The 57671-nt window shown below is 61.0% G+C and carries 50 protein-coding genes and 2 pseudogenes (2 of these 52 only partly in view); 34 read left to right on the top strand and 18 right to left on the bottom strand.

Annotated features, from left to right (window positions below; translation table 11 throughout):
- A protein-coding gene (locus QEO92_RS19570; protein ID WP_227704133.1) for an FAD:protein FMN transferase crosses the window boundary here: on the top strand, positions 1 to 593 show its 3' portion. 352 nt of this gene lie to the left of the window's left edge; 593 of the gene's 945 nt are visible here — the last part of the coding sequence; its start codon lies beyond the left edge, outside the window; its stop codon occupies positions 591 to 593.
- Between the two features lie 98 nt (positions 594 to 691).
- Here the strand turns inward: QEO92_RS19570 and QEO92_RS19565 are convergent, their stop codons facing one another.
- The 4 genes from QEO92_RS19565 to QEO92_RS19550 all read right to left on the bottom strand — a co-directional run bounded on the left by QEO92_RS19565 (position 692) and on the right by QEO92_RS19550 (position 4984).
- Positions 692 to 886 carry a DUF2933 domain-containing protein gene (locus tag QEO92_RS19565; RefSeq protein WP_081952881.1) on the bottom strand — a complete coding sequence of 65 codons (195 nt, stop codon included), beginning with the start codon at positions 884 to 886 and terminating at the stop codon, positions 692 to 694.
- Complete coding sequence (locus QEO92_RS19560; protein WP_227704132.1) at positions 883 to 3099, bottom strand: copper-transporting P-type ATPase; 2217 nt, start codon at positions 3097 to 3099, stop codon at positions 883 to 885. The genes QEO92_RS19565 and QEO92_RS19560 overlap by 4 nt, the downstream gene beginning before the upstream one ends.
- Before the next feature lie 13 nt (positions 3100 to 3112).
- Entirely contained in the window at positions 3113 to 4564 is a 1452-nt protein-coding gene (locus tag QEO92_RS19555; protein WP_227704131.1) for a multicopper oxidase family protein, read from the bottom strand.
- Between the two features lie 78 nt (positions 4565 to 4642).
- Entirely contained in the window at positions 4643 to 4984 is a 342-nt protein-coding gene (locus QEO92_RS19550; RefSeq protein ID WP_037153331.1) for a hypothetical protein, read from the bottom strand.
- A 199-nt stretch (positions 4985 to 5183) separates the two neighbouring features.
- On the opposite strand from QEO92_RS19550, the pseudogene QEO92_RS19545 reads away from it, so the two are divergent.
- Positions 5184 to 5273, top strand: a pseudogene (locus QEO92_RS19545) (toxin); the annotation flags it as partial.
- Here QEO92_RS19545 and QEO92_RS19540 read toward each other — a convergent pair.
- From QEO92_RS19540 to QEO92_RS19500, 9 genes are read right to left on the bottom strand one after another with little or no spacing between them, the layout of a single operon-like run.
- Positions 5263 to 6147 carry a Pnap_2097 family protein gene (locus QEO92_RS19540; RefSeq protein ID WP_320443033.1) on the bottom strand — a complete coding sequence of 295 codons (885 nt, stop codon included), beginning with the start codon at positions 6145 to 6147 and terminating at the stop codon, positions 5263 to 5265. The pseudogene QEO92_RS19545 and the gene QEO92_RS19540 sit on opposite strands and share 11 nt — an antisense overlap.
- Complete coding sequence (locus tag QEO92_RS19535) at positions 6144 to 7415, bottom strand: MSMEG_0569 family flavin-dependent oxidoreductase (RefSeq protein ID WP_037153329.1); 1272 nt, start codon at positions 7413 to 7415, stop codon at positions 6144 to 6146. The genes QEO92_RS19540 and QEO92_RS19535 overlap by 4 nt, the downstream gene beginning before the upstream one ends.
- 14 nt (positions 7416 to 7429) lie before the next feature.
- Positions 7430 to 7717, bottom strand: coding sequence for an MSMEG_0570 family nitrogen starvation response protein (locus QEO92_RS19530; protein WP_037153326.1), 288 nt, complete (start codon positions 7715 to 7717; stop codon positions 7430 to 7432).
- Positions 7710 to 8864, bottom strand: coding sequence for an MSMEG_0565 family glycosyltransferase (locus tag QEO92_RS19525; protein WP_227704130.1), 1155 nt, complete (start codon positions 8862 to 8864; stop codon positions 7710 to 7712). Before QEO92_RS19525 ends, QEO92_RS19530 begins: the two co-directional genes overlap by 8 nt.
- Positions 8861 to 9835: a sll0787 family AIR synthase-like protein gene (locus QEO92_RS19520; protein WP_227704129.1), complete on the bottom strand. Its 975-nt coding sequence runs from the start codon at positions 9833 to 9835 to the stop codon at positions 8861 to 8863. Before QEO92_RS19520 ends, QEO92_RS19525 begins: the two co-directional genes overlap by 4 nt.
- A 2-nt stretch (positions 9836 to 9837) precedes the next feature.
- Entirely contained in the window at positions 9838 to 10380 is a 543-nt protein-coding gene (locus QEO92_RS19515) for an MSMEG_0567/Sll0786 family nitrogen starvation N-acetyltransferase (RefSeq protein WP_227704128.1), read from the bottom strand.
- Positions 10377 to 11498: an MSMEG_0568 family radical SAM protein gene (locus QEO92_RS19510; RefSeq protein WP_227704127.1), complete on the bottom strand. Its 1122-nt coding sequence runs from the start codon at positions 11496 to 11498 to the stop codon at positions 10377 to 10379. The genes QEO92_RS19515 and QEO92_RS19510 overlap by 4 nt, the downstream gene beginning before the upstream one ends.
- Positions 11422 to 12483, bottom strand: a complete 1062-nt coding sequence (locus tag QEO92_RS19505; RefSeq protein ID WP_265105711.1) for a Nit6803 family nitrilase — start codon at positions 12481 to 12483, stop codon at positions 11422 to 11424. Before QEO92_RS19505 ends, QEO92_RS19510 begins: the two co-directional genes overlap by 77 nt.
- 56 nt (positions 12484 to 12539) lie before the next feature.
- A complete protein-coding gene (locus QEO92_RS19500) occupies positions 12540 to 13022 on the bottom strand; it encodes an MSMEG_0572/Sll0783 family nitrogen starvation response protein (protein WP_037153320.1) in 483 nt (160 codons plus the stop codon).
- 372 nt (positions 13023 to 13394) lie between these two features.
- On the opposite strand from QEO92_RS19500, the gene QEO92_RS19495 reads away from it, so the two are divergent.
- The 7 genes and pseudogenes from QEO92_RS19495 (at position 13395) to QEO92_RS19470 (ending at position 24253) form a co-directional block, all read left to right on the top strand.
- Positions 13395 to 14798: an aminotransferase-like domain-containing protein gene (locus QEO92_RS19495; RefSeq protein ID WP_227704126.1), complete on the top strand. Its 1404-nt coding sequence runs from the start codon at positions 13395 to 13397 to the stop codon at positions 14796 to 14798.
- A 138-nt stretch (positions 14799 to 14936) separates the two neighbouring features.
- A complete protein-coding gene (locus QEO92_RS19490; protein ID WP_037153318.1) occupies positions 14937 to 15317 on the top strand; it encodes a DUF983 domain-containing protein in 381 nt (126 codons plus the stop codon).
- Positions 15318 to 15509: 192 nt separating this feature from the next.
- Positions 15510 to 15632: pseudogene (locus QEO92_RS33265) on the top strand (AraC family transcriptional regulator); the annotation flags it as partial.
- Between the two features lie 258 nt (positions 15633 to 15890).
- Positions 15891 to 17300 (top strand): endo-1,3-1,4-beta-glycanase EglC, encoded by a 1410-nt coding sequence (gene eglC / locus QEO92_RS19485; RefSeq protein ID WP_037153316.1) that lies wholly within the window; start codon positions 15891 to 15893, stop codon positions 17298 to 17300.
- A 338-nt stretch (positions 17301 to 17638) separates the two neighbouring features.
- Positions 17639 to 19423 carry a type I secretion system permease/ATPase gene (locus QEO92_RS19480; RefSeq protein WP_227704125.1) on the top strand — a complete coding sequence of 595 codons (1785 nt, stop codon included), beginning with the start codon at positions 17639 to 17641 and terminating at the stop codon, positions 19421 to 19423.
- A gap of 24 nt (positions 19424 to 19447) precedes the next feature.
- A complete protein-coding gene (locus tag QEO92_RS19475) occupies positions 19448 to 20767 on the top strand; it encodes an HlyD family type I secretion periplasmic adaptor subunit (protein ID WP_037153315.1) in 1320 nt (439 codons plus the stop codon).
- Between the two features lie 135 nt (positions 20768 to 20902).
- Positions 20903 to 24253 carry an ExeM/NucH family extracellular endonuclease gene (locus QEO92_RS19470; RefSeq protein WP_227704124.1) on the top strand — a complete coding sequence of 1117 codons (3351 nt, stop codon included), beginning with the start codon at positions 20903 to 20905 and terminating at the stop codon, positions 24251 to 24253.
- Positions 24254 to 24470: 217 nt separating this feature from the next.
- On the opposite strand, the gene QEO92_RS19465 is transcribed toward QEO92_RS19470, so the two are convergent.
- The 4 genes from QEO92_RS19465 to QEO92_RS19450 form a co-directional block, all read right to left on the bottom strand.
- Positions 24471 to 25544: an alcohol dehydrogenase family protein gene (locus tag QEO92_RS19465; protein WP_037153311.1), complete on the bottom strand. Its 1074-nt coding sequence runs from the start codon at positions 25542 to 25544 to the stop codon at positions 24471 to 24473.
- A gap of 16 nt (positions 25545 to 25560) precedes the next feature.
- Positions 25561 to 26940: an aspartate aminotransferase family protein gene (locus QEO92_RS19460; protein ID WP_227704123.1), complete on the bottom strand. Its 1380-nt coding sequence runs from the start codon at positions 26938 to 26940 to the stop codon at positions 25561 to 25563.
- Between the two features lie 29 nt (positions 26941 to 26969).
- Positions 26970 to 28466 (bottom strand): NAD-dependent succinate-semialdehyde dehydrogenase, encoded by a 1497-nt coding sequence (locus tag QEO92_RS19455; protein WP_227704122.1) that lies wholly within the window; start codon positions 28464 to 28466, stop codon positions 26970 to 26972.
- Positions 28467 to 28587: 121 nt separating this feature from the next.
- The gene (locus tag QEO92_RS19450) at positions 28588 to 29082 is read right to left on the bottom strand and encodes an Lrp/AsnC family transcriptional regulator (RefSeq protein ID WP_037153800.1); all 495 of its coding nucleotides are present in this window, start codon (positions 29080 to 29082) and stop codon (positions 28588 to 28590) included.
- A gap of 90 nt (positions 29083 to 29172) precedes the next feature.
- Between QEO92_RS19450 and ehuR the strand changes: the two genes are divergently transcribed.
- The 20 genes from ehuR to QEO92_RS19350 all read left to right on the top strand — a co-directional run bounded on the left by ehuR (position 29173) and on the right by QEO92_RS19350 (position 51337).
- Positions 29173 to 30558 (top strand): MocR-like ectoine utilization transcription factor EhuR, encoded by a 1386-nt coding sequence (gene ehuR / locus QEO92_RS19445; RefSeq protein ID WP_227704121.1) that lies wholly within the window; start codon positions 29173 to 29175, stop codon positions 30556 to 30558.
- A 122-nt stretch (positions 30559 to 30680) separates the two neighbouring features.
- Complete coding sequence (ehuA, locus tag QEO92_RS19440) at positions 30681 to 31466, top strand: ectoine/hydroxyectoine ABC transporter ATP-binding protein EhuA (RefSeq protein WP_227704120.1); 786 nt, start codon at positions 30681 to 30683, stop codon at positions 31464 to 31466.
- A gap of 60 nt (positions 31467 to 31526) precedes the next feature.
- The gene (gene ehuB / locus QEO92_RS19435; RefSeq protein WP_037153300.1) at positions 31527 to 32372 is read left to right on the top strand and encodes an ectoine/hydroxyectoine ABC transporter substrate-binding protein EhuB; all 846 of its coding nucleotides are present in this window, start codon (positions 31527 to 31529) and stop codon (positions 32370 to 32372) included.
- Positions 32373 to 32499: 127 nt separating this feature from the next.
- Positions 32500 to 33159, top strand: coding sequence for an ectoine/hydroxyectoine ABC transporter permease subunit EhuC (gene ehuC, locus QEO92_RS19430; RefSeq protein WP_037153298.1), 660 nt, complete (start codon positions 32500 to 32502; stop codon positions 33157 to 33159).
- 2 nt (positions 33160 to 33161) lie between these two features.
- A complete protein-coding gene (gene ehuD / locus QEO92_RS19425) occupies positions 33162 to 33821 on the top strand; it encodes an ectoine/hydroxyectoine ABC transporter permease subunit EhuD (protein ID WP_227704119.1) in 660 nt (219 codons plus the stop codon).
- A 1-nt stretch (position 33822) separates the two neighbouring features.
- Positions 33823 to 34599, top strand: a complete 777-nt coding sequence (gene eutA / locus QEO92_RS19420; protein WP_227704118.1) for an ectoine utilization protein EutA — start codon at positions 33823 to 33825, stop codon at positions 34597 to 34599.
- A gap of 4 nt (positions 34600 to 34603) precedes the next feature.
- Entirely contained in the window at positions 34604 to 35605 is a 1002-nt protein-coding gene (eutB, locus tag QEO92_RS19415; protein WP_227704117.1) for a hydroxyectoine utilization dehydratase EutB, read from the top strand.
- Positions 35602 to 36594, top strand: a complete 993-nt coding sequence (gene eutC, locus QEO92_RS19410; RefSeq protein WP_227704116.1) for an ectoine utilization protein EutC — start codon at positions 35602 to 35604, stop codon at positions 36592 to 36594. Before eutB ends, eutC begins: the two co-directional genes overlap by 4 nt.
- A 34-nt stretch (positions 36595 to 36628) precedes the next feature.
- Positions 36629 to 37810 (top strand): ectoine hydrolase DoeA, encoded by a 1182-nt coding sequence (gene doeA, locus QEO92_RS19405; protein ID WP_227704115.1) that lies wholly within the window; start codon positions 36629 to 36631, stop codon positions 37808 to 37810.
- A gap of 7 nt (positions 37811 to 37817) precedes the next feature.
- Positions 37818 to 38825 (top strand): N(2)-acetyl-L-2,4-diaminobutanoate deacetylase DoeB, encoded by a 1008-nt coding sequence (gene doeB, locus QEO92_RS19400; protein WP_227704114.1) that lies wholly within the window; start codon positions 37818 to 37820, stop codon positions 38823 to 38825.
- A 444-nt stretch (positions 38826 to 39269) separates the two neighbouring features.
- Positions 39270 to 40235 carry a prolyl aminopeptidase gene (gene pip, locus QEO92_RS19395; RefSeq protein WP_227704113.1) on the top strand — a complete coding sequence of 322 codons (966 nt, stop codon included), beginning with the start codon at positions 39270 to 39272 and terminating at the stop codon, positions 40233 to 40235.
- Positions 40232 to 42049, top strand: coding sequence for a S9 family peptidase (locus QEO92_RS19390; RefSeq protein ID WP_227704112.1), 1818 nt, complete (start codon positions 40232 to 40234; stop codon positions 42047 to 42049). Before pip ends, QEO92_RS19390 begins: the two co-directional genes overlap by 4 nt.
- A 29-nt stretch (positions 42050 to 42078) precedes the next feature.
- Positions 42079 to 43509 carry a M20 family metallopeptidase gene (locus QEO92_RS19385; RefSeq protein ID WP_227704111.1) on the top strand — a complete coding sequence of 477 codons (1431 nt, stop codon included), beginning with the start codon at positions 42079 to 42081 and terminating at the stop codon, positions 43507 to 43509.
- Between the two features lie 67 nt (positions 43510 to 43576).
- On the top strand, positions 43577 to 45193 hold the full coding sequence (locus QEO92_RS19380) for an ABC transporter substrate-binding protein (RefSeq protein WP_227704110.1): 1617 nt from the start codon (positions 43577 to 43579) through the stop codon (positions 45191 to 45193).
- 22 nt (positions 45194 to 45215) lie between these two features.
- Complete coding sequence (locus QEO92_RS19375; RefSeq protein WP_407722134.1) at positions 45216 to 46283, top strand: ABC transporter permease; 1068 nt, start codon at positions 45216 to 45218, stop codon at positions 46281 to 46283.
- A gap of 7 nt (positions 46284 to 46290) precedes the next feature.
- Positions 46291 to 47223: a nickel transporter permease gene (gene nikC / locus QEO92_RS19370; protein WP_227704109.1), complete on the top strand. Its 933-nt coding sequence runs from the start codon at positions 46291 to 46293 to the stop codon at positions 47221 to 47223.
- Positions 47216 to 48082, top strand: a complete 867-nt coding sequence (locus QEO92_RS19365) for an ABC transporter ATP-binding protein (protein WP_227704108.1) — start codon at positions 47216 to 47218, stop codon at positions 48080 to 48082. The genes nikC and QEO92_RS19365 overlap by 8 nt, the downstream gene beginning before the upstream one ends.
- Positions 48079 to 48867, top strand: coding sequence for an ABC transporter ATP-binding protein (locus QEO92_RS19360; RefSeq protein ID WP_227704107.1), 789 nt, complete (start codon positions 48079 to 48081; stop codon positions 48865 to 48867). The genes QEO92_RS19365 and QEO92_RS19360 overlap by 4 nt, the downstream gene beginning before the upstream one ends.
- Positions 48864 to 49880 (top strand): serine hydrolase domain-containing protein, encoded by a 1017-nt coding sequence (locus tag QEO92_RS19355; protein ID WP_227704106.1) that lies wholly within the window; start codon positions 48864 to 48866, stop codon positions 49878 to 49880. Before QEO92_RS19360 ends, QEO92_RS19355 begins: the two co-directional genes overlap by 4 nt.
- Before the next feature lie 101 nt (positions 49881 to 49981).
- On the top strand, positions 49982 to 51337 hold the full coding sequence (locus tag QEO92_RS19350) for an MmgE/PrpD family protein (RefSeq protein WP_227704105.1): 1356 nt from the start codon (positions 49982 to 49984) through the stop codon (positions 51335 to 51337).
- 32 nt (positions 51338 to 51369) lie between these two features.
- Here the strand turns inward: QEO92_RS19350 and QEO92_RS19345 are convergent, their stop codons facing one another.
- Positions 51370 to 52296 (bottom strand): LysR family transcriptional regulator, encoded by a 927-nt coding sequence (locus tag QEO92_RS19345; protein WP_037153258.1) that lies wholly within the window; start codon positions 52294 to 52296, stop codon positions 51370 to 51372.
- Positions 52297 to 52621: 325 nt separating this feature from the next.
- Here QEO92_RS19345 and QEO92_RS19340 point away from each other — a divergent pair, with 325 nt between their 5' ends.
- From QEO92_RS19340 to QEO92_RS19320, 5 genes are all read left to right on the top strand, one after another.
- Positions 52622 to 53431 (top strand): DeoR/GlpR family DNA-binding transcription regulator, encoded by an 810-nt coding sequence (locus QEO92_RS19340; RefSeq protein WP_227704104.1) that lies wholly within the window; start codon positions 52622 to 52624, stop codon positions 53429 to 53431.
- Between the two features lie 81 nt (positions 53432 to 53512).
- Positions 53513 to 55024, top strand: a complete 1512-nt coding sequence (glpD, locus tag QEO92_RS19335; RefSeq protein WP_227704103.1) for a glycerol-3-phosphate dehydrogenase — start codon at positions 53513 to 53515, stop codon at positions 55022 to 55024.
- A 50-nt stretch (positions 55025 to 55074) separates the two neighbouring features.
- Complete coding sequence (locus tag QEO92_RS19330; RefSeq protein ID WP_037153250.1) at positions 55075 to 56151, top strand: ABC transporter ATP-binding protein; 1077 nt, start codon at positions 55075 to 55077, stop codon at positions 56149 to 56151.
- A gap of 10 nt (positions 56152 to 56161) precedes the next feature.
- Positions 56162 to 57232, top strand: coding sequence for an ABC transporter ATP-binding protein (locus QEO92_RS19325; RefSeq protein ID WP_037153247.1), 1071 nt, complete (start codon positions 56162 to 56164; stop codon positions 57230 to 57232).
- 2 nt (positions 57233 to 57234) lie between these two features.
- A protein-coding gene (locus tag QEO92_RS19320) for a carbohydrate ABC transporter permease (protein ID WP_037153244.1) crosses the window boundary here: on the top strand, positions 57235 to 57671 show its 5' portion. 430 nt of this gene lie beyond the right edge of the window; 437 of the gene's 867 nt are visible here — the first part of the coding sequence; it begins with the start codon at positions 57235 to 57237; the stop codon falls past the right edge of the window.

Below are 57671 nucleotides of genomic sequence, written 5' to 3'. Positions count from 1 at the left end.
CGGCAATAAAGGTTGCCCGCCTCGCACGCCGCAATCCGGCCTATGACATGCTGGAGCTAGATCCGGCCAATCAGCGAGCGCGCAAACATGCCGACATGCGCCTTGACCTCAACGGCATCGCCAAGGGCTATGGTGTCGATCGGCTGGCGGAAACCGCAAGCCAGCACGGCATAGAAGCGGGCCTTTTCGCGATCGACGGAGAGCTGCGCGCGCTCGGCAAGCAGCCGGATGGCAGAGGCTGGGCGATTGCGGTCGAGAAACCTGATCTTCACGAACGCGCCGCGCATTCCATAATTGAGCTTACGGATTCAGCTGTCGCTACATCCGGTGACTATCGCCATTGGGTGGACGTCGGCGGACGCCGCCTCTCCCACACAATGGATCCACGGCTCGGGATGCCGCTCAAAGAGCCACCCGCCTCGGCGACGGTGATCGCAGGAGATTGCACGAGCGCCGATGCCTGGGCGACCGCGATGATGGTTCTCGGCAAGCAGCAAGGGCTGGAATTAGCTGGGAAGCTTGGCTTGTCCGTGCTTTTCCTCTGTTACGACCGCCAAGGAGAAGAACCGACACCAGGTCCTCCTGGATGGTGAGTGACCTCGCAGGATTGGTCAACCTTCCGCTTTCGGCCGCCTTCCGGGCGTTGAAGGCATATTCCGGCAGTTCGTGCTGGATGCGGAGCGCAAATAGCTCACGGGGTGCGGTCCTTATGATCGTGTCCTCCATGCCGGCCGTGGCCGTGGAAGAGGTGCATGAGCGGGCAGGCCAGCAGGAGGAGGTATGGTGCGAGACCCAATGCATGGGCCCAGTGTTCGCGGAGGATGAAGAAAACGACGATGACGGCGAAGGAGGCCGCCATCAACAACCATACGCGGGATGAAGTCATAGGCGAGCACTCCTGAGCCTGAGGGAGTTGCCGATCACGCTGATGGAGGACAACGCCATAGCGGCAGCAGCGATGATGGGAGACAGCAGGATGCCAAAGGCGGGATAGAGGATGCCCGCCGCGACAGGGACGCCCGCTGCATTGTAGATGAATGCGAAGAAAAGGTTCTGGCGGATGTTCCGCATCGTCGTCCGGCTTAACTGTCGGGCGCGTGCAATACCCTGGAGATCGCCCTTCAGGAGGGTGACCCCCGCGCTTTCGATGGCCACGTCTGTTCCTGTACCCATGGCGATGCCGACATCGGCGGCGGCAAGCGCCGGGGCGTCGTTTACGCCGTCCCCGGCCATCCCAACGATCCGGCCTTCGCTACGAAGCCGGGCGACAATCTTGCTCTTGTCTTCTGGAAGAACTTCCGCCTCGACTTCCGAAATGCCGAGCTTGCGGGCAACGGCCTGAGCGGTCGTTTTATTGTCGCCGGTCAGCATCACCACCCGGACGCCTTCGGTGACGAGCTGTCGTACGGCTTCCGGCGTGGTTGCCTTGATGGGATCCGCGATGGCGAAAAGACCGATCAGGACACCGTCGGCGGCCATGAGGATCACCGTCGCGCCTTCGTTGCGAAGTTCCTCGGCTTTCGATGCCATGCCCGACACATCGATATGGGCCTCGGCCATGATCCTGTGGCTGCCGAGGACGAGCTTCCTGCCCTCGACAGTGCCCGTCACGCCTTTGCCGACTGGACTGTCGAAATCCTGGGCATCGCCAAGGGGAACGCTACGTTCATGCGCGGCATTGACGATGGCAAGCGCCAACGGATGCTCGCTCGACCGTTCCAGAGTGGCCGCAAGCCGGAGCAACTCTGTTTCGGAAATACCTTCGCACGGTTCGATTGCCGTGACCTTCGGTCGCCCCTCGGTCAAGGTTCCGGTCTTGTCCACAACCAGCGTATCGACCTTCTCGAAACGTTCCAATGCCTCTGCGTTCTTGATCAGCACGCCGAGCCTCGCGCCGCGTCCGACACCAACCATGATCGACATCGGGGTCGCCAGACCAAGCGCGCAGGGGCATGCGATGATCAGGACGGCGACAGCCGCGACCAGGCCATGGGCGAACTTGGGCTCCGGACCGATCAGCATCCAGGTAATGAAGGATGCGATGGCGATTGCGATCACTACCGGAACGAACCAGCCGGACACTTCGTCCGCCAGGCGCTGGATGGGAGCCCGGGACCTCTGTGCCTCGGCGACCATCCGGACGATCTGCGACAGCATCGTATCGCGCCCGACCTTTCCGGCTTCCATGACGAAGCCACCGGTCTGGTTCATCGTCCCGCCGATGAGTTTTGAACCGACCTCCTTGGTCACCGGCATGGATTCCCCGGTGATCATGGACTCGTCGATGGAGCTTCGTCCTTCCAGAAGGGTACCGTCGACTGGTATTTTTTCGCCGGGGCGAACGCGGAGCCTGTCTCCGACGGCCACCGCGTCAAGACCGATGTCCTCGTCGGCACCGTCAGCCCTCACGCGCCGCGCCATCTTGGGGGCGAGATCGAGAAGGGCACGGATCGCGTCGCCTGTCTGTTCGCGGGCTCGCAACTCCAGAACCTGACCGAGCAGCACCAGGACCGTGATTACGGCCGCTGCCTCGAAATAGACGGCGACCGCGCCTTCGGCGGAACGGAACGTGTCCGGAAAGATGCGCGGCAGGATTGTCGCCACGACGCTGTAAATCCACGCGACCCCAGTGCCCATGGCGATGAGGGTGAACATGTTGAGGTGGCGCGTCACAATGGACTTCCAACCCCGCTCGAAGAACGGCCAGCCTGCCCAGAGGACGACGGGGGTGGCTAGAGCCATCTGGATCCAGTTCGACGTTTGCGCACCGAGGAGCATGTGGAGGTTCGTCAGGTGACCGCCCATTTCCAGCGCAAGCACCGGAAAGGTCAGCATCAGCCCGATCCAGAAGCGACGCTGCATGTCGACCAATTCCGGGCTTGGCCCCGTCTCGACCGCAGGCATTTCCGGTTCAAGCGTCATGCCGCAGATGGGGCAGTTACCTGGTCCTATCTGCCTGACCTGCGGATGCATCGGGCAGGTGTAGACCACGCCTTCTCCGATAGAGGGTTGTGACGGAGCCTTTGCAGGCCCCGTCTTGTTCGTTTCATGCTGATGATCATGATCGTGGTGGGCATGTCCATGATGGTCGTGTGCCATGTCGGTCTCCTGATCAGATCGCGCCGTCATAGGTGATGAACGTCATCATACCCGTGGCCATATGATAGAGGTGATGGCAATGGAGCGGCCACCGTCCGGGATTGCGGGTATCAAAGTCGACGACGATCTCTGCCATCGGCGTCAGCATCACGGTGTCCCGGACGGCTCCGCTCAGGACTTGGCCGTTGATACCGACGACCTGGAAATGATGTCCATGCAGATGCATGGGATGGGCCATCATCGACATATTGCGCATGATGAGCCTTACCCGCCGGTCTTTGGCTACATTCAGCGGTTCGCTGGTTTCGAGGCTCCAAGTGTAGGTAGCCATGTCGCCGGTTAGTGCCATCACAAATTGATGGTCGGGCGACCGGGCGGCAAGAGGTGTCGCAGCCCGGAGTTCTTGCTCCAGGCCGAGGTCGAGAGCGGGACCGGTTCCCGAAGCTGTGGAGTCGATCTTTTCAACGGTCGCATCCCTGGTCGCGAGAATGATGCCGGTCTGCTCCCTTGCACCTTCGCGCAGTGCCAGGACCGGGTACGAACCGGAGCCTGGAGGAAGCTCCAGCCGGATGTCGAGGCGTTGACCCATCGAGATCGGGAAGTGGCTGGCCGAGATGGGCGCGATATCGATGCCGTCCACAGCTATAAGGCTGCCGACAACGCGTCCGGTATCGATGGTGAAGGCGGTGGCGGTTGCACCGTTGATGATCCGCAGGCGAACTCGGCCGCCGTTCTCGATCCTGACGACCTCCGGGTCGTCAAGGGTGCGGTCGTTTGCGAGATAGGCGTCGTATTCGATGTCGTTGAGGTCCATAGTCGACATGCCCATCCCCGGCGTGCCGTTCCTCGGCATCTGATGCTGACCGTGCATGTTCGTCATCATCGACATCATGGCTTGATGATCCATCGGCATTCCGCCGTGACCCGAACCGCTACCCTTCAGTCCCTCCAACAGTTCTTCGGGTGACTTGAAGGAGAAATCGTGAAGCAGGATGACGACCTCCTGTTCATCGCGGGCGCGATCCTCGGCAGTCCGCACGATCAGAGGTGCGGCGAGCAGGCTCTGTTCCTGCAGGGTGTGGGCGTGCATCCAATGGGTGCCGCCGGGACCGACAGGGAACTCGTAGTCCCGTATCTCCTTGCCGGGAAGCAGAGCGGCCGGATTGTCCGGAACACCATCCATCTGCCACGGCGGCGTCAGGCCATGCCAGTGGATGAGGGTGCCTTCGGATGTCTCGTTGATGAGGCGGACGTTGAAATCGGCGCCCGCGTCCAGAGTGAGGCCAGGGTTCCCATTGCGGTCAGCCAGTCCGAAGACGGACGCGGCCTTGCCATTGACCTCCAGGATTCTCCTTCCGATGACCAGATCAGTGGGAGCGGGATTTGCATAGGCGGGGGTGAAATTGAGGATAGGCGAGACGGCTGCCGCACTGGCCAGCGTCTTCAGGAATTGACGGCGATACATGATATGCCTCTCGATCTGTGTCGGCGTGCCGACAATGCTGATGAAGGAAGTTGGCTCACCGGTCAGGCGAGCATGTCATCAGGCAGCAGGTCGAGGAGGCTCCAGCCCGGGGGAAGGCACCTGTCCCAGGAGATGGTCGTGCAGTTCACCGAACCGGGCGATCATAGGTGTTTGCCGCACCGCGACGGTATTCCGCACCGGGATGATGAGGACACACGCGCCGCAGACATCAGCGCAGCAGGCTTTGTCCGCCGGAGCCGGCTCTCCTTTCGTGGAACGGTACTCCTCCACGTTGTTATGGCTGATGGAGGCGTGCTCGCTGGAGCAGGGCCGAAGCAACGCATGGGATGCCCCGGCACCGAAAAGAACGGCGACTGCGATGAGCGCCGCGACCGCACTCCAGATCAGCCTTTTCTGCATGCACAGATCCATTCTCAGCTCATTCCCGCCGCTGTCACATGCTAATAAAAACGGTTGCTGCCGGCTTTGACCTTCGTCAAACAGGCTGGCTGCCTACTAGATCCAGGATGGAGATGTTGAGCCTTCCAACAGGGGAAGGTCAAGAAGACCTTTGCGCCTGATTGACGCCCTCGGGACCGAATGGATATGGCGCAGGCAGGACGTCATTCTTGTCGAGGATTGCTATCTCGGCTGGCGGGAGTCGTTGCGAAATCTGGCAAGGCTTGTCGAGCCGGTGATTAACGAATAGCGCGCCGAGTCGCTTTCGTCCCCTCCACAAACAGGCAGGCTATCCTTGTTCCATCTTCTCGCGTCAATTCGCAGGCATATCGGAGGCTCTCCGATTTCTGAAGATATCTGAGACGGGCCGTCACCATTTCTCCAGGTACGATATTGCCCGTGAAGAAGGCATCTCGGCGGGTCAAGGAGCCGATTTCGTCGGGAAACCATGTTTCAACGGCGCGGTCTGCAATTGCCTGGAATTCCGCGAAATAGAACAGGCCGGCGCCGTTGAACTCCTGATGGGGGCTTGGCCTGAAGCTATGGCTGAGCAGAGCCGCATCGAACGGGATCGACATGCCGAGATGGCTCTCGGCAGTTCCGCGGCGGAAGGAGGCCGCCGTGGCTGCGAGCTCGCTCCTGGTAAACGGTTCGGCCAGTGCTCCCCAATGGCCCACTCTCGCCAATGTGCGGTTATCGCCCTCAACCGTGCGATGGACGAAAGCGGAAACGAGCTCCACTTCACCGATGCAGAAGCCGCGGATTTCCAGCCAGTGACGGCTGGACCATTGCGTCCGGGACACTTGTGCCACGGACGAGCGGATGGTCAGGACGTCATTTGCCGCGGCGAGTTCAAGGCGCGCCTTCCGCAGCGACGTCGCGCATAGGGAGGCATAAACCTCCCGACCATCGGGCGTTCGGAAGTCCGCGTTCTCCATGCCAAGCCGCATGGCCAGCAGCACCCAATGCCGGTGCCCCAGTTCCTTCATCAGCCAGGTCTCGGAAAGACCGTAAGGATTGAGGTGCGGCATTCCGAGAAGGACATGAGGTTCGAGCGCACGTTCCATCAGCTCGCGGGGAGAAGGCGCGTGTGGCGAGATATCGATGGCGAGGTGCAGCGTCAACGACTTGCCGCCTGCCTGAGCGCCGGCTGACCGGCTTCCAGATAATCGGCGAGATGGTCGACGACATGCTCGGCATCCTTGCCGACGGCGAGAAACCGACCGGACCCCCAGGTCCAGAGCCAGGGCAGGCCCAGCACATAGACGCCGTCGATGCCGGTCACCCCCCGCCGCTGGACGGGGTAGCCGGTGCCATCGAAGATCGGCAGGCCGACATAGGACCAGTCCGGACTGAAACCGGTCGCCCAGATGACTGAGGTTACGTTTTCGACCTTGAGATCCAGTTCGACGGGTTCGCTCGACGGCTCCCAGAGGGGCATGTAGACGCTTGCCGGCGGCGCATCGATACCTTTCTCGGCGATATGGCGGTCGATCAGTGCGTTGATGCCATTATAGACCCGGTCGGCCGCGTCCAGATTATCCTTCAGATTCGGTGAGAACAGCATTTTTCCTGCCGCCACGCCAGACATGCGGCCATAGAGCGACATGCCTTCCAGTGCAAACTTCCTGAGGTCGATGTCGCGTCCGCCATCGCGGCCGGTGAGGTAATGATTGGTGTCGTGCTTCTTTTTCGTCATGCCGTCATGTTCGACGGTGATGTCGTACTGGCCGACGTCGGAGAGCCAGTCGACGACGTCGCGGCCGCGGTAGAAGCGGGCGCAGCGCGGTGCGTTCCCGGTGACCATATGTACTTTGCGGCCGGCAAGATGCAGGTCCTCGGCGATCTGGCAGCCGGACTGGCCGGAGCCGACGACGACGACAGCGCCTTCCGGCAATTGGTTCGGATTGCGGTAATCGATCGTGTGGAGCTGAACGATCTCTTCCGGCAGGCGCTCGGCGGCGCGCGGGATCGCAGGCCGGCTATAAAGGCTGGTGGCGAGGATAACGCTGTCGGCGGTGACCATACCCGCCGAAGTCTCGACCTTGAAGAGATCGCCGATTTTTTCGACCGAGGTGACTGCCGTGCCTTCCAGAACCGGCGCATTCACCTTCTTCACGAAGCGGTCGACATAGGCAAGGATCTCGTCCTTGACCATGAAGCCGTGCGGATCGTCGCCGTCGTATGGATGATCGGGAAGCTGGCACTGCCAGTTCGGTGTCACGAGGCAGAAGGCATCCCAGCGTTCGTCCTTCCACTTGTGGGCAACAGTCTTTTTTTCGAAGACGACGTGATCGATATCGTGCTTCTTGAGATAATGGCTGGCTGAAAGCCCGGCCTGCCCGCCGCCGATGACGACGGCACTATAATGCGGCTTGAGGGACAAGGTCATTGGGAGAGATCCTTTCAGAGGATGAAGCTTTGGCAGCGGACACGCGCTTCGGCGTCGTTGAGGAAAAGTGCGCCGGCCGTCTCGATGCGGGCAAGCTGGCCGCGTGCGAGTGAGCAGGGATAGCCATATTTCGCTTCGACGCGATCGCTGGCGATGGTCAGCGCCTTGCGGCTCAAGTCGAGGAATTCGCGGATCGGGTAGGTCCGGCCCTCTTCAAAAAAGTCCTTGATGACCAGCGAAGGGGAATAGCAGGTTTCCTCCCGGCCATCCGGCCAGGCGATGACGAACCGCATTTCAGGCATTGGCAGCCTCCTTCAATGTCGCATAGGCGGAGAGATGGGCCTCGGCGACGCGGCGCCACGAGAACCGGCCAGCGACCTCCAGGCCACACGGGATGACGCGCTCGCGGATCCGCGGCACGAGGGAAAGCGCCATGGCTTCAGCGATCGATGCCGGATGATGGGGATCGCACCAGATCGCATCGTCGGCGGTGAGGTATTCGGTGAATGGCGCGATCGAAGAGACGATGACCGGCACGCCGCTCGCCATTGCTTCCAGTACCACCAGACCGAAACCTTCCTTCAGGGAGGGGAAAACCAAGGCATCGGCAAGCCGGTAGAGATTGGGCATATCATCGTCCGCGACGGGGCCGATCAGATGCACGGCGGCAGCATTATCATGCAGCAGGGCGAGCTCGGACCGGAACTCTTCCTGGTAACCGCTGTGATCGAGCAGCGAAGCTCCGCCCGCGACGACAAGCAGGGCATCGGGTCGAACGGCGAGGAGCTGGCGGAATGCCTCGAGAATGCCGATCGTGTTCTTGCGCGCCTCCACGCCGCCGATGCTGAGGAAGATCGGGCCCGGGGGCAGCTTCAGGCGGTCGCGGAGCGCCGTCTGCTCGCCGCTCCAGACAGGCGCGAAGCGTTCGACATCGACGCCGTTGCCGACAACGGTGGCGTTAAGCCCGCGGTCCCACAGCACCCGCTGCCATGCTGCACTGACGGTGAAGAAAATGTCCGCCGGATCGATGGAGCGGTCCTGCAGCTCCATCAGCCGGGGATCGGCAAACTGATCGATATGGTGGACGGTCCGGGCAAAGAAGGGGATGAGGCTATGTTGCTTGAGCGTCGCAAGCGCATTGCCGGAAATCCCGTCATGGGCGTGAAAGATATCAAAGTGGCGGGCTGCGGAGCTTTCGAAATGTCGTACATAGTCGGAGATCCGCCGTTCTACCATCGCCGTCATGTCCGCAGGTGCCGGCTCGACCGGAATGCACATGGTCCCACATGCGGGTGTGCGGAAGAAGCCCGTTCCCTTGGCATCCGGCGCATGCAGCACGACCTCGTGACCGAGAATGGTCAATGCCTCGGAAAGCTGCATGGCGTGTACCACGCCGCCGCGCGGATTGGTGGAATGGGCCAGCATGGCGATGCGGAGTGGGCGAATCATGCGGCATCCTCCCGTCGCCCAAGCCGCAGGAGCGGCGTTTCGGCATGGTCGCGGATAACCGCGCGGTTGCCATCGGCATTGATGGCGACCTCGCTGCCGGCAGTGACGGTGCCGATGACGGCGGCCACGATGCTGCGCGCGGTGAACTTCTGAAGAACGGCTTCGGCATTTTCCGCCGAGGTGGAGATCAGGTAGCCGAAGCTCGGGAAGGTGGCGAGCCAGCGGTCGAGCACAACACCATCCGGAACGGGAATGGCGGAAACATCGATCTCGATGCCGACGCCGGAACATTCCGCCAGCATGATCGCAGTGCCGGGAATGCCGCCCTGACTGATGTCCTTGGCGGCAAAAGCCAGCCCGGCCTCGGCGATTTCGGGCAGGATTTCGAGATCCCCGCGCAGTCGGGCAGGCGGGGCGTCTGTCGCCGCCTGCCAGTTGTTGAAAGGTTCGCGGTAACGACCACGATGGTCGATCGCGGCGATCAGCAGATTGCCGGGCTTTGCGTCGAAGCTGGTCAGCAGTTTTTTTGCCCGGCCGAGGATAGCGACGGACAACTGTCCGCGATCAGTGCGGATATTCGTGTGTCCGCCGACGATCGGCACGCCATAGGCCCTTGCCGCCGCCCGCAGCCCTTCCAGAACAGGAGTGGCACCCGCCTCGCCGTTCGCCCAGACAGCATCGACGACCGCGACCGGTCGTCCGCCCATGGCAGCGACGTCGGAGATGTTGACCATCACACCGCACCAGCCGGCGAACCAGGGATCGGCGGCGACGAATTCGTTGATGAAGCCCTCGATGGCGAAGAGGAGGAAGCCGTCACCATCCGGCAGCGCGGCGCAATCGTCGCCGACAGCAACCGGCTGGCCGGCAAGGCTAAGGCCGGCGGCGACCGTGCCGATATCCGCCTTGGCGGCGATGCCCGAAGAGGCGGCAAGTCTGGCGGCAAGCGCCGGGATATCGATCGCCGCCATGGTCATGCCGCCTTTTTCGGGAGGGCGACGAAGCCTGCTTCCGGCTTGGGGCAGGGCGGATACCAGGCGAGATCCGCCCTCATCCTGAGATGCGGCTTGCCGTAGATCTCGAATTCCTCGACCACGTCCCAGTGCAGGCGGCGGAAGAGCAGACCGTTCTGCACCTGCACATTGGCGAGGAAGGTATGGCAGCCCATGGCGTTGGCCGATGACACGGCGAGCTTGATGAGCGTTGCGCCGAGCGCACCGATCTTGCGGAAATCTGCATGTACCGCGAGCCGTGAGCCCCACCAGAGGCCAGGCTCGGCCTGATGGATGCGCACCGTGCCGACCAGCCTGTCGGCTGTGACGCCCATCATCGAGAGCGCGACGATCGGGATTGCTTGGTCGTCGATCGCATCACGATCGTCGCCGTCGAAGATCCTTTGCTCTTCGCAGAATACGGCGCGGCGGAGCGCATGCGCCTCCTGCCGCTCCCAAGCGGATCTCGCGAACTTCACCTGGAATTCGCCGGCCTGATAGGGTGCGAAGGGCTCGAAGATCATCTGGCCAGCATCCTTTCATAGGTGGAAAGGGCCGAGCAGGCGCCGCATTTGCCGCAGCCCGCCTTGATGTCGACAGCCTTCAGGCCGCCGTCGACCAGCATTTTCGAAAGGGGGGCGAGGATCGAATGCATGAAATCCGGCTTCGGCGCCGGTTGGCTTTCGAGCGGCGTTCCCGAGATGGGAACAAAAGGCACGACGAAGGGGTAGACGCCGATCGCCACCAGTTTCTCGCAGATGTCGAGGATCGCTTCGCGTGTGTCGCCGAGGCCGGCGAGAATATAGGTCGAAACCTGGCCTCGGCCGAAGATTTCCACGGCCGCCTTGAAGGATGCCATATATTTGCCGATCGAGACCTGCGCCTTGCCGGGCATGATGCGGGCGCGGACCTCCGGCGTGACGACTTCGAGATGCATGCCGAGCGCATCGACGCCTGCTCCCTTCATGATCGAAAACCAGATGTCGTCTTCCGGCGGTTCGCATTGCGCCTGGATCGGCAAGTCGACGGCCGCCTTGATGGCGCGGGCGCTTTCGGCAAGCACGGCCGCGCCGCGATCCGGTCCTTTCGGCGTGCCGGTCGTCATGACCATGTGCTTGACATCGTCCAACTCGACGGCGGCTTTCGCAACTTCCGCCAGTTGTTCCGGTGTTTTGCGGGCGATAGTGCGGCCGGCGGCCAGCGACTGACCGATGGCGCAGAACTGACAGGTTTTCGTGCGGCTTTGATAGCGGATGCAGGTCTGGAGCACGGTCGTCGCTAGTACATCGCGGCCGTGCAGAACAGCGATCTGCGAATAGGGAATGCCGTCTGCCGTTGAGCGTTCGTAGAAGCGCGGGCGGAGCGGGAACGAGACCTCACCGAGGATAAGCCCGTCGCGGCTGATGCGGCTCTTGCCCGTCTCGTCCGGTTTTTCGACGAGATAGGGGCTTTCGAAAGCCGGCGCTGTGTGGACCGGCACCATGACCGTCACGCCGTCTATGGTCATCGGTTTGTGGTCGGAAGGGCCGGCACCGCCCCGGCGGCTCTCGTGCCCTGCCTTCGGATCAACCAGCCTGGCTCCGAAGGACTGCAACTCGTTGATCAGGATCTCGGTCGGAAGACGCGTCGTCGTGGTGTCCATCGGTGCTGCTCCTAACGGGTGCGGTTTCGAAAGAATTCTGGGATGCGACCATCGGTGCCGCGGCGCGGCCGTCGATGACGAGATGCAGGAGTTCGGGGCGGGCATAGTGGCCGACCGAATCCATCATCCGCTTGCGCTTGACGATGAGGCTCATGTCGAGGTCGGCGATGAGGATGCCCTCGCCCTCGGTGATCGGCGGGGCGAGGTGTCTGCCTTCCGGCGAGACGATCGCCGTCATGCAGCCGCCGCGCAGCGCCTTCTGCAGGTCTTGGTCCGGTGTGATCGAAGCGATCTGTTCGTCGGTGAGCCAGCCGGTGGCGTTAACGACGAAACAGCCGCTCTCAAGCGCGTGGTGGCGGATCGTCACTTCCATCTGCTCGGCGAAGATCGGCCCCACCATAGAGCCCGGGAACTGGGCGATATGGATCTCCTCGTGCTGTGCCATCAGCGCGTAGCGGGCGAGCGGATTGTAATGCTCCCAGCAGGCGAGTGCGCCGAGCCGGCCAATGCTGCTTTCGACCACCGTCAGGCCGGAGCCGTCGCCCTGGCCCCAGATCATCCGCTCATGGAAGGTGGGCGTGATCTTGCGGCGCTTCAGGATGAGCTTGCCGTCGGCATCGAAGAGAAGTTGGGTGTTGTAGAGCGAGCCGTGGTCGCGCTCGTTGACGCCAAGCGCCACGACGATGCCATGTTCGCGGGCGGCGGCTGCGACCGCATCGGTCGCGGTGCTGGGAACGCTGACGGCTTCCTCATAGAGGCGCAGATGCTCGCGGCCGGAAAGGACCGGAGGCAGCACGAAGGAGAAATAAGGATACCAGGGGACGAATGTCTCGGGAAAGACGATGAGTTCCGCCCCTTTAAACGCCGCTTCGCGGATCGTTTCCAACACACGGGCAAGGGTTTTTTCGCGGGAGGTGAGGTCCGGCGCGATCTGCGCGGCTGCGGCCCTTACCATCGATTTCCTGGCGATCGTTTTGTTCTCCATGACGGAATCCTTCGGTTTCAGATGAAGGAGGCGGAGGAGACTCCGCCCCCCGCCGCTCAGAGCGTCCAGGTGTCGAGGATGAAGGCCCCGTCGCGGCGGTGGATGAGGATGAGGTCCAGCACGTCGAGCGGGCTGATCGGCGTAATGCCGGGGATCAGTGACGGTTCGCCATGACCGTAAAGCGCCTGCAGCGCAAACCGGCAGGCATAGACCTTGCCGCCTTCCTCCATGAAACCCTTGAGTTGGTTGTTGAAATTGAGGTGGCCGGGGAAGGCTTCCGAACCGAGTTTGGGGAAGCCGCGCTGCACGCCGAGCGTAACGCCAGGGCCGTAAAGCAGGACCGAGGTCTCGAAACCCTTCCGCTTGAGGCGCTTTGCCTGCAGCAGGTTTACGAGGCCGATCGAACCTTCGAAGGCAACGGTGTGGAAGGTGATGAGGGCTTTTTCGCCCTCCTTGGCCTGAACGTCTTCGAAGACCTTTTCCTCGTAGTCGACGAAAAAGTCCCCATCAGCATGGGCCGGTGCGGTAACTGCGGGCATGAATGGCTCCTGTGTTTGAAGTCAGGCCCCGTTGCGGGGTACTGCCATCCAATTGCAAGCACCGTGCCAATATTGAGTTTGCCTAAAATACAGTCAAAATACCAATTTTTACATTCAATTATGCGATCAATGGCGGGCGGCGGTTTTTGTATGGGCGAAATAACGAGCAGTTCCCTGCAAAAAACGAGATCAGTAATGAATGAAATGAATGCATTCAATATGCGATCATTGCGGTAGAGGTTTGCCGCTGTAGAGAAAGTTTCGCGCGTGCAGGGCGTGCGGTGCGGCGCAATGTCCGTTTTTTGAACGTGACATCGGTATAGGGCAACAATATACGGTCAATTGTACCTGATTTACCGGATGCCGCATGCCATGAAGACCTGGACACCCGATCTGACCCGCAGCAATGGCCCTCGCTATATGGCGATCGCCGATGTCATCGAGATGGATCTGAGAAGCGGGCACCTGGTTGTCGGGGACAGGCTGCCGCCGCAGAGGGATCTCGCCAGACAGCTCGAGATCGACTTCACCACCGTGGCACGCGGTTATCTGGAAGCACAGAAGCGCGGCCTCGTCAGTTCGCATGTCGGACGTGGAACTTTCGTCACCGGCGGTGCCGACAGGGAGCGTCGCGGCTTTGTTTCCGATGCGACTCCCGATCCCCGACGCACGTCCGTCGTCGACTTTTCCATGAACATGCCGCCGGAGCCTGATGATCCGGATCTCATTGCCCGCATGCGGGAAGGGCTTTCCGCCGTTGCCACAAACCTTGTCCCGCTTCTGCGCTATCAGGGTTTTGGTGGCGCGGGTATGGATAAGGAGGCGGCTGCCGCCTGGCTCAGCCGGCGTGGTCTGGTGCCCTCGCAAGAGCGTATCTTCGTGACCCCCGGCGCACATCCCGCGCTGCTTTCCATCTTCGGCATGCTGGCCAAGCCCGGCGAGACGGTGCTCTCGGAAAATATCACTTATCCGGGCATGCGCTCGATCGCTGCCCAACTCCGATTGAACCTCTCAGGCCTGCCGATGGATGAGGAGGGGATCATCCCTGCCGCTTTTGCCGAGGCCTGCGAGATGAGAAAGCCTAAGGCGCTATATCTCAACCCCACGCTTCAGAATCCGATGACGCTGACGATTCCGGAAAAGCGCCGGGAAGAGATCTGCGCGGTTGCGAGGAAATACCATGTTCCGATTGTCGAGGACGACGCCTACGGTTTCATTCCGCAGCATGCGCCGCCGCCGCTTGCAACGATGGCGCCGGATCTCACCTGGCACATCGGGGGGCTTGCCAAATGCATTGGCGCCGGTCTTCGGCTCGCTTATGTCGTGGCGCCGGATACCAAGGCTGCTTGGCCTTTCGTGAGCGCCATGCGCGCGAACAGTGTCATGGCTTCGCCGCTCTCGGTGGCGCTTGCCACCCGCTGGATCGAGGACGGTACGGCTGACAGTATCCTACGGTTCATTCGCGCGGAGGCGGCTGCCCGCCAGGAGCTTGTGGCTGATATTCTGCCAAAGGGAAGCTATCGCGGCGATCCGATCAGCTTCAACATCTGGCTGCCGCTGACCGGAGGATGGACCCGCTCCACCTTCGGCAGTCACATGCGCTCTTCCGGTATCGGCGTCGTAGCGAGCGATGCCTTCACCGTGGATGGCCCTGCGCCGGAAGCGGTCCGGGTGTGCCTCGGCGGCCCGATTCGGAGGGATACCCTCAAGGGCGCCCTCGAATTCATGGGGCATGCGCTCGAGAATTCGCCCGAAATGGCAGGCTCCTTTTTCTGATTCGATCCTTCATCATTGCGAGGCGTGATGCCCCAGGATGGCTGCGGCGTTCTGGCCAATCGACATATTGAATGCAGTCATGTATGAAAATGATTGCATTCAATGTGCTTGTTGAGTGGCTTTACAAGGAATGACGTCATGGACAACGAATGGCCTCCTCTCCCTCCGATGCAGACCGGTGTTCGCGGCCGTTGCCCGCGTTGTGGCCAAGGGCACCTCTTCAAGGGTTTCCTGACGCTCAATCAAAAGTGTGAAGCGTGCGGACTGGATTACTCATTCGCCGATCCGGCGGACGGTCCGGCTTTCTTCGTCATCTGCTTCGCCTGCGTGCCGAGCGTCCTTCTCGGTGTCTGGCTGGAGGTACAGTTCCAGGCGGCCTGGTGGGTCCACCTTCTGATCACCATCCCTTTCATGCTGCTGACCTGCATCCCGCCGCTTCGGCTGCTCAAGGGGTGGCTGGTGGCGAGCCAGTATTTCTACAAGGCGGAAGAGGGAAAGCCTGTTAGGATCTCGCCTTGAGGGTCAGCCGGGTGAAACCGTCAGAAGTAACCATGTTGGCGGCGAGTGTTCGGCACCTTGGCCTCGTCATTGCAGTCGAAGACGAGGCGTTTACATCACAACTCTCCTCGTAGCTCAATTGGTGCTGATCGAGCACCGATCCTAAAGCAGCATTCAGCCTGAAGCCCGCTTGCCAAGATGAGTAAGCACGATAACGCAGTCTATGCCGAGAGTTTCGTAGACAGCATTGTGGCGGGCCTTCTCGATATACCAGAGCACGACGGCAAAACAGCCAATGGCAGGCTGACGCAGGCGCAGACCGACAACCTGGTTTCGTGCTTGTAACAGGTGAACCGAGATCTTATGCCGCCAGAACTCAGCATGTCGAAACCGCCGTGCCCGATGTTGCCGAGCCTGGCGAGGAGCAGCCGTTGACGCGTGCTCCAGATCGGAACAGCCCATGTGCCGATAATGAGGGGATGGTAAGCATGAGGGGAGGCTATGCCCGAGAATCAGCCACCCGGACGTTTTAGGCGTGCCATGATGGTGCTGCAATGTTAGCGTCGACATGGGAGGCAACCAAAGGAGCTGACCATGTCGCAGTCGATACAGAATGCCGTAGGTGAAACACTCTACTACAGCGGTGCATCACGCGCCTGGTTCTCGGCGACCGGCTCAGGCCCCGTGCTTTATGGCACCGCCGGCAACGATTCGATATGGGGCGACAGTTCGGTCAATGTCACGATGCGGGGCGGTACCGGCGACGATATCTACTATCTCTATTCCAGCATCAATCGTGCAGTGGAAGCCTCGGACGCGGGTATCGACACCATCAATACCTGGATGAGCTATACGTTACCCGAGAACTTCGAGAACCTGACTGTCACGGGCAACGGCCGTTACGCCTTCGGCAACAATGCCGACAATATCATCTCCGGTGCTTCAGGCAGCCAGACGATCGATGGCGGTGATGGAAACGATGTCCTCATCGGCGGCGGCGGTTCCGACACGTTCATCCTCACCAGCGGCAACGGCAGCGACCTCATTGTCGATTTCAGCAGTGACGATACGATCCGATTGAACAGCTACGGGCTGTCGACGTTCGATCAGGTCCTCAGCCACGCCACGCAGGAGGGCGCCGACCTGCGGCTGGATCTTGGTGGCGGCGAGAGCCTTGTCCTTGCAGACACGACCGCCGACGATCTCAGTGCGGATCAGTTCCAGCTCACGCTCGATCGGTCGGCTCTCACGCTGACTTTCGCCGACGAATTCAACACCTTGTCGTTGCGCGACGGCGATGAAGGCACCTGGGATTCGAAGTTCTGGTGGGCACCCGAAAAAGGCAGTACGCTGCCCGGAAACGATGAACTGCAATGGTATATCAATCCCTCCTATGCGGGGACTGCCGCCGTCAATCCATTCTCGGTCGATAACGGCGTTCTAACCATCACGGCTGCTCCAACGCCGGATGCTCTCAAGTCGCAGATCGATGGCTACGACTACACATCCGGCATCCTCACCACGCATTCCTCTTTCACCCAGACCTATGGTTATTTCGAGATCCGCGCCGACATGCCAACGGAGCAGGGCGCCTGGCCGGCATTCTGGCTATTGCCCGAAGACGGTTCCTGGCCTCCTGAACTCGACGTCGTTGAGATGCGGGGGCAGGACCCAAATACCGTGCATGTCACTGTCCACTCAAACGAGACGGGCTCGCAGACCAAGGATTCCACGGCGGTCAAGGTTCCGAGCACGGATGGCTTCCACACCTACGGTGTTCTTTGGGGCGAGGACCAGATTGTCTGGTATTTCGACGACGTGGCCGTTGCGCACGCCGACACCCCCTCCGACATGCATGATCCAATGTATATGCTCGTCAACCTCGCGGTTGGGGGACTGGCTGGGACTCCGTCCGAGGATTTCAATGACGGAGCGGAATTCCAGATAGATTACATTCACGCCTATTCCCTGAATGATCAAACGGCGAATGACTTGCTCGTTTGAAATGCGCTCCCGTCACTCGTCGCCAGCGATGACGGTAACGGCTGGCGGGCCAGCCGTTTTCCCATCCGTTGGCGCCTTGTCGCTCGGGGGACCATCTTACCAAGTTTAGAGTCAGGAACAGCATGTCAGGGCCTGGATATTCGCAACTCGTGCTGTTTCTTTCGTCGCCTCACTTGATCGCCTGACGTTAAGGCGATGCCGCAGCCGCAAACTTGGGGCATATCATCCGTGTGTCATTTCTTCGTCACATGCGTATGATGCAGGAAAGGGATCATCGCCGGCGACGACCGATGGCGCTCGGCAAATCGGAGAAGATATTGCGAGGAGACCATCTACGAATGCGGGGCGGAGAGCGACTTGCCGCCACTTTTCGCCGGGGTCTTGCGGGGCTCTTCGGTTTTGGATTCGTCGTAAATCTGCTGCTGCTTATTCAGCCGATTTACATGCTTCAAGTCTACGATCGAGTGCTGCCATCGGCCTCCATCGAGACGCTGATTTATATTTCCATCATCGCTCTCGGCACTCTTTTTCTGCTTGGTATCGTCGATAGCGTGCGTGCGATCATGGCCAGCCGGCTTGCCAGCCGTCTCGAAGTCGCGGTTGGCGCGGACGCACTTCAGGCTTCGATGGCCGGTCCCCGCGCAAGCCTTGGCGATGTCCAGCCGCTTCGCGACCTTCAGACCGTCCGAGGCTTTACTTCCGGGCGAGGGCTCTTCGCCTTTCTCGATCTGCCCTTCGCTCCTTTTTTCATCGCGCTTCTCTATCTTATCCATCCAAATCTCTTCTGGCTGACAGTGATGGGGGTGGTCGCCCTCGTCGCGATCGCGATAGCCAACCAGTGGGCGAGCGACAAGGCAGCAGGCGATGCCGGCACTCGTCAGATGAATGCGACGCTTGCCGCCCAGGCTTTCGTCCGGAATGCGGAAAGCCTGAAGGCGATGGGAATGAGGCCCAACATCGTCCATCGCTGGGGTTCGGAAGAGGCTCTGTCTCTCGCCGCACAGGATCGCGTGAATTCAACCAATGCCCTCTTTGCCGGCCTTTCGCGCGTCCTGCGCCTGAGCCTCCAGATCGCCACCCTCGGTTATGGCGGCTATCTCGTGCTTGCCGGCGAGATGACAGCAGGGATGATCTTCGCCGCCTCACTGATCTCCGGGCGCGGTCTCCAGCCGATCGATCAGGTAATCGGTGGCTGGAAGGGGTTTATCGAAGCGCGCAAGGCGTGGAAGCGCCTGACCGAGGCTCTTGCCGTCGTGAGACCGGCCGAGACGCGCACGGAACTTCCTGCCCCGCGGGGTGAGGTGAGCTTCGAAGCCGTCATTGTCTTTCCTCCGGCAAGTGAGGCAGCGGGCCGCGCGAGTGCGCAGGCCGGCGAGCCATTGTTGAAACGCATCAGCGCGACGATTCCCGCAGGCGCATGTGTGGCCATCATCGGGCCTTCCGGGGCGGGAAAAACCACCCTCATGCGCACGTTGATCGGAGCCATCGAGCCGAGATCGGGTGCTGTGCGGATCGACGGCGCCGACATTCGCAATTGGGACCCTGATCATCTTGGCCAATATATCGGCTATCTCGCGCAGGACGTCGAGCTTCTGCCGGGAACCATCGCGCAGAATATCGCCCGCTTTGATCCGAATGCCTCCAGCGAGGCCATCGTCCGCGCAGCCCAGAAAGCGCAGGTGGACGATCTCGTTCTGAAACTGCCGAAAGCCTACGACACGATGATCGGACCCGGCGGCTTCCAGCTTTCCGGCGGGCAGCGCCAACGTGTTGGCCTCGCCCGGGCCTTCTTCGGCAAGCCGAAGATCCTGGTCCTCGACGAGCCGAACGCAAATCTCGATATTGAGGGCGAGAAGGCTCTAGAGCGAGCGCTTGCGATGGCGAAAGCGGAGGCGATCACCGTCCTCATCGCAACGCAAAGACGCTCGGTCGTCGAAACAGCGGACCGCATCATGGTCATGCGTGATGGAAGCCTGGAAGAATACGGCCCTCGCGAGGAGGTACTTCGGCGTCAGGCCGAAAAGGCGCAGGCTCTGCGGGAGAGCCAAAGGCGGGGTGCCGGCAATGCCTCGCAGCCTGTTGTGCTTGGACAGTTTGCCAGTGTCACCGATGTCAGGCGTTGAGGCAGCTGCCGGAGAATGACGGAGATGAACGACAAAGCAGATTGGGCCAGAGGTGTTCCGACCAGTACGCGGCGGGTCGCGGCTGTCGGGCTTGGCGCGACCTTTCTTTTCATCTTTGGTTTTGGCGCCTGGGCATCGCTTGCTCCGCTGGCCGGCGCCGCCGTTGCGCCGGGTGTCGTTGCTGCTGCCGGGCAAAACCAGCGTGTTCAGCATCTGGAAGGTGGTATCGTCGACAAGATTCTCGTTCAGGAAGGCGCCCGCGTCAAAGCCGGGCAACCGCTCTTCGAACTCGATGGAACCAGTGCTCTCGTCCAGTACAATCGAATCCAGAAGCAACTCGTTGCCCTTTCGGCACGCGCCACGCGGCTTACGGCCGAGCGGGATGGCGTCGATCAGCTTGTCTTTCCGGAAAGTCTCGAAAGAACGACCGGGCCGGGAGGCGAAAGCGACGTCCTTGCCGAGCAGTCGGCCGAATTCACGGCACGCCTGGCACGCCACCGTCAGGAAGCTGCCATCCTGCAGCAACGTATCAATGCGCTGAATGATCAGATCGAAGGAATGGCAGCTCAGCAGATCGCAGTGGAACGGCAGATCGAGGTCGTCCAGGAGGAAGCAGAACGGAAGAAGGGGCTGCTGGACAAAGGCCTGACGGATCGGTCCGAGTATACGGCTCTGCTGCGAAGCGAGGCCGACCTTCTGGGCGAGCTTGGCCAGACGAAGGCGTCCATTCTGACATCGCGCACACAAATCGCCGAAGCCGAGGAACAAATAGCCAGGCTGAAGACGCAGCGCGTCGAGACGGCAATCTCCGAGCTCAACGAGGTGCGCGTCCAAATTGCTGACGCCGATGAGCAGCGACGTGCGGCCAAGGCCATTCTAGACCGGATCGTGATCCGGTCGCCGAGCGACGGGATCATCGTTGAAATGGCATTTAACAGCCGCGGGAGTGTTGTCCGTCCGGGCGACACCCTGCTCGAACTTCTTCCAACCGCATCCAGCCTGATGATTGAAGCACGCGTTTCCCCGCAGGATGTGGACGTCATCAAGGTGGGGCAAGAGGCGCGGTTGCGCTTCAGCGCGCTCAATACACGCACGACGCCGACCGTTGATGCGACCGTGTTCTACCTCTCGGCTGACCGGCTGGTCGATCAGAACAACAATGACCAGCCCTACTACACCGCGCGGTTGCGCATGACCGATGCGCTGCCGCCGGAAATCAAGATGGAGCAGATCTATCCCGGCATGCCGGTGGAAACCTACATCAAGACGAGCGAGCGCACCTTTTTCGAGTATCTGACGAGACCGATCGTTGACAGCTTCAATCGGGCGTTTCGGGAGGACTAAGCCGAAGACGTCGCTAAGCATAGACGATCGGCACGTAGGACCTGCCCGTCCTTGCTAATTAGCATATGTCAAGCGACTGTCGTAGTCGGCTGCTATGTCAAGCCATCCATCGTCCTCCAACAAGGGGTTGCATAGATGTCCTTCTTCTTTTCCCTCCCACGGCTCTATTTTGGGACCCGCCTGGCCGATCATATCGAGGGTAGCCCAGGTAACGACATCATCACCGGTCTTGGCGGTGATGACCGCATCGAGGCAGGCGCGGGGAATGACTTAGTCATTGCGGGGGACGGAAATGATCAGATCGAGGGCGGCGACGGCAGCGATCTGATCTCCGGCGGGCGGGGTTTCGACACTGCGATCTATTCGGGAAGCATATCCGATTATCGCCTGCCGCAGATCACACGCCTGTCCGACATCTTCTTTACGATGACCGACGCCGATGGTGATCAGGATATCCTCAACGATATCGAAGCCATCCGCTTTACCGCGAGCAGCTATACGCTCTATCTCGATGGCCGCAACAATGCCGTGCTTGCCGGCGACGATGCAGTGTCGACGGATGAGGACGGCGCACTTGCGATCAGTGCGCGCGACCTGACTGCGAACGACCGGGACTTCGATGGAGACCAGATCTCGGTCACTGCCGTTTCGGGGACAAGCACGGCCGGCGCATCCGTCTCGCTTGCGAGCGGTGTCGTCTCCTACGATCCAGGCAGTATTTTCCAGCACCTGAACGAAGGCGAAACCGCCGTCGACAGCTTCACCTATACGGTTGACGACGGCAGGGGCGGCACCGGCACTGCAACCGTGGAAGTGACGATCACCGGTGCGAATGATGCCGCTGTCATTACCGGAGATGCTAGCGGGTTGGTAACCGAGGCTGGTGGTGCCGGATCGGGAACGCCGGCCGCGACCGGCCGGCTCGTCGCCGACGACGTCGATAATGACGATCGCTTCCGAGCTGCGGGCGACCAGTCGAGCGTTATGGGCTACGGTACCTACAGCATCGACGAAGAAGGCAACTGGACCTATACGCTCGACAACGACAATGCAGATGTCGATGCGCTCGGCGATGGTGAGAGCCTCACCGACAGTTTCCCAGTCGTGAGTACGGACGGGACCGAACAGGACGTTACGATTACTATCAACGGGGCGGATGAAGCCGCTCCCGTCGCACCGCGCATAAACGAAATCCACTACGACAATGCCGGCACCGATACGGGCGAATTCATCGAGATCCGCGTCGCTGTCGGCGCCGATGTCTCCGGACTCTTGGTCGAACTCTATAACGGAAATGGCGGCTCCACCTATGGTTCGGCGGACGTTTCCAGCCTTTCGATGACCTCGGACGGCGAATACGACTATTACGTATGGGAGTTGCCGGCCAACGGCGTCCAGAACGGCGCGCCGGACGGCGTGGCGCTCTCCGATAACGGAACGCTGATCGAATTCCTGTCTTATGAAGGCAGCTTTACGGCGTCGAACGGAGCGGCTGCGGGCACGACCTCGACCGATATCGGTGTGGCGGAGGCGGGCAACGAGACTGCAGGCCTGTCGCTGCAGCGGACCGGTGACGGTCCGGCCGATTGGGTCGGTCCCCAGGACCAGACCCCAGGTGCCGCCAATGAAAGTGATCCCGGCGGTGGCGGTGAGCCGACCGCCTATCTCATTTCCGAGGTTCAGGGCAGCGGTACTGCCAGCTTCCTCGTCGGCGAATATGTGCTCGTTTCTGCAATCGTGACTTACACGGTTGCAGACGGCTTCTACCTTCAGGAGGAAGACGGCGATGCCGATGGGGACAGCACTACTTCGGAAGGCATCTTCGTCTTTACCGGGGGAACTCCGAGCGTGACCGTCGGCGACTATGTGGAAGTCGCCGGAACGGTGGCCGAATATTTCGATTTTACCGAAATCACCGATGTCACCGACATCATCTCCATTTCGAGCGGCAACGCTCAGCCGAGCTCGGCGGCGATCACTCTTTCACCGGACTTTGCCGCCAATCTCGAACATTACGAGGGAATGGCGATTACGCTGGCAAGCGGCACGGATGACCCGCTGACCGTGATCGAGAATTTCGATCTCGACCGTTATGGCGAAATCACGGTGTCTGCCGGCTCCCAATATCAGCCCACTCAGATTTATGACCCCACCACGCAGCAGGAAGAGATCCAGGCGCTGATGGAGGCCAATGCCAACAATCGGCTGACCCTGGACGACGGTTCGTCCGCCCAGAATCCGGACGAGTTCCGTTATGTCCCTGCCTCTGTCGGGGACAACGGCAACGGTTATCTGGATGCCGGCGATACATTCACCGAGGACGGGCCGACGCTGAGGCTCGGGGCGGAGCTCGTCGGATCGGTCGACGGTGTCCTCAGCTATAGTTTCGGTGAATACAAGATGCTGGTCGACGGCGTCCTGCCGGTCGACGAGACGACCAACGGGCTTGCCCGTCCGGATGCGCCGGACGATCTCGGTGGCCGGCTGACGGTGTCCAGCTTCAATCTTCTCAACTTCTTCACCACCCTGGATGATGGCTCCGGTGCGGGGTCGGGTCCCAACAATCTAGAGCCTCGCGGTGCGACCACTGCGGAGGATCTGGCGCGTCAGACCGACAAGATCGTGGAAGCAATGTTGCAGATCGACGCCAGCGTCTTCGGCCTGCAGGAGCTGGAGAACAATGGTTTCGACGATGCTTCGGCAATCGCAACCCTCGTCGACGCCTTGAACGCGGCCGCCGAACCAGGCGTAACCTATGCCTTCGTAGACCCGACCGAACCCGGTTCCGACGGCTTTATCGGGACGGATGCCATTACCACCGGCCTCATCTACAAGACCAACGAGGTCAGCCTCGTCGCATCTGATTTCCTTGTCTTCGACGACGGTGACCAGCAGCAGAGCCGGCCGGCCGTGACGGCGACATTTGCGGAGATTAGCACCGGCGAGCAATTCACCGTCTCGGTTAATCATCTGAAGTCGAAGGGCGGTACCGGTACGGGCGCCGATGCCGATCAGGGGGACGGGCAGGGCGCTTTCAACGCCACGCGGACGGCAGCCGCACAGCAACTCGCCGAATGGCTGTCGGCTGACAATCCTGACGGCTATCTTGCGCAAAACGACGTCAGCGATAGTGATGTCCTGATTATCGGTGACCTCAATTCCTATGCCCAGGAAGATCCGGTCGATGCCCTTCGGGATGCAGGCTATGCCGATCTGATCGACAGCTTCATCGGCCAGGAGAACGCGTTCAGTTACATCTTCGACGGACAGCAAGGAACGCTCGATCAGGGGCTATCTTCGCAGTCTCTTGCCAGCCAGGTCAGCGGTGTGGCGGAATGGCACATCAATGCGCAGGAACCCGATCTGCTCAGCTATTCCACCGAGTTCAAGAACCCGGCCTTCTACAATGACGATGTCTATGGAACGTCGGACCACGACCCATTGCTGATCGGCCTCAATCTGGGAGACAACGTGCTCGTGGCTTGATCTCCGGTGCGGCACGACGGCAGCGGAAGCTCTGCTGCAGTGAACTCGCCACAGTGATACGGCCCGGACCGCAAGATGGCCCCTGCAATAACATTTCCACGCATCGGAGTGCCAAAGGGTGCTCCGATGCGTGGAAATCGTGGAACGATCAAGATAAAGGGCGCCGCATTCCCAGGTTCGGCTTCGGCGCCTTCCGGACGTTGACGACCGAAGCGTTTCAGGGGTCGGGAACGACGACCAGTTTGCCGACGAAGTTCTTGGCCATGAAATCCGTTTGCGCCCGGTGGAATTCCGACAGCGGATAGACGCCGCCGACCAGCGGCCGGATTTTTCCGCTTTCGATATAGCCGACGAGGCGACGGAAATCGGCGCGGCTGCCCTGGCTGGAGCCGTGCAGTTCCAGTTGCTTCAGATACATCGTGCGTAGATCGAGTTGCACGACCGGGCCGGCAATCGCGCCTGCGGTCGTGTAGCGGCCCTCGGGACGTAGGATTTTCAGGAGATCATTGAACATAGGGCCGGCCACGAGATCGGCGACGACATCGATCGGTTCGCCGCCTGTCGCCTCGGCCACGGCATCGATGAGATCGCCCTTGCCGCGCGTCACCACCGCTTCGGCACCGATATCGAGCATGGCGCTTTCCTTGCCGGGGCCTGCGACGGCGATGGGAATGGCGCCGCGCGCCCGCGCAAGCTGGATGATCGCCGAGCCGACGCCGCCCGAAGCACCGGTGACAAGCACCCGTTCACCGGCTGAGAGCCTCGCCCGCTCCAGCATTCGCTCGCCGGTCAGATAGGCACAGCAGAACGTGGCAAGCTCGATGTCGCTCATGTCTGTGTCAACCACATGAGCGTTCTCGGCCGGCAGCGTCATGTATTCGGCATAACCGCCGTCGCGGCCGTGCCCCATGTAATCGATGTCCGCGAGGCTGTCGTCCTCACGGTTATAGATGGAGAAATCGACCATCACCCGTTCGCCGATCCGCGCCGGATCGACGCCCTCGCCGACAGCGACGACGTGGCCGACGGTATCGGCGCCCTGGATGCGTGGGAAAGTGAGCGTGTTGCCCTGCCGCCGCCAGGTGGAGACGGCGCCGGGGTCATCCTCGGTGCCATAGGCACCCTGGCGCACCCAGACATCGGTATTGTTCATACCGCAGCCTGTCACGCGGATGAGAACCTCACCCGCGAAAGGTTTCGGCACCAGAACGTCCTGCTGGTAGACGAGCTTGTCGAGCCCACCGTGGCCGGTCAGCAGGACCGCCGCCATCGTTTCGGGGATTGAAACCATAATGTCTTTTCTCCCGTCAGCGGTTGGCGAAGACATTTTCGATCGCTTCAGCCGTCGCCTTTACGACGATATCCGCTTCCTTACGCGTGAGGCAAAGGGGCGGCGCAAAGCCGAGGATATCCCCCTGGGGCATCGCGCGGCCGATGACGCCGCGCTCCAGAAGTGCAGTTGCAATCTGCGGTCCGATCTTCTGAGAGGGATCGAAGAATCTCCGATCGTCCTTGTCCTCCACGAATTCGACCGCTGCCATGAGGCCGTCACCGCGCACCTCGCCGACATGCTTGTGGTCGGCAACGGCTTCGGCAAGCCTGGAGCGGAAATAGCCCCCGGTTTCGGCGGCATTCCGCACCAGTCCCATCTCGTCGATCAGTTCGAGATTGGCGATACCGGCTGCCGCGCAGATCGGATGGGCTGAATAGGTCCAGCCATGACCGATCGCACCGAGCTGATCGGAACCCTGTACGAGGACCTGCCAGAAACGGTCGGAGACGATTGTGCCGGACAACGGTGCATAGGCGGAAGTCAGACCCTTGGCGATGGTGATGAGGTCCGGCTTCATGCCGTAATGGTCGGAGCCGAACATCGTGCCGAGGCGGCCGAAGCCGGTCACGACCTCGTCGGCGACGAGCAGGATTTCATATTTCTGAAGCACGGCCTGGATCTTTTCCCAGTAACCTTTCGGCGGCGGAACGATGCCGCCGGTGCCGAGGATCGGCTCACCGATGAAGGCGGCGATCGTCTCTGGACCTTCCGAGAGGATCAGTTCCTCCAGCTTGTCGGCGCAATTTTGCGAGAACTGTTCCTCGCTCATCGACCGGTCCGGCCGGCGGAAATAATAAGGCGCTTCTGTATGTACGATCGGCACGCGCGGCAGATCGAAGGCCTTGTGGAAGAGTTCGAGGCCGGTGAGGCTGCCGGTCATGACGCCGGAGCCGTGATAGCCACGCCAGCGCGAGATGATCTTCTTCTTTTCGGGCCGGCCGAGGATGTTGTTGTAGTACCAGATCAGCTTGATGTTGGTCTCGTTGGCATCGGAGCCGGAAAGGCCGAAATAGACCCTGGACATGCCCTCCGGCGCCCGGTCGACAATCATCTTGGCAAGCGTGATCGAGGCTTCCGTGCCATGCCCGACATAGGCGTGGTAATAGGCGAGATTCCTTGCCTGTTCGGCGATGGCATCGGCGATCTTCTGGCGGCCGTAGCCGACATTGACGCAGTAGAGACCGGCAAACGCATCGAGGCTGGTGCGGCCGTTCTTGTCGGTGATGTAGACACCTTCGCCGCTGCCGATCACCCGGGTTGGCGTTTCTCCGCGCGCATGCATACCCATATGGGTCGACGGATGGAAGAAATGGTCCCGGTCCCAAGCGGTGAGTTCGTTGTTTCTTTCGAGCATGGTTCTATCCTTCAAGGTTATGGGACCACTCAGGCGGTGGTGTCGATGCAGAGGTATTTGAGTTCGGTGAAGGCCTCGATGCCGTGGCGGGAGCCCTCGCGTCCGACGCCGGACTGTTTCCAGCCGCCGAAGGGGATCGGCCCGCCGGTGATCTTCACGCGATTGATCGCGACCATTCCATATTCGAGCGCGCGCCCAAGGCGCATCTGTCGCGCGCCGTTTTCGGTGACCACATAAGCGACGAGCCCGTATTCGGTGTCGTTGGCGCGGGCGACGACTTCTTCTTCCGTGTCAAAGGCCGTGACGGCCGCGACCGGTCCGAAGGTTTCCTCGCGCATGATGGCCGCATCTGCCGGCACATCGGTGATAAGCGTCGGTTCGAAGAAAAGCGGACCGGCCTTGTGCCGCTCGCCGCCAGCCAGCAGTCTTGCGCCCTTGTCGAGCGCATCCTTCACCTGCGCCTCGACCTTCATCACGGCCCGCTCATGCATCAGCGGGCCGATATCCACGCCTTCGGCAAGCCCGTCGCCGACCCTCAGAGCGGCGATCCGCCTGGCGAAAGCCGCATTGAACGCATCGAGGATGGGTCGCTGGACGAATATCCGGTTGGCGGCGAGGCAGTCCTGGCCAGAGGTCGCGAACTTGGCGGCAATAGCGATATCGGCGGCGCGATCGATATCGGCGTCGTCGAAGATGATCAGGGGCGCATGGCCGCCGAGTTCCATCACCAGCCGCTTCATCGTGGGTGCGCATTGAGTGGCGATCAGCCGGCCGACCTCGGTGGAACCGGTGAAGCTCATCGCCCGCACCTGTGTATCTTCGCAAAGTCGACCGACGATGGTGGCGGCATCGCCCGTCACGACGTTGAACACGCCCGCCGGTATTCCGGCGCGTTCGGCGAGTTCGGCAAGCGCGAGTGCTGAAAGCGGCGTTTCGGAGGAGGGATGGGCAACGACCGTGCAGCCGGCGGCAAGCGCTGCCCCCACCTTGCGTGTCACCATGGCGGAGGGGAAGTTCCACGGGGTGACGACGCCAACGACGCCAAGCGCTTCCCGCCGGACGATCATTTCCGCGCCCAGGAGATGGCTGGTGACGCTCTCCGCATTCACGCGCTTGCCCTCCTCGGCATACCACTCGATGAAGGAGGCCGCATAGTCGATCTCTCCGTGGGATTCGGCGAGCGGCTTGCCCTGTTCCAGCGTCATGAGTAGGGCTAGATCCTCCTTGGCTGCCAGCATCAGGCGGCACCATTCCCTGAGGATTGCTGCCCGTTCCTGCGGCAACTTTGCCCGCCAAGCAGGAAAGGCGGCCGTGGCGGCATCGATTGCCGCGCTGGTCTCTTCCGCGCCGAGGCTCGCGACCCAGGCAAGCGTCGCAGAAGAGGTGGGATCGGTGACCTGAAAGCTGCTGCCCCCGGCGCCGGCAACCCAGCGCCCATCCACATAGGCTAGATCGCGCAGCAGGTGACGGTCGGTGAGACGCGTCAGGGCCTCGTGATAGGCGGGGCGAGCAAAAATTGCGGTCATGGCCAGATCCTCGTTCAGGGTCGTGGCCCAAGTATCGCCTCGCTGAAGCGAGAGATTGTCCATTCCTGAGCGGGAAAAGAGAGAGATGGTCTAAACTGACCCGGCCTTGCAGAGAGATTGTCTAGGGCTGCTGACTATCGTCTCTCCCGAAGAGAGCAGCAAGGGGCACGCCCGTTTCCTCCTTCACGGTCTTAGTGACGATGTAGGTGAAATAGCGCTCGATGCCGAGTTCGCGGTTGAGCAGGTTGTCGATCAGGCGCTGGTAGGCGTCGATATCGGAAGCAACGATCTTCGCGATATAGTCGACGCCGCCGCCGACGGACCAGCAGGCGGTGATCTCCGGAATCGCCGCCACGACCCGCTCGAAACGGTCGAAATCGATCTGGCGATGGTTGGCGAGCGTGATCTCCACCATGACGCTGGCGATCGGCGCGATCTTTCGCGGCGCAAGCCGGGCATGATAGCCGGCGACGATGCCCGCCTTTTCAAGCTTGCGCAGGCGCATCCAGCAGGGGGTCGGAGAGAGGCCGACCTTTTCCGCCAGCGCCAGCTTCGTGATGCGGCCATCATTCTGGACTGCTTCCAGAATGCGTAAGTCTATGGCGTCAAGCTTCATGGAGGTTCCCGTCTGCATCACTGTTGAGAAAGACAATGAAAATTCGTTTTGCCATTGTCAATTGAACTGATTTTAAGCACAGTCGAATTCATGACAAATTGGCGTCCCGATCCATCCCAGCTCCGCCGACCGGCCTATCTTTCGCTCGCCGAGCAGATCGCGCGCGCTATTCAGGAGGGCAAGCTTGTCAACGGGACCAAGCTGCCGACCCATCGCCGTATGGCCGAGGATCTTGGCCTGTCGGTCCAGACGGTCAGCCGGGCCTATGACGATCTCATCCGCCGCGGGCTGATTTCCGGCGAGATCGGGCGTGGCAGTTTCGTGCAGACGCAGCCACGCGAGCCGGAACCACCCTACCTGCCGGAGAGGCTTGGCGAGGTGATCGACCTTTCGATCCTGAAACCGGTCTGCGAGCAGATCCATGTCGAGAAGATGCGGCAGGCTTTTGCCTGGCTCTCTGAAAACCTGCCGGCGAGTTCCGCCTTGTCGTTCCGGCCCAACATGGTCTTCCCGCGTCATCGCGCCGTCGCCACTGAATGGCTGGCGCGTTGCGGTTTGGACGTTTCGCCGCTCAATGTCAGCTTGACCAACGGGGCGACGTCGGGGATGACAACGGCGTTGATGAGCGTCGCACCGCCCGGTTCGACGGTCGCCACAGAAGTAGTCAGCCACCATACGCTCGTTCCGCTCTCGACCTATCTCGGCCTGCATCTCGAAGGGCTGGCGATCGACGAGGAGGGCATGATCCCCGAAGCGCTGGACGAGGCCTGCCGCAAGGGTCCGATCCGGGCGATCTTTCTGCAGCCTTCGGTCATCAACCCGATGGCCGCTCTGATGAGCGCGGGTCGTCGGGAGGCGCTTGCGGCGGTTGCCTCCAGGCATGACATCGCCATCATCGAAAACGACGTTCTCGGTCCGATGGTCGAGGGCCGCGCACCGCCGATGGCCGCGTTTGCGCCGGAGCGGACGCTCTACGTGACGACATTTACCAAGACGACTGTTCCAGGATTGCGGATCGGATATCTTGTCGCGCCGGACCGCTATGTTGCCGCCGTCGCGAACCGACATCTGGTCTCCAACTGGATGGCAACGCCGGCGATGGCGGAGATCGCGACGCGCTGGGTCGCCGATGGCACGGCCATGGAATTGGTCGCCTGGCAGCGCCGCGCGCTTGCCAGCCGTCATGCCATCGCTGCCGAAATGCTGGCGGGTTTGCCGTATCGGGCGCATCCCCAGAGTCTGCATGTATGGCTACCGCTTTCCTGCGGTCATACCGAAGATGCCTTCGTGGCGCAGGCTCGGTTGCGCGGCGTCGGGATCGCGCCCGGCAAGTCGTTCCATACGACCGATCACGGGTGGACGCCCGCCGTCCGCATCTCGCTCGGATCGACGACGGAGAGCGAACTGCGTACCGGGCTCGGGATCGTTGCTTCGCTGGCGCAGGGAAACCCTCAAGAGCTGCTGCTTGCGATTTGATGCTGGCGCCTGTGGTTTGTGCAGGTAAACAAATATTGTCATGATATTATTTTCCGAATTGACATGATTTCGAGAGGCCGTCATCGTTGATGCATTGCTTGTCTCAACAGGGAGAGACATGAATGCCGTCACCCATCATCCGTATCGACAACATCGTGAAGAGGTTCGGTCCGCTGACCGTTCTCGACGGGTTATCAATGGATGTGATGCCGGGGGAGAAGCTGGCGCTGATCGGCCCTTCCGGCTCGGGCAAGACGACGATCCTGCGCATCCTGATGACGCTGGAATCGATCAGCGGCGGACATATCGAGGTCGACGGCGAGCAGCTTTATCACATGAAGAAGGGCGCCGATCTGGTTCCCGCCGACGAGCACCATCTTCATCGCATGCGCAAGAAGATCGGCATGGTCTTCCAGCACTTCAATCTGTTTCCGCACAAATGCGTTCTCGACAACATCACGCTGGCGCCGATGCTGACCCAGGGCGTGGCGCGTTCAGACGCCGAAAAGCGGGCGATGGAATTGCTGGACATGGTCGGCATGGCGGACAAGGCGAAAAGCGTGCCGGCGCAGCTTTCCGGCGGTCAGAAGCAGCGTGTGGCGATCGCCCGTGCGCTCGCGCTTTCTCCGAAGATCATGCTGTTCGACGAAGTGACGTCGGCGCTCGATCCCGAACTCGTCGAAGAAGTGCTGAGTGTCATGAAGCGGCTCGCGGCCGAGACCGACATGACCATGCTTCTCGTGACGCACGAGATGGGCTTTGCCCACGATTTTGCGGATCGCGTGCTGTTTTTCGATCGCGGCAAGATCGTTGAGGAAGGTAGGCCGGAGGAGATTTTCAGCAATCCCAGGCAGGAGCGCACGCAGACGTTCCTTCGCAAGATCATCGCGGCGGGGCACCGCGTCTGACCGCCGGCGGCGGCGACATAGCCCGAAGACATAATCAGGAAACCAGAGGAGTAGGGAACAATGAAGACAAGAATTCTCGCAACCGCTGCCAGCATTGCGGCCTTTATCGCCGTTGCCGGCGGCATGTCTGCATCCGCAGCGGATTTGGAGGAGCTTAAGGAGCAGGGGTTTGCCCGTATCGCCATCGCCAACGAGCCGCCCTATACGGCAGTCGGTGCCGACGGTAAGGTGTCGGGTGCGGCGCCTGATGTCGCCCGCGTCATTTTCGAGCGTCTCGGCGTCAAGGAGGTCGTTGCCTCGATCTCCGAATATGGCGCGATGATCCCCGGCCTTCAGGCCGGCCGTCACGATGCCATTACCGCCGGTCTGTTCATGAAGCCGGAGCGTTGCAACGCGGTTGCCTATTCCGAGCCGATCCTTTGCGATGCGGAAGCTTTTGCCGTCAAGAAGGGCAATCCGCTGAAGCTGACGAGCTACAAGGACATCGCCGACAACACCAATGCGAAAATCGGGGCACCCGGCGGCGGCACCGAGGAGAAGCTCGCGCTTCAGGCCGGCGTGCCTCGCGATCGTGTCATCGTCGTGCCGGACGGGCAGAGCGGTCTCAAGATGCTTCAGGACGGTCGCATCGATGTCTATTCGCTTCCGGTTCTTTCGATCCACGATCTGCTCGACAAGGCGAAGGATCCAAACCTTGAGGTCGTCGCACCGGTCGTCGGTGCGCCGGTCTATTGCGATGGCGCGGCCTTCCGCAAGCAGGATGTAGCGCTGCGCGATGCCTTTGATGTGGAGCTCAAGAAGCTGAAGGATTCTGGCGAGTTCGCCAAGCTCATCGAACCCTACGGATTCTCCGCCAAGGCTGCGATGTCGACCACCCGCGACAAGCAGTGTGCTGCCGCGCAGTAATGAATTTACCCCTTACGCCGGGTGCACCGGCGGTGCCGTGTCGGCCTTCTCCCTCGCTCACGGGGAGAAGGTACCGGCAGGTGGATGAGGGGCAAACTCGTCGGAAGAGACTGGGAAACAAGGCCTGATGATCGACTGGTCCGGCTATCTGTCGCTGATTCTGGAAGGCGCACTGGTAACGCTGCAGCTGACTATTATGGGGTCGGCTCTCGCGCTGGTGATGGCTTTCCTGGCCGGGCTCGGCCGGCTGTCGCGCTTCTTCGTCGTGCGGGCGCTTGCTACGACCTACATCGAGTTCTTCCGCGGCACGTCGATCTTCGTGCAGCTCTTCTGGGTCTATTTCGTGCTTCCTTTTGCGGGGCTCACTCTCACGCCCCTTCAGGCGGGGGTTCTGGCGCTGGGGCTGAACGTCGGCGCTTACGGCGCAGAAGTTGTCCGCGGTGCCGTGAAGGCGATTGGACGGGAGCAGGGGGAGGCTTGTATCGCCCTCAATCTTTCCCGCTATCAGCGCCTGCGCCACGTAATCCTGCCGCAGGCGCTGCCCTTGATGCTGCCCACTTTCTGCAACAACGCCATCGAGCTTTTGAAGGGCACGGCCGTCGTATCGCTGATCTCGCTGACGGACCTGACTTTTCAGGCGCAGGTCGTCCGTGCTCAGACCGGCAATACGCTCGTCCCCTTCACGACGATCCTCATTCTCTACTTCGTCATGGCCTGGGCGATTTCAACGGCGATGCGCTGGCTGGAGCGGCGGATGACGCGCAGCCTCGATGGCGTGAGGACCTGACCATGGAATGGGATTGGGATTTCGTCTGGCAGATCATGCCGACCCTTCTCGAAGGGTTCAAGATCACCATACTGGCGACCATTCTCGGTGCGGCGGTGGCTGCGGTGATCGGTCTCGCGCTCGCCATTGCGCGCCGTTCGCCGATCGCCGCGGTCTCGCGCACCGTTGGCTTCGTCTCGGAATTCATCCGCGGCACGCCGCTTCTCGTGCAGCTCTATTTCATCTTCTACGTGCTGCCGGATATCGGCATCCGGCTGTCTCCGCTGGTCGCGGGCGTGATCGGCATCGGCGTCCACTATGCGACCTATACGGCCGAAGTCTATCGGGCCGGCATCGAGAACGTGCCGCGCGGCCAGTGGGAAGCGGCGAGAGCGGCAAATCTCACCACACGGCAAGCCTGGATCCATGTCATCCTGCCGCAGGCCTTGCCACCGATGATCCCGGCGCTAGCCAATTATTTCATCGCGATGTTCAAGGAAACGCCGCTGCTCTCGGCCATCACCGTGCTGGAGCTGATGAACCAGGCGAAGAGCATCGCCAACAGCAACTACCGCTACATCGAGCCGATGACACTGGTCGGCGTCTTCTTCCTCGCGGTCAGCCTGGTTTCAGTCGTCGGACTGTGCTGGCTCGAGGAACGCTATGCCCGGATGGATGACTGAGATGACTTCTGTTGAGATAAGCCTCGCCGGCAGGAAGCCGCGACTGGACGACCGCCCGCTCCAAAAGCGGATCGGCCTCATCATTCTCGCCACCGACCACACGACGGAAGCCGATTTCCAGCGCATGGTCGCGAGCGAGCGCATCGGCGTCTATGTCAGCCGCATTCCCTATGCCAATCCGACGACGCCGGAGAACCTGTTAAAAATGCAGCCGGTGCTGACCGAAGGCGCCTCGCTTATCCTACCGGACGAGGCGCTGGATGCGGTCATGTATTCCTGCACCTCCGCCTCGGTGGTGATCGGCGATGCACGGATCGAGGAGGCGATCCGCGTCGCCAAGCCGGATGTTCCCGTCGTGACGCCGACGGCGGCATCCGTGAAGGGCCTCAAGGGGGTGGGCGCAAGCCGCATCTCGATCCTGACGCCCTATACCGTGGAAACGAGCCGGCCGATGGCCGACTATTTTGCCGGCCTCGGCTTCACGATCGACCGTTTCACCTGCCTGGGTTTCGAGGACGATCGCGAAATGGCGCGCATCGCCCCGGACGAGATCGTCTCGCTTGCCTGCGAGGCAATGGCGCCGGAGTCGGAAGCGCTTTTCATCTCCTGCACGGCGGTCCGCGCTGCACTGGTCGCGGCACGCATCGAGGCCGAGATCGGCAAGCCGGTCGTCAGCAGCAATCTCGCCACAGCCTGGGCCTGTCTGCGGCTCTGCGGCGAAATTGCACCGCGTCCCGAACTGGGCATGCTGATGACGAAGCCCTATCCGGAAGGCTGAGCTGATGAGGGAGAAGACCTTGCCGGTTCAGATCGATAATATCCGCGCCGCCGCCGCGCGTGTCGATGGCCGCGTACTCCGCACCCCAATGGTGGAGTCGGGGGCGCTGAGTGAACGCGTTGGTGCGCCGGTTCATCTGAAGCTGGAGCATCACCAGACCACCGGCAGCTTCAAGCTGCGCGGCGCGACCAACGCCGTTCTGTCCCTTTCTGCAGAAGAGCGCGCACGGGGCGTCGTGGCCGCGTCTACCGGCAATCACGGCCGGGCGCTCGCCTTTGCCGCGAGAGCGGAAGGTTCGCTTGCGACCATCTGCATGTCGTCGCTCGTGCCGGAGAATAAGGTCTCGGAAATCCGTCGTCTCGGCGCACGTGTTCGCATCATCGGGCGTTCGCAGGACGAGGCGCAGGAGGAGGTGGCTAGGCTGGTCACGGAAGAGGGGCTGGTCGTGGTGCCGCCCTTCGATCATCCGGCGGTCGTCGCGGGGCAAGGCACGCTCGGCCTTGAGATTGTCGCGCAGGTGCCGGAGGTCGAGACTGTTCTGGTGCCGCTGTCCGGTGGCGGGCTTGCGGCCGGCATTGCCGCTGCTGTGAAAGGTTTGAAACCATCGGCTCGAGTCATCGGCCTGACGATGGAACGCGGTGCGGCAATGAAGGCGAGTCTTGATGCCGGCGGGCCGGTTCTGGTTGAGGAACTGCCGAGCCTTGCGGATTCGCTCGGCGGCGGCATAGGCCTCGATAACCGCGTCACCTTCCCCATGTGCCGCGAACTTCTCGATGACGTGGTTCTGCTTTCCGAAGCCGAGATCGCGGCCGGGATGCGGCATGCCTATGCCGTTGAGCGCGAAGTCATCGAAGGTGCTGCAGCCGTCGGCATCGCGGCGCTGTTGGCGGGCAAGGTCGCAAGTCGAGGCCCGATCGTCGCCATTCTCTCCGGCCGCAACGTCGACATGGAACAGCATCGGCGGGTGATCAACGGCGACGTGATCTATGGCAAGGACGCCGCATGAGCCGGATGGTCATTCTCACCGAAAAAGACCTGCGCAAGCTCGTTCCGCTCGATCGTGAGGCGGTTGCTTGTGTCGAAGATGCCTTCCATGCGCTCGCCACCAAGCCGGTCGCCATGCCGCCTATCCTGCGACTTGATATTCCCGAACATCGCGGCGAGGTGGATGTGAAGACGGCCTATGTGCCGGGCATCGAAGGTTTTGCCATCAAGATCAGCCCCGGCTTCTTCGACAATCCGAAGATCGGCCTGCCGAGCACGAACGGCATGATGGTCCTCCTGTCCAGCCGCACCGGTCTCGTGCAGGCGCTGCTGCTCGATAACGGCTATCTGACCGATGTCCGGACGGCCGCGGCCGGCGCGGTTGCCGCAAAACATCTTTCGCGTCCGGATTCGACCGTTGCGGCGATCTTCGGTGCGGGTATGCAGGCGTGCCTTCAGCTTGAGGCTCTGACGCTGGTCCGTCCGATCCGCGAGGCACGCATCTGGGCACGCGACGCCGCAAAAGCAGAGGCCGTGGCTGCCGATCTGACGACCAGACTCGGGTTTCCGGTTCGCGCCGAGGCCGATCCAGAGGCCGCGGTCGCGGGTGCCGATATCATCGTCACCACCACACCGTCGGAAAAGCCGATCCTGAAGGCAGACTGGCTGCGGCCCGGTCAACATGTGACTGCCATGGGCTCTGATGCCGAGCACAAGAACGAGATAGATCCGGCGGCGATTGCCAAAGTCGATGTCTACGTCGCCGACAGCCTGAAACAGACGCGGCGGCTAGGGGAGTTACATCATGCCATAGAGGCAGGGCTCGTTTCACCGGATGCGGAGTTTCCGCAACTCGGTGAAGTCGTCGCCGGCCTTCGCCGCGGTCGCGAGAGCGTCGGACAGATCACGCTTGCCGACCTCACCGGTACGGGCATCCAGGATACCGCCATCGCCACGCTTGCCTTCGCGCGAGCGGATGCCGCCGGCGCTGGCACCGCATTCGAAAGCTGAGCCGACCTTGTGCCGGATAATGAAGGGAAGAAACATGACCCAGCCCAATCTCAAATTCTCGCTCGGCGAATATGCCGCGCGGCTGGAAAAGACACGGCGCGCCATGGAGGCGAAGGGGATCGACCTGCTGATCGTCAGCGATCCATCCAACATGGCCTGGCTGACGGGTTATGACGGATGGTCGTTCTATGTGCACCAGGCCGTCATCGTGCCGCCGTCCGGCGAGCCGATCTGGTTTGGCCGCGGACAGGACGCCAACGGTGCCAAGCTCACGGCGTATCTGAAGCATGAAAACATTGTCGGGTATCCGGACCACTACGTGCAGTCGACCGAGCGCCATCCGATGGATTACCTCTCCGGCATCCTCACGGATCGCGGCTTCGGCACGCTGACGATCGGCGTCGAGATGGACAATTACTGGTTCTCGGCCGCCGCTTTCGCTTCCCTGCAGAAACACCTGCCGAATGCCCGCTTCGTGGATGCGACGGCGTTGGTGAGCTGGCAGCGCGCGGTCAAAAGCGAGACGGAGATCAAGTACATGCGCAATGCGGCACGCATCGTCGAGGCGATGCATGCGCGAATCTTCGACAAGATCGAGGTCGGCATGCGCAAATGCGATCTCGTCGCCGAGATCTACGATGCCGGCACGCGCGGCGTCGACGGGATCGGGGGCGACTATCCGGCAATCGTGCCCTTGTTGCCGTCGGGAAGGGAGGCATCGGCGCCGCATCTGACTTGGGACGACCGGCCGATGAAGGAGGGTGAGGGCACCTTCTTCGAGATCGCCGGCTGCTACAATCGCTATCATGTGCCGCTGTCGCGCACGGTCTTCCTCGGCAAGCCGACGCAAGCCTTTCTCGATGCGGAAAAGGCGACGCTGGAAGGCATGGAAGCCGGTCTCGCGGTCGCCAAGCCCGGCAATACCTGCGAGGACATCGCCAACGCCTTCTTTGCGGTGCTGAAGAAATACGGGATCGTCAAGGACAACCGCACGGGCTACCCGATCGGTCTTTCCTATCCGCCGGACTGGGGCGAGCGCACGATGAGCCTGCGCCCCGGCGACCGCACCGAGTTGAAGCCCGGCATGACCTTCCATTTCATGACCGGCCTCTGGCTGGAGGACATGGGTTTCGAGACGACGGAGAGCATCCTCATCACCGATACCGGCGTCGAATGCCTGGCGAACGTGCCGCGCAAGCTGATGGTCAAGGATTGAGACGGCGATGAGCGAGACAGCTTTACGGCCGTCGCCGATCAGCCCGACGGTGGATTTCGACACCGAGGGTGTGCAGCACGGTTTCCTGCGGCTGCCCTACAGCCGCGACGATTCCGCCTGGGGATCGGTGATGATCCCGATCACGGTCATCCGCAACGGGAGCGGACCGACCGCACTCCTGACTGGCGGCAATCACGGCGACGAGTACGAAGGGCCGATTGCGCTCTTCGATCTCGCGCGCTGCCTGAAGGCGGAGGACGTCAGCGGCACGGTGATCATCGTTCCGGCGATGAACTATCCGGCATTTGTAGCAGGAACGCGGACGTCGCCGATCGACAGGGGTAATCTCAACCGCAGCTTTCCCGGCCGTCCGGACGGGACGGTGACGCAGAAGATCGCGGACTACTTCCAGCGGGAACTCTTGCCTCGCGCCGATATCGTCCTCGACTTCCATTCGGGCGGTAGAACTTTGGATTTCCTACCGTTCTGCGCCGCGCACATCCTGCCGGACAAGGATCAGGAAGCTCGTGCCTTCGAGTTGGTGGAGGCGTTTTCCGCACCTTATTCGATGAAGATGCTCGAAATCGACGCGGTCGGCATGTACGACACCGCGGCCGAGGAAATGGGCAAGGTCTTCATCACTACCGAGCTTGGCGGCGGCGGCACGGCGACGGCAAAAAGCGCGGGCATCGCCAAGCGCGGCGTCATGAACGTGCTGCGCCATACCGGCATCGTCGCGGGAGGGGCTGAGGCCGGACAAACGACCTGGCTCGATATGCCGGACGGCAACTGCTTTTCCTTCGCCGAGGAGGGCGGGTTGATCGAGCCTATCTTTGACCTCGGAGACGAGGTCCGCGAGGGTGCCGTGGTGGCTCGTATCTATCCAACCGGACGAACCGGGGCACCGCCTATCGAAGTCCGCGCAAAGATGGATGGTATCTTGTGCGCACGGCATTTCCCGGGATTGATGAAGGCCGGCGATTGCGTGGCGGTCATCGCGGTCATTGTTGTCTGACCTGACCTGAACAAGCGCAGAGCGGTCCGCCCTGGTAGGGGGGATCTGTGCGGCCCCCGGGCGGGTCGTCCGGATGCTTGAACGGACCGTTGCAAATTTCCAATTCGATGCTCCGGCGAAAAAAGCTTTGACCTTGCGGCAGAATAGATTGTCCGCAACAGAACGATCTGCTGACCCAGTTCTTCAGATTTCCAGCATAATAGAACCTCCGAAAGACGGACCGACTTCGGGGCTTCGGTGACCGGAAAGTCCACTTTGCGGCGCGTCCAGGCAACCAGCCTATTTGCGGAGATAAAACTATTCCAAATCGGAATGAGCTATTTGCAATTAGCATTAGACGCTCTATCCGATCTGGATCATCATGCCCAAAATATCGTCTCGCCTATTTTGTAGGCATTCCGGTGGCTAGCCGGTGGACCATTTTATTGGGCTTGAGTCTTTGCGATGGACGAACAAAAGGCAAGGCACCGTTTTTATCTGCCGGTCGACGAATGTCACCAGCTCTATATCGAGGAATATGGTGCTCATGACGGCATTCCGGTCGTGGTTTTGCATGGAGGGCCGGGCGCCGGCATTTCCCGCAAGCATGTAGAGACATTTGACCCATCGGCATTCCGCGTCGTCACTTTCGATCAGCGTGGTGCCGGGCGTTCCGTCCCGTCTGCAAGCCTCCACGACAACACGACCGATGCCCTCATTGCCGATATTGAGGCTATTCGCGAAAAGCTTGGGATCGATCGGTGGCTTGTGGCCGGTGGTTCGTGGGGTAGCTGTCTTGCGCTGGCCTATGGTGAGGCGCATCCCGAACGATGCCTCGGCTTTCGACTGCATGGTATTTTCCTGGGCGGACAGGAAGATATAGATTGGTGGTTCCATGGCGCACGTTCGATCTTTCCCGATCAGTGGGAAGAGTTCGCGAGTTTCGTGCCGGAAGAGGAACGCGCCGACCTCCTTGCTGCCTATTACCGACGCCTGACAAGCGGCAACGCACATGAGGAAGTGGCGGCTGCCTTAAGCCTGCGCGGCTTTTCCGCGAAAACCCAGACTTTCCTTCCCGATCCGGGCCATGTGGCCGCATTGATGGAACCGACAGCAGCGCTCGCCGTGGCGAGACTCTTCACTCATTACTGCGTGAATGGTGCTTTTCTGGAACCAGGACAATTGTTGCGCGACATCGATCGGATCAGACATCTTCCCTGTGAAATCGTGCAGGGACGATACGACACCGTCACGCCGATGCTTTCCGCCTGGCGACTGCATCGTGCCTGGCCGGAAGCCGGCTTTTCGATCGTCACCGAAGCAAACCACCAATCCACCAAAGGCCCTCTTTTCGATGAGCTGAAGGCGGCGACCGAGCGGCTTCGCAAGCGAATGACCCCGATCACCCCCAAAGAGGGGGAATACGCATGAGCAGGATGATGTCTACCTTCAATGCGGCCGCCATCGCGCCCTTTCTTGAAATCCGTTCGGTGAAATCGCCGGCGATATCCCCTGATGGAACACTTCTCGCATATCTCTGCGACGCAAGCGGCTTCAACCAGATATGGATCAGGCCGCTTGCCGGTGGCGCGGCACGACAGGTCACGGATATGCCGGAGCCAGTCGGCGCGTTGGCCTTCAACCCGAAAAGTCGGGATATCCTGTTCACGACGGATTGCGGCGGCGACGAACGCCATCAGCTTTGGCTCCTGCCGGACACATCCGGTCCACCCGTCGCGCTGACGGATGCGCTCGGTGTCGTTCATCTATGGGGTGCCTGGTCTCCGGATGGGCAACGCATCGCCTATGCCTCCAACGCTCGCTCGCCTCGCGATATGGACATCCATGTCATGGACCTCTCGACGCAGGTGGCGACCTGCGTCCGCGAGGGGGACGGCATGCGGGAAGTCCTGGCTTTCTTTCCCGATGGGCAATCGCTGCTCGTCCGTGAGTCCCTGCGTTCGGGCAATGATCAGGACATGTATCGCCTCGATATCGCGACGGGACGCTTGACGCCGCTTATGCCGCATCAAGGGCGTGCTCGCTATCTCGCCGCCCGCCTGTTCAAGGACGGCCGCGGCGGCCTTGCCGTCTGCGATCAGGGAAGCGATTTCATGGGCATCCGGCAGTTTCCAGCCGAGGGCGGAGAGACGGCAAACATTTTCGATATGTCCGGACGCAATATCGAGGCGCTGGCGCTTTCGCCCGACCAGCAGAAAATCGCTTTCGTCCTCAATGATGAGGGGTGGAGCCGTATCGGCCTCTGCGACCGCGAGGGCCGTTCCATCCGGATGTTCGAGGGGCATCCGCCCGGCGTCGTGACATCGCTTGCCTTTACTCCCGACAGCCGATCGCTTGTCTTCCCGCTCGAAGGTGCGGCGACGCTGCCCGGTATCTGGAAACTCGATCCGGAGAACGGCAGCTTCGAACCCCTGGTGACGGTCGATGGTGCGGGGACGGATACCGGGTCCTTCGTCGAACCTCTCGTGGAACGCTTCGAAAGCTTCGATGGGCGGATGGTGCCGGCTCTCGTCTATCAGCCGACTTCCCCACCCCCCGAAACTGGATATCCCGTGCTCTTCATCGTGCATGGCGGCCCGGAGATGCAATGGAAACCGGACTTCCGCGCCGATGTGCAGTTCCTGGTCTCTCAAGGTGTGATGGTGGTCGCCCCGAATGTCCGCGGCAGCACCGGTTATGGCCGCGCCTGGCATGAACTCGATGACCGTGAGAAGCGCATGGACTCGGTCGCAGACCTGCGGGCCATTCGGCTTGCCATCGGCGCGCGTAAGGACGTGAACGCGGCACGTATCGGCATTTTCGGTCGCTCCTATGGCGGCTTCATGGTGCTGTCCGCGCTGACGGAGGATCCGGATCTGTGGGCGCTTGGCGTCGATTTCTATGGTGTCTGCAATTTCCTGACCCATCTGCTCGCCACCGGTCCGTGGGGGCGCCAGCAGCGTGCCGCCGAATATGGCGAGCCGGCGGTGATGCGCGAGGCGCTGGAGCGCTTCTCCCCCATCAACCGGATCGCCCGCATGAAGGCGCCGCTGCTCCTTGTCCACGCCAATCGTGATCCGCGCGTACCGATCGGAGAGAGCGAGACCGTCTATTCCTGCCTCAGCGGTCTGCGTCACCCTTGCGAGTACCTGCGCGTCGACCACGAGGGCCACGGCTTTGCCCGGATAGAGAACCGCCGAACGGTGTTTTCCGCCTTCGCCCGGTTCCTCGAAAAACATCTTTGATGACGAGTATGGATTGGAGAGAGTGAGCGATGCAGAACAGCGACCTGATCTGGGACTTGGTCGATAATCACAGGACCGAGTTCGAGGCCCTGAGCGACCGCGTCTGGGGCATGCCGGAAATAGCCTATGCGGAATATCGTTCCGTGACCGAGCATGCGGCCATGCTGCGCCAGCAGGGCTTCCGCGTGACCGAGAACGTGGCCGGTATTCCGACGGCGGTGATGGGCGAGGCAGGCGAGGGCGGCCCGATCGTCGCCATCCTCGGTGAATACGATGCGCTGCCAGGGCTCAGCCAGGAAGCGGGTGTCGCTCAGCCGCGCCCCTTGCCCGGCAATGGGCATGGCCATGGATGCGGCCACAATCTGCTCGGCTCCGCTGCAATGCTGGCGGCGACGGCGATCAAGGACTGGCTGGAGAAGTCCGGCAAACCCGGCCGCGTGCGCTATTACGGTTGCCCGGCCGAGGAAGGCGGTGCCGCGAAATCCTTCATGGCCCGCGAGGGCGCGTTCGATGGTGTCGACATCGCCATTACCTGGCATCCGAGCGCCTTCACGGAAGTGGCACGCGCACTTTCGCTCGCCAATACCCGCATGGATTTCCGATTTACCGGCCGGGCCTCGCATGCCGCCGCAGCGCCCCATCTCGGCCGCTCCGCGCTCGACGCGGTGGAACTGATGAATGTCGGCGTCAACTATCTGCGCGAGCACGTTCCCTCCGACAGCCGCATCCACTATGCGATGCTCGATTCCGGCGGCATCGCGCCGAACGTGGTGCAGGCAACGGCCGCCGTCCGCTATGCCATCCGCTCTCGAGATCTCAAGGGCATGCAGGAGCTCAACGAACGTGTGAAACAGGTTGCGCAAGGCGCTGCAATGATGACGGGGACGACGGTTCACATCTCCATCATGAGTGCTGTTTCCAATCTGTTGCCGAACCGCCCGCTGGAAGAAGCCATGCAGCGCAATCTTGAGCGCCTTGGGCCTATACCTTTCGATGCGCAAGACAAGGCCTTCGCGGCGAAGATTCAGGCGACGTTGAGCGAAGAGGATATCAACAACGCCTATCGCGCCGTCGGCATTCCGCGCCGGCAGGAGACACCGCTCTGCGATTTCATCGTACCGCTCGATGTCCGCGGCGAACCAATGATCGGCTCCACGGACGTCGGTGACGTGAGCTGGGTGATGCCGACCGTGCAGGCACATGCCGCGACGATTGCCATCGGCACGCCCGGCCATTCCTGGCAGGTGACGGCGCAGGGCAAGATGCCCGCCGCTCACAAGGGGATGACCCATGCCGCCAAGATGATGGCCACCACCGCGATCGACGTTTTTAGCGACGCCGAGCTGCTTGCTGCAGCGAAAAAGGATCATCAGGAGCGCGTCGGCAGGACGCCCTATGTGTGCCCCATTCCGGCCGACGTGACGCCCCCGCTGCAGCCGCGCCCGAAGGAGGCGGCCTGAAATTCCTTCAGCATTGCTTCGAGTGGCACCTGTTTCAGTCAACAATCAAAAAAGGGGAATTGAGAACATGACCAGAAAGCAAATTATCAAATGCCGCCGCCTGATTGCCGCAGCAGCCGGCGTTTTCCTTTCGTCAATCAGCCCGCCGGCCCTTGCCGCGACGCCGGATTCCGCGCTCGTCATGGCTTGGAATATCGATGCGATCAGCACCTTCGACCCGGCGCAGATCGGTGAAGTCGTGACCAGCGAACTGATGCAGAACACCTGCGACTCGCTGGTCGATTTCGATCCCGCCGACGAATCGAAGGTCGTTCCTCTTCTGGCGAAGAGCTGGGATGTTTCGCCGGACCGCATGCAGATCACGTTCCATCTCAATGAGAACATGAAGTTCCCGAGCGGCGAGCCGGCAACCGCCAAGGAGCTTGCCTGGTCCATGCAACGTGTCGTTCAGCTGGGTTACGGCAATGCGTCGACACTTACCGAATATGGCTTCAGCAAGGACAATGTGAAGGAACGCATCGCGGCGACGGACGACAACACGCTCGTCATGAAGCTGGACAAGCCCTATCCGACCAACCTCATTCTCCAGGCGATCGGCGCCAACCGCGTCTCTTCGCTTCTTGACATGAAGACGCTCATGGAGAAGCAGGTGAATGGCGACCTCGGTAACAAGTATCTCGCCACCAACACTGCCTGCGTCGGTCCCTATCGGCTGGTGCAGTGGAACGCGGGTGAATCCGTCGTTCTTCAGGCGAACGACGGATATTACGGCACCAAGCCAAAGCTCTCCCGCGTTCTGATCCGCCACGTCGCCGAGCCGGGAACGCAACGCCTCCTGCTGACCCAGGGCGATGTCGACATTGCGCGCGATCTTTCACCTGACGATCTGGCCGATCTCGACGGCAAGCCGGGCCTCAAGATCGAGCGCGTACTGAAGCCGCAGCTCTTCTTCTGGGTTTTCAACGTGGCCGACCCGGTCTTCCAGAACGAAAAAGTGCGCCTGGCGATGCGCTATCTCATCGATTATGACGGGCTCGCCAAGTCGGTCATGACCTATCTCGGCGTGCCGCGTGCAAGCTTTGCGCAGCTCGGCGCTGTGGGCGCTCTGGATGAGAAGCAAGGCCAGCCCTTTACGCTCGATCTCGAAAAGGCGAAGGCACTTCTCTCCGAAGCGGGTTATCCGAACGGCTTTGAAAGCGATGTCCTGTTCGGCACCCTGCCGCATTCGGCGCCGATCGCCCAAAGCATCCAGCAGAACGCGGCCAAGGTGGGCGTCAAGCTCAATCTGGAACGCATGGCCAATGCCCAGCTCTTCAGCCGCATTCGCGGCCGCGAGTTCAAGAGCGGCATGCTGGCCTGGCAGACCGGCGTTCCCGATGCGCATGGCAATGCCTCGCGCCTCGTCTACAACCCGGACAATCGCGCGGAAGCGAAACTGACGCAGATTCCAGCATGGCGCGCCGCCTTCCAGAACGAGGACTTCAACAAGCGTGTCCAGGAAGCGCTTCTCGAAGGCGATCCGGAAATGCGCAACCAAATCTACTATGCGCTTCAGAAGGATGTGATGGAAAAAGGCCCGATGGCCATCATGTTTCAGATGTACAACATCCTTGGCATGAGCGACAAGGTGAAGGATTGGAGCTGGAACGGGTTCCGCGTCTACTACACGTCCGCCTCCAAATAGGGGAGGCGAGTCCATGGCGGAAATCACCACCTCCGTTCCCCGCGACAATGCGGGGACGGACCTCAGGCCGAACCCCTTATTCCTCGTTGGGAGGATCATCGGCAAGACGTTGCTGCCGGTTCTGGTGACCCTGTTCGGTCTTGCGGCCCTGACCTTCTTCATCGGCAGGATGCTGCCGATCGATCCGGTTGTCGCCATTCTCGGCGACAATGCCACCCAGGAAGCCTATGACAACATGGCCCGCTCGCTCGGGATGGACAAACCGCTCTGGTATCAGTTCGGCATCTATCTGAAGGGCATACTGTCGCTTGATTTCGGACAGGCTCTGACGACCGGAAAACCGGTTATCGAAGATATCGCTCGTGTGTTTCCCGCGACGATCGAGCTCGCCACCTTGTCGATCATTATCGGCACGGGGCTCGGCATCCCGGCCGGCGTGCTTGGGGCGATGTACCGGAACTCCTGGATCGACCATGTGATCCGCTTCACCGGCCTCATAGGCTATTCGGCGCCGAACTTCTGGCTCGGCCTCATGGGACTGGTGATCTTCTACGCCACGCTCGGCTGGATCGGCGGACCGGGGCGCATCGACTTCATCTACGAGTTCGATATCGAGCCGATTACCGGCTTTTATCTGGTCGACACGGCGATCACGGGGAAATGGGATGTTTTTCGCAATGCCTTCGGTCACATCATCCTGCCCGCCTCGATTCTCGGCTTCGGCGCTCTTGCCTATATCAGCCGCATGACCCGCAGCTTCATGATGGAGCAGCTTGGCCAGGAATACATCATAACCGCGCGCGTGAAGGGGCTCTCCTGGGGACGGACCGTCTGGGTCCACGCCTTTCGCAACGTCGCCGTGCAGGTCGTGACCGTCGTTGCCCTTTCCTATGCCTTCCTCCTCGAGGGCGCGGTACTGACCGAAACGGTCTTCGCATGGCCGGGTTTCGGCCGATACCTGACCAACGCCCTGCTGGTCGGCGATATGAACGCCGTGGTCGGGTGCTCGCTTCTGGTCGGTATCATCTTCGTCACCCTCAATCTCTTCTGCGATGTCCTTTATCGCGTCGTCGATCCCAGAACCCGGTGAGGCCGCCATGACCGACAAAGCCATGACATCTCAGAACATTTCACTCTCCGGCCTCGGCGCATGGTTGCATGCGCCCGTGCCCACTTCCCCTTTTCACGCCCGCATGCAGCAGCTCTGGCTGCAATGGTGGCGATTGCGTTCCAATGTTTCGGCGCTGTTCGGCCTTGCCGTCATCGTCGTCATTCTTGCCGCTGCGCTTCTGGCGCCGCTTCTGGCGACCCATGACATCTTCGAGCAGGATCTCGCGATGCGCCTCCTGCCCCCCTCGGCGGAACACTGGCTGGGTACTGACGAACTCGGCCGCGACGTCTATAGCCGCCTGATCTATGGTGCGCGGATCACCCTCTACATCGCTCTTCTGACCACCGTCATCGTTGCGCCCATCGGTTTGCTGGTGGGCACGACAGCCGGTTACCTGGGGGGCTGGGTCGATACGGTTCTGATGCGCATCGTCGATATTTTCCTCGCCTTCCCGAACCTCATTCTCGCGCTGGCGTTCGTCGCTGCCCTGGGTCCCGGCATCGAGAACGCGATCATCGCGATTTCGCTTGCATCCTGGCCGCCGATCGCACGTCTCGCCCGTGCCGAAACCCTGACCATTCGCAAGTCCGATTATATCGCGGCGGTCCGCCTCCAGGGCGCGTCGAAATTGCGGATCATCTTCGGGCACGTCGTGCCTATGTGCATCCCCTCCGTCGTCGTGCGCGTGACGCTCAACATGGCGGCGATCATCCTGACGGCGGCCGGCCTCGGCTTCCTCGGCCTCGGGGCACAGCCTCCGAGCCCGGAATGGGGCACCATGCTTTCCTCCGGCCGGGAGTTCGTGATGACGAGCTGGTGGATCGCTGCCATTCCCGGTACCGCCATCCTGCTGACCAGTCTCGCCTTCAATCTCTTCGGCGACGGACTGCGCGACGTTCTGGACCCCCGCCATGGATAAGCCGCTCATTGACGTTGAGGACCTCAGGATCCGCTTTCACGGCGCGCATCGCAATCATGACGCCGTCCGGGGGATATCCTTCACCATCGGCCGCGAGAAGGTCGGGGTTGTCGGCGAGTCCGGTTCCGGCAAGTCGCTCACCGGGCGCTCGCTGCTGAAGCTGACGCCGAAGGGCGCGAAAATCACCGCAACCCGCATGCAGTTCCGCGGCACGGACCTCCTGGCCGCCAGCGAAAAGGACATGCGCCGGATTCGCGGCAATCATATCTCGATGATCCTGCAGGATCCGAAATACTCGCTCAACCCGCTGATGCGCATCGGCAACCAGATCGTCGAGGCTTACCGGCTGCATCACAATGCGCCGCCTGCCGAAGCCAAGGCCAAGGCGCTTGCCATGCTGGAAGCGGTGCAGATCCGCGAGCCGAAGCGCGTCTTCGATCTTTTTCCGCATGAGGTATCCGGCGGCATGGGGCAGCGCATCATGATCGCCATGATGCTGATCCCCGAGCCGGACCTGATCATCGCCGACGAGCCGACCTCTGCGCTGGATGTGACAGTGCGCCGCCAGGTCCTGACGATCCTTGACGAACTGGTGAGCCGGAGGGGAACGGGCCTGATGTTCATCAGCCACGACCTCAATCTGGTTGCCAGCTTCTGCGATCGGGTTCTCGTCATGTATGCCGGCAGGATCATGGAGGATCTTCCCGCGCGGGACCTGCATCAGGCCCGCCATCCCTACACGCAGGCGCTTCTCGAAAGCCTGCCACGCCTCGACCATCCGGTGGACGAGTTGAGGGTACCAGTCCGTGATCCCTCCTGGCTCGACGGGCCTGTTTATCGCAACGGAGTCCTTGTATGAGCGCGCCCGATCGTTCCCTGATAGAGGCTATCGGCCTTTCCATCAGCTTCGGTGCCCAGAACATGCGCACCCGCGTCGTCAATGATGTGTCCTTCCGTATCCAGAAAGGGGAGGCCTATGGCCTCATCGGTGAATCGGGTTGCGGCAAGTCGACGATCCTGCACGCTCTTTCCGGCTTGAACAGCGATTACGAGGGTGCGCTCGTCCTCGGGGCTCGTGAATTGCCGAAGAAGCGCGGCAAGGATTTTTTCCGCCGCGTGCAGATGGTCTTCCAGGACCCCTATGGCAGTCTGCATCCGCGCAAGATCGTGGAACGGGTTCTGGCCGAGCCGCTCGCCATCCACGGCTTCGACCGCCCGTCGGAACGTATCGCCGAGACACTGGAGGCCGTCGGGCTTGGTCCGTCCTTCCGCTACCGCTATCCCCATGAACTGTCCGGCGGACAGCGCCAGCGCGTGGCGATTGCAAGGGCGCTGATCATCGAGCCGGACGTGCTTCTGCTGGACGAGCCGACCTCGGCTCTCGATGTCTCCGTGCAGGCGGAAATCCTGAACCTCCTGAAGCGCCTGCGCCGCGAGCGCAACCTGACCTATCTCATGGTGTCGCACGATCTTGCGGTGATCGCCCATATCTGCGAGCGCGCCGGGATCATGCATCAGGGACGGATCATCGAGGAACTGAGCGCGGAACAGATCCGCCATTTCCAGGCGAGGGAGGATTACACGCGAGCGTTTCTCGAAGCCAGCATCGAGGCGGTGGCGCGCCGCGAGGAGGTTGGAGCATGAATGTCGAGGTCGCGTTCAAGAAAGACGATCCGATCGACCTTGAATGGGAATGGCATGGCAGCGAAGGCTCTGCCGGCTTCCGGCCGGGGGCGCTGGAGGCGGTCCGCGCCTGCGCGGCATCGCAGGCGACCGACATGCTGCTCGTCATTCGTCACGGCAAGGTGGCCTTCTCTCTCGGCGATCCGGCGCGAAAATTCCTCTGCCATTCCATCCGCAAAAGTTTCCTTGCCGCCCTGATCGGCTTCGAGGTGGAAAGCGGCAGGATCGATCTTTCGGCGACGCTGGAAAGCCTCGGCATCGACGACCGGGAGGGGCTGAGCGACATCGAGAGGCAGGCCACCGTCTATGACTTGCTGACCGCCCGTTCCGGCATCTATCATCCGGCCGGTTACGAAACCGTCTGGATGCGACGGATCAAGGAGACGCGACATTCTCACGCGCCCGGAACCTTCTGGTGTTACAACAACTGGGACTTCAACGCGCTCGGCACGATCTTCACCCGCTTGACCGGTGAGACTGTTCATGAGGCCTTCGCTCGCCGCATCGCCGGCCCGACCGGCATGGAGGACTTCTCGCTTGGCGGTGACAAACCGGATGGGTGGCACGAGAGGTTCGACATCAGCGACCATCCCGCCTATCCGTTCCGTATGTCGAGCCGCGACCTCGCGCGTTTCGGGCAACTCTTCCTTCAGCGGGGGGTCTGGAACGGAGCGCCAGTGCTCCCGGTCGGATGGGCACATGAGTGTGTCATGCCCTATTCGCACGCCGGTACCCGCGGCGCCTATGGTTACATGTGGTGGCTGGAGAGGGACGGCGTCTTCCTGCCCGGTGTCGTCACGCCGAAAGGCAGCTATGCGGCGCTTGGCGCCGGCGGTCATTACTGCCTGGTCATGCCGGCACTGGATATGGTCGTGATCCACCGCGTCGATACCGAAATACCCGGACGCGAGGTCAAGAACTTTGGTATGGGACGGCTGCTGCGGCATCTGCTGGCCGCGATAGATACGTCCTGAGCACGGCTTTCCGAATTCCTGCTTCCTGCCATCTGCGTCTCTCGTCGGCCGCAGCTGGATTTGTGTTTCCTCCGAACGGTTTACCAATGAGTCCCATGACAATGAGCGTTATCGAAACCATTGCGGCATGGTGCGCCGCACCACCGGCAACCACGGATACTGCCCGGAGGCTTGCCCGCGAGGCGATCGCCGACACGCTTGCCTGTCTCTACGCGGGCCGGGGCGATATCAGCACCCTGGCGGTCAGCCGCGCCTTCGGGTCGCAGTCCGTGGACGAAGCACCGCTCGTGACCGGCGCGCGCCAGTCTCCCTCCGTTGCAGCTCTTGTGAACGGCACGGCGGCACATGCGCTCGATTACGACGACAATTTCAAACCCGGCATGAGCCATGCCTCGGCGGTCATCGTGCCGGCATTGCTCGCTATTGCCGGCCGGACCGGAGCAAGCGGCCGTGCGCTGGTGGATGCCTATCTTGTGGCGCTCCAGGCACAGGCCTTTGTCGGCAGCGGCGTTGCCGGATCACACTACACCGCCGGATGGCATGGCACGTCAACGATCGGCAGCATCGGTACCGCGGCGGGAGCGGCAAAGCTCCTGGGACTGGACGCCGGCGGGATTGCCCGGGCCCTTTCCCTGGGAGCAAGCATGGCGTCCGGCACGAAGGGACAATTCGGCACTCCGGCCAAGCCGTTCCATGCCGGAATGGCGGCCCGCAACGCTGTCGAAGCGGCTTTGCTGGCAGCCGAAGGATTATATGGCAGATCGGACATTCTCGAAGGGCCGCAGGGATTCCTCGAAATGTTCGGCGGCTCGGACCCTGTGGGCTATGATCGCGAGTCTATCGCGTGCACCCGTGATCATGTCATCGAGACTGTCGGGCTCATGCCGAAGCGACACCCCTGCTGCGGCTCGACACATTTGGTCATCGACATGGCGCTCGACCTTCTGCATGAGGTGCCGCTTGATGCCGACGCCGTCGTCTCCGCGGAATGCCATGTCGGTATCGCGAATTTTCGCAACCTCCCTTATACCAAGCCAGTCAACGAGATGGAGGCACGCTTCTCCATGCAATATTGCCTGGCGCTCGCCTTGCGCCGCAAGAAGCTGTCATTGTCGGATTTCACGCCGCCAAGCGTGGCCGCTTTGGTGCGGGACCCGCTGCTCGCGAAGATTTCGATGACCCATTACACTCCGGCAGAAGAACGTGCCGCAACACAGCTGCCACATCGGTTAAGGATCACACTCGATGGCGGCCATGTCTACGAAAAGGAACGTTTCTTCGCGCGGGGTGGTCTTGCCGACCCCTTTTCAGAAGAGGACCGCAGGACGAAGTTCCTTGATTGTGTCGCAGGCCTCAAGGACGCAGAAGCACTTTACGCGACTCTCGAAGCGCTCGACGAACTGACGAATATGAGCTTTCTTGAACAGCTCTTCGACAATCGCACGACAGCGGCTTGAAGAAGCAGGCCTCGGGGCAAATATCGGCTGGATCAAGGAACGACGCGGTCGGCGAGCATGCCGACCTCTTCGGCACGTCTCCAGAACTGTCCTGCACGCTTGCTGCGCAAACGGTAGGAACGGTAGAGCCTGATCTCCACCTCCATGTCGAGTGACGGGTCCGCTGCCCGAACGAGCTGCCCTGTGCTCATTTCGTTGACTGCCAGACTTTCGGGAATCCAGGCGACGCCGTGACCGGACACGGCCATGGCCTTCAGGGCGGCCGACATCGCGTTTTCATAAACGGTATTCAAGCGGATTGCAGTCTTGTCAAAGATGGTCTTGGGAAGTGCCTGGGCGAAGAAGGAACTATCCCGATAACTCAGATAATTTACGGGCGTTCCGTCGGCGCATACCTGGTGAATGGGAGCACCGTCGTCGGTCGGGGCTGAAATGGCGATGACGCGTTCCGACCCAAGGGTGAGATAGGGATAGTCGGACAATTCCTTGATCGCGGGGACACACTCATGCGCGTAGGTCAGAAGGAAGTCGCATTCATTGCGGAACAGCTTCGATACATTGTTGGAAAAAGAGGAGTAAGCCTCCGTGAAGCGCGTCCGGAACGACTCCCCGTCTGCCTCGATTTTCTCCATCCAGACCGGAAAGAACGTGAGAACCAGCGTACTCATGGTGGCGAAGGAGAGGATGTCTTGAGGAGCGGCATGCTGCTCCTGTGTCTCTTCGCGAAGCGCGATCAACATTTCAACTGTCTTGCGCGCGCGGGGCAGGAAGCTTTCTCCAGCAGGCGTCAGTCGCACCGGGTAGGTGGAACGATCTATCAACGGAAGCCCGACCCATTCCTCGAGCTGCCGGATGCGCCTGCTCAATGCCGACTGGGTGATGTGCCTGTCGCCAGCCGCAAGCGTAAAGTTCATGAAATGAGAAAGGCTAAGAAAATCCTCCAGCCATTTCAATTCCATAGAAGCATCTCCGGATCTTCCCCGCCGATACGGGGCACAATTTTGCGCAGAGCAGCGAAGCCACCAACATGCGCAGGAAGGCGTGTACCATGCGGCCTATGAAGGTCGCTTGCAAGCACAGGCTATCCTCCAAGCCGTCGGCGTTACGCACCGCTAAGTGGATGAATGCCCGGGCTCGCAGGAAAGGATGTATCCGCCTCCCCCAAAAGGGCGGATAACCCCTTCTCCGACACGGGAAGGATAAGTCAGGACAGTGAGAACGGGTACTTGGCGATCTTTCGTTTTGCCGTAAAATGAAAAAAGCGAAACCGCCGGAGGAGACCCAATGCTGCTCAGCAGTCGGCAGTCGGAAATCATGTCCATTGCCAAGGAGCACGGACGAGTTCTCGTCGATGACCTCTCCGCCCGCTTTGGGGTCACGCCTCAGACGATCCGCAAGGATCTCAACGATCTGTGCGACAGCAGGGCATTGACGCGGATCCATGGCGGGGCGGTGTTCCCGAGCGGCAACGAGAACGTGAAGTACGATGCGCGCCGCTCCATGGCTGCGACGGAAAAGCAGGCGATCGGCCGGATGGCGGCCGCGATTATCCCCGACAACTCGTCCCTTTTTATCAATATCGGCACCACGACCGAAGCCGTCGGCGAGGCGCTGGCGGACCACAAGGACCTGATGGTCATCACAAACAATATCAACGTTGCCAACAGATTGAGGGTCTACCCCTTCATCGAGGTGGTGATTGCCGGCGGCGTCGTGCGCGGATCGGACGGCGGTATTGTGGGCGAGGCGGCAGTGGATTTCATTCGCCAGTTCAAGGTGGATTTCGCCGTGATCGGTGTCTCGGCGATTGACGAAGACGGAGCGCTCCTCGATTTCGATTACCGGGAGGTGAAGGTTGCCCAAGCCATTATCGCCAACGCCCGGCACGTGATCCTCGTGTCCGATGCCTCCAAGTTCGAGCGTACCGCCCCGGTCCGTATCGGCCATATATCCCAGGTCCACACCTTCATCACCGATCACTGCCCTGTCCCGTCTATCAGACAAATCTGCGCGGAACGCGACGTTCGGTTGATCGAGACGAATGTTCAGAATGGCGATGAAGGTGCGAAAGCGGTTTCGAAGAATATCTTTTGACATTCGATTTTGTTTCGATTTAGATGAATTTATCTTTCGTAATCGCGCATAATGCTGCAATGCGAAATTGGTGCATAAGAAATGTCGGGCAAAGCGGTTTTCGATCTTTTCGTGATTGGCGGTGGCATCAATGGCTGCGGCATTGCGCGTGATGCGGCCGGGCGCGGCTATTCCATCGCTCTCGCCGAGATGAACGATTTTGCCTCCGGCACATCATCAGGCGCCACCAAGCTCATCCATGGCGGCTTGCGCTACCTTGAACATTACGAATTCCGGCTTGTGCGCGAGTCGCTGATGGAGCGCGAAACCCTCTGGGCCATGGCGCCGCACATCATCTGGCCGCTGCGGTTCGTTCTGCCCTATCACAAGGGCGGAATTCGGCCGGCATGGATGATCCGCCTCGGCCTTTTCCTTTACGACCATCTGGGCGGCCGCAAGCTGCTGCCTCCGACCGCCGTGCTGGACATGCGGTCAGACCCTGCTGCAAAGCCGCTCAAATCGCTTTTCACCAAGGCTTTCGAATATTCCGACGGTTGGGTGGATGATGCCCGGATGGTGGTGTTGAACGCCCGCGATGCGGCAGACAAGGGTGCGTTGATCATGCCGCGCACCAAGGTCGTCTCCGCCAAGCGCGAGAACGGTTTTTGGTCGATCGATACGGTTGATGCTATTTCCGGCCAGACCGCAAGCCATCAAGCGAGAATGCTTGTCAATGCCGCTGGCCCGTGGGTCGACCACGTCATCCGCGGTGTCTTCGGCCGTAACGAGGCTCACAATGTCCGCCTCGTTCAGGGCAGCCATATCGTCGTGAAGAAGAAGTTCGACGGTGAGCGTGCCTACTTCTTTCAGAATCCGGACAATCGCATCATCTTTGCCATTCCCTATGAACGCGACTTCACGCTGATCGGCACCACGGATCGCGACTACAAAGGCGATCCAAAGGACGTCAAGATCAGCGATGAAGAAGTCCGATATCTCTGCGGCGCGGCCAGCGAATATTTTTCGGAACCCGTGCGGCCGGAGGACATCGTCTGGAGCTATTCCGCCGTCCGGCCACTCTATGACGACGGCGCGTCAAAAGCGCAGGAAGCCACGCGCGACTATGTGTTGAAAGTTGACGAAGCCGAGGGTGCTCCGCTGCTCAACGTGTTTGGCGGCAAGCTGACCACCTATCGCCGGCTCGCAGAGCACGCTCTGGAGAAGATTCGCGAGGCGATCGGCGCCAAGGGGGCACCCTGGACGGCCAAAAGCCGACTGCCGGGCGGTGATTTCTCTGTCGTCGGCTACAAGGATCAAGTGAAGTCGCTTCGGCAGCGCTATCCGTTCATCGAGACAAGACATGCCGAACGCCTCGTGCGCTGTTATGGTACGAATGCCGCGGTCATTCTCGGCAACGCCGCTGTCGCGGGCGATCTCGGTCGCCATTTCGGCGGCTCACTCTACGAGATCGAAATACGCTGGCTGATGGAGAAAGAGTGGGCCCGAACGGCGGAGGACGTTCTGTGGCGCCGCACCAAGCAGGGACTGTTCCTGATGGCTGATGAGGCTGCGCGACTGGAGGACTATATGGCTGGAATCCGCCGCGCAGCATAGGCGAAGCAAGGACCGGAACTGAACCGAGGGTTGGGAGGCCCGAGGCATCAATGCTCGAATTGCGCAATGTGTCGAAAATGGCAGGAGGCGAATACCACATTCGCCCCACCGATCTGACGTTGCAGCGGGGAACGCTCAATGTCCTCCTCGGCCCTACCCTTTCGGGCAAGACCTCGTTGATGCGGCTGATGGCAGGCCTTGATCGCCCGACGGATGGATCCATCAATTTCGATGGTGTGGATGTCACCGGCGTGCCGGTACAGAAGCGCAACATTGCGATGGTCTATCAGCAGTTCATCAACTATCCGTCCCTGACCGTCTACGAGAATATTGCTTCCCCAATGCGGATCGCCGGCAAGGACGCGGCGACGATCGACCGGGAAGTGCGCAAGACTGCCGACCTCCTGCGGCTGACGCCTTATCTTGACCGCACGCCGCTCAACCTTTCCGGCGGCCAGCAGCAGCGGACGGCACTTGCCCGTGCCCTCGTCAAGAATGCCGGTCTTGTGCTGATGGACGAGCCGCTCGCCAACCTCGATTACAAGCTGCGCGAGGAATTGCGCGTCGAACTGCCGAAGATATTTGCGCAATCTGGTGCGATCTTCGTCTATGCGACGACCGAACCCTCGGAGGCGCTTCTCCTTGGCGGCAATACAGTCACACTCTGCGAAGGCCGGGTGACGCAGTTCGGTCCGACGATTGATGTTTATCGCCGACCGGCTGATCTCATTACCGCAAAGACCTTCGCCGATCCGCCGCTCAACTTCATTGAAGTCATCAAGTCGGGCGGCTCGTTCCGGCATGGGGACTCCGATGGCATGCCGGTGCCATCGCATCTCGCTAACGTCGCGGACGGACCGATGACGGTCGCCTTTCACCCGCATCATCTCGGACTTTCGGCGCAGACGTCCAGTTCGGCGCATATCAGGGCCAGGACCCAGATTTCCGAGATCACCGGTTCGGAAAGCTTCGTTCACCTCGATTTCAAGGGGATTCGCTGGGTCATGCTGGCGCGGGGAATCCACGATATCGATCCTGACACGGAAATCGAGGTCTTCCTGGACACCCGCCATCTGATGGCTTTCGGAACGAACGGGCGCGCCATCGCGACCGCCGCGGCCTATTGAGGGGAAAGATATGGCACGCATCACCCTCGACCATATCCGCCACGCCTACGGAGCCAGCCCACAATCCGATCAGGATTACGCGCTGCGCGAAATCGATCATGAATGGCACGACGGTGGCGCCTACGCGCTGCTTGGCCCGTCCGGCTGTGGAAAGACGACCCTGCTCAATATCATCTCCGGCCTCCTGCAGCCGTCCCACGGCCGTATCCTGTTCGACGGAAAGGACGTAACGAATCTGTCCACTCAGGCCCGTAACATCGCGCAGGTTTTCCAGTTCCCGGTCATCTACGACACGATGACAGTTTACGACAATCTGGCGTTTCCATTGAGAAACCGCGGTGTCCCTGAACCAGAAATCGACCGGCGTGTCCGCGAGATGCTGGAGATCATCGATCTTTCGGATTGGGCGAAGCGCAAGGCCCAGAGGCTCACAGCCGACCAGAAGCAGAAGATCTCGCTCGGGCGCGGACTGGTGCGCAACGACGTCAACGCCATCCTGTTCGACGAACCGCTGACGGTGATCGATCCTCATATGAAATGGGTGCTGCGCTCGCAGTTGAAGCGGCTTCACAAACAGTTCGGCTTTACGATGGTCTATGTGACGCATGACCAGACGGAGGCACTGACATTCGCTGACAAGGTCGTGGTCATGTACGATGGCCAGATTGTCCAGATCGGCACGCCGGCAGAACTCTTCGAGCGTCCTCGGCATACTTTCGTCGGCTATTTTATCGGCTCACCCGGTATGAACGTGCTGCCCGCCAAGATCGACGGGAGCACCGTGACGATTGGCGACGAAAAGATTTCGCTTGATTACGCTCCCGATATCTCGGGCGTCGGCAAGATTGAACTCGGCATTCGCCCGGAATTTGTTCGGATCGGCAGCGAGGGAATGCCGGTAAGCATAACCCGCATAGAGGACATCGGCCGGCTTAAGATCGTGCGCGCGAGCTTCGCAGGCCAGCCGATCTCCATTGTTGCGGAAGAAGATGCAGAAATCCCATCCGAGCCACGCGTTACCTTCGACCCCGCAGCCATCAATATCTATGCCGATTCGTGGCGCGTCGGCGGGGAGGGCTGATCATGGAGAAGACCTGGAACAACAAGGCCTGGTTCCTGGTGCTGCCGGTCCTGCTGCTCGTCGCCTTCTCGGCGGTGATCCCGTTGATGACCGTGGTCAACTATTCGGTTCAGGACACCTTCGGCAACAACGAATTTTTCTGGGCCGGTACGGACTGGTTCGACGATATCCTGCATTCCGATAGGTTTTGGGAAGCGCTGCAGCGCAACCTCCTCTTTTCCTTCATCATCCTGGCGCTGGAAATCCCGCTTGGCATCTTCATTGCGCTCAACATGCCGAAGAAGGGCATCGGCGTTCCCGTTTGCCTCGTCCTGATGGCGCTTCCGCTCCTCATTCCATGGAACGTGGTCGGCACAATCTGGCAGGTCTTCGGCCGGGTCGACATCGGATTATTGGGCCACACGCTCTGGGCGCTCGGCATCGACTACAACTATGTCCG

The organism is Neorhizobium petrolearium, from assembly GCF_029854435.1.
Taxonomy (GTDB): domain Bacteria; phylum Pseudomonadota; class Alphaproteobacteria; order Rhizobiales; family Rhizobiaceae; genus Neorhizobium; species Neorhizobium petrolearium.
This window is presented reverse-complemented; position numbering and strand designations above follow the sequence as displayed.

Bases quoted from the DNA above. Each gene is read 5' to 3' on its own strand.
- QEO92_RS19505 (WP_265105711.1), bottom strand. From the start codon at position 12,483: ATGGAGAACAAAACGATCGCCAGGAAATCGATGGTAAGGGCCGCAGCC.
- nikC (WP_227704109.1), top strand. From the start codon at position 46,291: ATGACCGACAAAGCCATGACATCTCAGAACATTTCACTCTCCGGCCTC.
- QEO92_RS19390 (WP_227704112.1), top strand. From the start codon at position 40,232: ATGAGCAGGATGATGTCTACCTTCAATGCGGCCGCCATCGCGCCCTTT.
- QEO92_RS19365 (WP_227704108.1), top strand. From the start codon at position 47,216: ATGGATAAGCCGCTCATTGACGTTGAGGACCTCAGGATCCGCTTTCAC.
- QEO92_RS19470 (WP_227704124.1), top strand. From the start codon at position 20,903: ATGTCCTTCTTCTTTTCCCTCCCACGGCTCTATTTTGGGACCCGCCTG.
- pip (WP_227704113.1), top strand. From the start codon at position 39,270: ATGGACGAACAAAAGGCAAGGCACCGTTTTTATCTGCCGGTCGACGAA.
- QEO92_RS19515 (WP_227704128.1), bottom strand. From the start codon at position 10,380: ATGATCTTCGAGCCCTTCGCACCCTATCAGGCCGGCGAATTCCAGGTG.
- QEO92_RS19475 (WP_037153315.1), top strand. From the start codon at position 19,448: ATGAACGACAAAGCAGATTGGGCCAGAGGTGTTCCGACCAGTACGCGG.
- QEO92_RS19455 (WP_227704122.1), bottom strand. From the start codon at position 28,466: ATGACCGCAATTTTTGCTCGCCCCGCCTATCACGAGGCCCTGACGCGT.
- eutB (WP_227704117.1), top strand. From the start codon at position 34,604: ATGAGGGAGAAGACCTTGCCGGTTCAGATCGATAATATCCGCGCCGCC.
- ehuA (WP_227704120.1), top strand. From the start codon at position 30,681: ATGCCGTCACCCATCATCCGTATCGACAACATCGTGAAGAGGTTCGGT.
- QEO92_RS19530 (WP_037153326.1), bottom strand. From the start codon at position 7,717: ATGCCTGAAATGCGGTTCGTCATCGCCTGGCCGGATGGCCGGGAGGAA.
- QEO92_RS19340 (WP_227704104.1), top strand. From the start codon at position 52,622: ATGCTGCTCAGCAGTCGGCAGTCGGAAATCATGTCCATTGCCAAGGAG.
- QEO92_RS19490 (WP_037153318.1), top strand. From the start codon at position 14,937: ATGGACAACGAATGGCCTCCTCTCCCTCCGATGCAGACCGGTGTTCGC.
- QEO92_RS19380 (WP_227704110.1), top strand. From the start codon at position 43,577: ATGACCAGAAAGCAAATTATCAAATGCCGCCGCCTGATTGCCGCAGCA.
- QEO92_RS19345 (WP_037153258.1), bottom strand. From the start codon at position 52,296: ATGGAATTGAAATGGCTGGAGGATTTTCTTAGCCTTTCTCATTTCATG.
- QEO92_RS19350 (WP_227704105.1), top strand. From the start codon at position 49,982: ATGAGCGTTATCGAAACCATTGCGGCATGGTGCGCCGCACCACCGGCA.
- QEO92_RS19325 (WP_037153247.1), top strand. From the start codon at position 56,162: ATGGCACGCATCACCCTCGACCATATCCGCCACGCCTACGGAGCCAGC.
- QEO92_RS19355 (WP_227704106.1), top strand. From the start codon at position 48,864: ATGAATGTCGAGGTCGCGTTCAAGAAAGACGATCCGATCGACCTTGAA.
- QEO92_RS19500 (WP_037153320.1), bottom strand. From the start codon at position 13,022: ATGCCCGCAGTTACCGCACCGGCCCATGCTGATGGGGACTTTTTCGTC.
- doeA (WP_227704115.1), top strand. From the start codon at position 36,629: ATGACCCAGCCCAATCTCAAATTCTCGCTCGGCGAATATGCCGCGCGG.
- QEO92_RS19520 (WP_227704129.1), bottom strand. From the start codon at position 9,835: ATGGCGGCGATCGATATCCCGGCGCTTGCCGCCAGACTTGCCGCCTCT.
- QEO92_RS19480 (WP_227704125.1), top strand. From the start codon at position 17,639: ATGCGGGGCGGAGAGCGACTTGCCGCCACTTTTCGCCGGGGTCTTGCG.
- glpD (WP_227704103.1), top strand. From the start codon at position 53,513: ATGTCGGGCAAAGCGGTTTTCGATCTTTTCGTGATTGGCGGTGGCATC.
- ehuB (WP_037153300.1), top strand. From the start codon at position 31,527: ATGAAGACAAGAATTCTCGCAACCGCTGCCAGCATTGCGGCCTTTATC.
- QEO92_RS19535 (WP_037153329.1), bottom strand. From the start codon at position 7,415: ATGACCTTGTCCCTCAAGCCGCATTATAGTGCCGTCGTCATCGGCGGC.
- QEO92_RS19510 (WP_227704127.1), bottom strand. From the start codon at position 11,498: ATGGACACCACGACGACGCGTCTTCCGACCGAGATCCTGATCAACGAG.
- QEO92_RS19495 (WP_227704126.1), top strand. From the start codon at position 13,395: ATGAAGACCTGGACACCCGATCTGACCCGCAGCAATGGCCCTCGCTAT.
- QEO92_RS19465 (WP_037153311.1), bottom strand. From the start codon at position 25,544: ATGGTTTCAATCCCCGAAACGATGGCGGCGGTCCTGCTGACCGGCCAC.
- QEO92_RS19565 (WP_081952881.1), bottom strand. From the start codon at position 886: ATGACTTCATCCCGCGTATGGTTGTTGATGGCGGCCTCCTTCGCCGTC.
- doeB (WP_227704114.1), top strand. From the start codon at position 37,818: ATGAGCGAGACAGCTTTACGGCCGTCGCCGATCAGCCCGACGGTGGAT.
- ehuD (WP_227704119.1), top strand. From the start codon at position 33,162: ATGGAATGGGATTGGGATTTCGTCTGGCAGATCATGCCGACCCTTCTC.
- QEO92_RS19385 (WP_227704111.1), top strand. From the start codon at position 42,079: ATGCAGAACAGCGACCTGATCTGGGACTTGGTCGATAATCACAGGACC.
- QEO92_RS19525 (WP_227704130.1), bottom strand. From the start codon at position 8,864: ATGATTCGCCCACTCCGCATCGCCATGCTGGCCCATTCCACCAATCCG.
- QEO92_RS19555 (WP_227704131.1), bottom strand. From the start codon at position 4,564: ATGTATCGCCGTCAATTCCTGAAGACGCTGGCCAGTGCGGCAGCCGTC.
- eutC (WP_227704116.1), top strand. From the start codon at position 35,602: ATGAGCCGGATGGTCATTCTCACCGAAAAAGACCTGCGCAAGCTCGTT.
- eutA (WP_227704118.1), top strand. From the start codon at position 33,823: ATGACTTCTGTTGAGATAAGCCTCGCCGGCAGGAAGCCGCGACTGGAC.
- QEO92_RS19330 (WP_037153250.1), top strand. From the start codon at position 55,075: ATGCTCGAATTGCGCAATGTGTCGAAAATGGCAGGAGGCGAATACCAC.
- QEO92_RS19450 (WP_037153800.1), bottom strand. From the start codon at position 29,082: ATGAAGCTTGACGCCATAGACTTACGCATTCTGGAAGCAGTCCAGAAT.
- QEO92_RS19460 (WP_227704123.1), bottom strand. From the start codon at position 26,940: ATGCTCGAAAGAAACAACGAACTCACCGCTTGGGACCGGGACCATTTC.
- QEO92_RS19550 (WP_037153331.1), bottom strand. From the start codon at position 4,984: ATGCAGAAAAGGCTGATCTGGAGTGCGGTCGCGGCGCTCATCGCAGTC.
- eglC (WP_037153316.1), top strand. From the start codon at position 15,891: ATGTCGCAGTCGATACAGAATGCCGTAGGTGAAACACTCTACTACAGC.
- QEO92_RS19360 (WP_227704107.1), top strand. From the start codon at position 48,079: ATGAGCGCGCCCGATCGTTCCCTGATAGAGGCTATCGGCCTTTCCATC.
- QEO92_RS19560 (WP_227704132.1), bottom strand. From the start codon at position 3,099: ATGGCACACGACCATCATGGACATGCCCACCACGATCATGATCATCAG.
- ehuR (WP_227704121.1), top strand. From the start codon at position 29,173: ATGACAAATTGGCGTCCCGATCCATCCCAGCTCCGCCGACCGGCCTAT.
- ehuC (WP_037153298.1), top strand. From the start codon at position 32,500: ATGATCGACTGGTCCGGCTATCTGTCGCTGATTCTGGAAGGCGCACTG.